Here is a 57,671-nt window from a genome sequence, read left to right as displayed (position 1 = left end):
CCGCGTCACGAGCAGAAGGGCGCCGCCGAGATAGGGAAGCCCACCCCAGACCGCCATCATGGCGCCGCCGAGGCGCTGATCCGACAGGCGCGTGAAGCCGAAGGCGCCCTGACAGACATCCGGCGCGTAGATGAGCCGCGGCGCGATCGAAAGCAGGACGCCGAGCATGCTCATATGCATGAAGGTCATTGCCAGCGACATGGCGCCAAGTCCTGCATCGCGCCGACTTCGGCCGGCAAGACCAAGACCCCAGACGAGTACGCCGGCGGCGAGAAAGCTCGCCTGCTGAAAGACGAAGACGCCGGTGTGCCGCGCCGCGGCCTCGTGCAGCACCGGTGCATGCCAGCCCCAGACGATGACGAGGTCGAAGAGGGAGGCGGCGAGGGCGGTCGCTACGCTAGGCCGCATGACGCGCTCCACGAGCGGGACGCGCAAGGCGCCGATGACAATCAGCGGCGAGGCGATCGTCACGATGCCGAGATGAAGCATCATATGGGCGGAGAAAGCGCGCCGGGCGAGCGGCACGAGCGGGCTGCTCCACAGGCCGACCAGGATTGCGACACCGATGAATGCCGGCCAATAGCGAAGGGCGATCGCCCTGGCCGACCGCCGCCGCGCTCCGTCCTCGCTCGCGCTGATCTCCACCATCTTGCGCAGCTTCCCCGCACGCTGTCCGATGTCGGCCCCGGACGTGGCACTATCTGAGGCCCGAGGTTGCCGGATCAAGCTTCGCGATCTGCGAGATCTGCCCTGCGGCAAGGCGGGTTCGGCTTCGGGCAGATTGTCTGGTGGCTTCGCTTGGCGCCCCAGCCGTCCTTCGGTACGAGGCCCGGTGCGTTAAAGACCGGCCGCCGTTGCCACGGCCTCGCATTGCCTTGCCATCCGACGGTGAGGCGGCCATCGATTCTTAATCTGGATTGAGGCGTGCGGCGAGGAAGTGCCGGTTGTTCAAGTGCGGCCGGACGCCAGTTCTTCCTCACGACCCCGGCCGCGGGGCTGCAAGCCTTTTCCAGGGCAGGCCGGTGAGGTGTAAGGGGAGGGTACCATGCGCTTTGACGCTATCGTCCTGTCGGTGCTTTCGACGCTCGTCGCGGCCCCGTCGCTGGCGGCAGGCGAAACGGCGGACTGGACTGCGGTGCAGAAGGCGACCGGGACCGTCTACCGCCTCGAAAGGGGCGACAGCTATTTCGCGGTCACCTGTACCGACTCGAAATACGGGGGCGGCGCGACGTTCGACGTCGTCCTGAAGGGCGTCGACTCCAAGCAGCACACCGAGACGCAGGTTTTCGCGGACGGCGCGGAGTACGACCTGCGGCATGGGGCGCTCGGGGTGGGCGTCACCGACTGCGCGGACTGCTCGAAGGCGTTCCTCCGGCTCTGGGACGCCTTGCGCCAGCGCGATCTGCAATGGATCGAGTTGAAGCGTGGCCAGACGACGGTCCGCCTGCCTGCCCGTGGTGGAGGGGGTGTCCTGGGCGACTGCACCAGCGATTTGCAGCGCTGACCGAGCCGGCGCCGCGCTGCGCCCCGAGAGAATTATCCATACGAAATGCAGCCGATGCATCGGCGACAGCTGCAACGGCCGCGCGTGGTCGCACGGAATGCAGCTCAATCCTTAGTGTTGTCTCAGTTGTGCATTGATCATGACGAAACGTCGTCAGATTAAATTGACACCGATCCTGGCACGACCGAAAGCGATGCACGGGCGATACAGGGGGATGTTTCGGCGGCCACGCTCTTTAGATCGATTCTTGCTGTTCAGCAGGAGGCCGATGATGAAAACTCGCCTAGGTGAGTCATGAGGCCGCGGTAAGGTGGCCGGGTGGAACCATCTGACGGGGGCAGTCATGAGATCGTCCGAACACTTCGCGATCCTTTCCGCGAGTGGGCTGGAACCGGGAGCGGGGACTCGCCGCCACAGCCGGTGTTACCGCGCCGGCTCCCGCCTCCGACGCTTCAGTCTCACGGCAGCGTTCTCGCTGACGCTTTTCGCGGGCGGCGCCCTGGCCCAGTCGGGCGACGTTGCCGGCGGAGGCGCAGAGGAGGGAAGCGGGCAGGACCTTCAGACCCTCAGCCAGGATCCGAACCAATGGGTGATGCCGGCGAAGAACTATGCCAGCACCCGCTACAGCGAGCTCGATCAGATCAACGCCGACAATGTCGGCCAGCTGCAACTGGCCTGGACCTTTTCGAACGGCGTCAATCGTGGCCAGGAGTCGATCCCGCTCGTCGTCGACAACACGATGTATATCGTCGGGCCGTGGCCGAACAATCTCTTCGCGCTGAACGCGACCACCGGCGACCTGAAATGGGCCTATTCGCCACCGACGGCGCGGGCCGCGCAGGGTGTTGCCTGCTGCGACGTGGTCAACCGCGGCGCGGCCTATGACAACGGCAAGATCTTCTACAACACGCTGGACAACCACACGGTCGCCGTGGACGCCAAGACCGGCAAGGAGATCTGGCACACCAAGCTCGGCGACATCAACACCGGCATGACCATGACGATGGCGCCGCTCGTCGCCAAGGGCAAGGTCTTCGTCGGCAGCAGCGGCGGCGAGATGGGCGTGCGCGGTTGGCTGACCGCGCTCGACGAGGCGACCGGAGAGATCGCCTGGCGCGCCTGGTCGACCGGGCCCGACAAGGACGTCCTGATCGGCGAGGACTTCAAGCCGCCCTACGATTGGATGAAGGGCAAGGATCTCGGCGTGAAGACCTGGCCCGCCGACCGCTGGAAGACCGGTGGCGGCAATGTCTGGGGCTGGATTTCCTACGATCCCGAGCTGAACCTCATCTATTACGGCACCGGCAATCCCGGCCCGTGGAACCCGAACCAGCGCGAAGGCGACAATCTCTGGACGACCACCATCTTTGCCCGCGACGCCGACACCGGCATGGCGAAATGGGCCTACCAGACCTCGCCGCACGATCTGTGGGACCATGACGGGGTGAACGAGCTGGTCCTCGTCGATCTCGAGATCGACGGAAAGACCCGCAAGGCGATGATCCGGCCGGGGCGCACCGGCTACATGTATGTGATCGACCGGACGAACGGGAAGCTGATCTCGGCGACGCCCTACGATACAGTCACCGCCTATAAGGGCGTCGACATGGAGACCGGGCGGATCATTCCGAACAAGGATCTCCACCCGGACCTCGGCAAGACGGTGAAGGACATCTGCCCGGCGCCTCCGGGAGCGAAGGACTGGCAGCCGACGGCGTGGTCGCCGAAGACCAAGCTCCTTTACGTGCCGCACCAGCACTTGTGCATGAACTTCAAGGCCTCCGAGGTCGGCTATATCGCAGGCACGCCCTATCTCGGCGCTACGGTCGACATGTACGCCGCGCCTGGCGACGGTTATCGCGGCGAGTTCATGGCCTGGGATCCCGTCAAGAAGAAGAAGGTCTGGGCGATCCACGAGAACTTCCCGGTCTGGTCCGGGACGGTGGTCACCGCCGGCAACATCGCCTTCTACGGCACAATGGACCGCTGGTTCAAAGCCGTGAACGCGACCACCGGCGAGGTGCTCTGGCAGTTCCGCGCGCCCTCCGGCTTCATTGGCCAGCCGTCCGTCTACAAGGGCGCGGACGGACGCGAATATGTCGCGATCCTGTCCGGCGTCGGCGGCTGGTCGGGGGCGGTCGCCGCGGCCGAACTCGACCCGCGGGTGCGCAACGGCGCGCTCGGCTTCGTCGGAGCCACGCAGGATCTGCCGGCCTACACCAAGGGAGGCTCGACGCTGCTCGTCTTCGCCCTGCCGAACAGCGGCAATGGCGGGCAGGGTGCGGCCGCTCGATCGTCCGGCGCTTCCGGAAATCTCGGCCGTCCGATCCAGAATCCGCCGCCGGCGCAGGATGCCGGTCCGAATGCAGCCGGCGGGAGCGTGCCGGGCGTGCTTGCCCCGAACGGTGACGGGGCGGCAATTGAAACGGAGAGAGGCGATGCTCCGGCCCAATAAGACCATCGCCTGCCTGGTTCTGCTTCTGTCTGCGGCCGGGTTTTCCGCGCCGGCAGCCGCAGCACCGGCCGGCACCGCACCGGCGGGCGAGGATACGCTCCGCGTCTGCGCCGATCCCAACAATTTGCCGTTTTCGAACCGGAAGGGCGAGGGCTTCGAGAACAAGCTCGCCGACCTCGTCGCCAAGGCGCTCGGCAAGACCGTCTCCTACACTTGGTGGGCGCAGCGGCGGGGCTTCATCCGCAACACGCTCACGGCCGGACGCTGCGATGTCGTGATGGGCGTGCCGACCCTCGACATGCTGGGGCTGACCCGCAGCTATTACGGCTCGACCTATGTGATCGTCAGCCGCAAGAGCGAGGGGCTCGATTTCAGCTCCATCCAGTCTCCGCAGTTGAAGAGCCTGACGATCGGCGTGCATCTGATCGGCGACGACGGCGCCAATACGCCGCCGGTCGAGGTGCTCGGCCGCGAAGGCATCGTCGACAATGTCGTCGGCTACATGATCTACGGCGACTACAGTCAGAGTTCTCCGCCGGAGCGCATCCTCGACGACGTCGCAAACGGCAGGCTGGACGTCGCGATCGTCTGGGGACCGCTCGCCGGCTACTACGCGAAGCACTCCGAGGTGCCGCTGACGGTGACGCCGGTGACCGGCACGGAGGCCTTCATGCCTCTGGTCTTCCAGTACCGGATCGGAATGGGCGTGCGCAAAGGCGACGAGGCTCTCCGACTGAAGCTGAACGACGTCATCGCCCGGCATCAGGACGAAATCGATGCGCTCCTGGATTCCTATGGCGTGCCACGCGTCTGAGCGCCGGCCCGCATCCACTCGCATGCGACAACCCGAAGGAGGAGGCTCATATGCTGGATCGTGAGCAGACGAAGCGAGCCCGCGGCCGCGCATCCGGCTGGGCGGCCGCCGGCGCGGCGGCCCTGGTCGCGGGATCGATCTTCGACGGCATCTGGATGGCCAATGCGCAGAAGCTGGATCAGCAGCAGGGGGAGGAACGCATCGCCCAGCCTGCGCCGGACCAGCCGGCCGACGATGCAAGCGATGCAGCGGCCGAGGCAGCCAAGGAGGACAAGCAGATCGGCGCCGTCGAGACCTTCGCCGGTGGCGGCGGCAGCGCGAGCGCGCTCCTGCATGTTCCGGTCACCACGCTCTATCCCGGCAATCAGAAGCCGAACCCGCCCGTCGAAAATCCGAGAAGCGACGAGGAAGCGGCGCAGCGCGGCATGATGTATTTCAACCAGATGAATTGCGTCGGCTGCCACGCGCCGAACGGTGCGGGCGGCATGGGGCCGGCGCTCAGCAACCACACCTTCATCTATGGCGGCGAGCCCGCCAACATCTATCTCAGCATCCTTCAGGGCCGGCCGGCCGGCATGCCGGCATGGGGCGGCATGCTGCCCGACCAGGTGATCTGGGACCTCGTCGCCTACATCAAGAGCATCAGCAACGCCCCGAAAGGGGAGACGTGGGGTAAGACCGTCTCCGCCGGCGGCTTCACCATCGAACAGGTGCCGGCCGAATTCCAGTCGACCACCAATCCCTGGAAGTACACCAACCCCTTCAGCTACGGACAGGCACCGTTCGAGAACCCGCAAGGTTCGCCCCCGCTCGAAACGCCGAACGAGGGAAGCCAGCCGCAATGATGCCGGATGCGAATCCGCGCGGGCGGGTCCGCCGCGCCCCCGATCGCTGCCGCTCGGTCGTGGCATCGGCAGCGCTCGCGACCGCGGAATTGCTGGCGCCGGACGCCGCCCGGGCGGCGCCTCCGATGTATTTTCTCGAAACCTTCGGCCAGAAGGGCGACGTCACCGTGCCGCTCCTGTGGGGGCTGCTCGGCCTGTCGGTCTTCGTCGTTTTCGTCGTCAGCGTCCTCGTCCTCATCGGCATCGCACGCGGGGGCCGTATCCGGACGGCTTCGCCCGGCACCATGCTTCCGGTCGGACGCGCCACCGGCGCCATGCCGTGGATCTATGGCGGGCTCATCGCCACCGCCATCGCGCTGATCGGCTTCGCTTCCTGGACGATCGCCGTGATGGCGGCCATCGACGAGCCGGCCGAGCCCGCCGCCTTCACCATCGAGGTCACCGGCCAGCAATGGTGGTGGGAGGCGCGCTATGTCGATCCGGCGGATCCCTCGCGCCAGTTCGTCACCGCCAACGAACTCCATATCCCGGTTGGCAAGCCGGTTCATATCAAGCTGATCTCGGCGGACGTCATCCATTCCTTCTGGGTGCCGGCCCTGTCCGGCAAGACCGACGTCATTCCCGGGCAGACGAACGAGACCTGGCTCCAGGCGGACCATAAGGGCGTCTATCGCGGCCAGTGCGCGGAGTACTGCGGCGTTCAGCATGCGCATATGGCGTTCCGCGTCTTCGCCGATGCACCGGAGGATTTCGCCGAATGGTGGGACCACCAGCTGCAACCGGCTAAAGCGCCGGCAGCCGATGCGCGGCTGGTCAATATCGGCCAGCAGCAGTTCGTCCTGCGCTGCGGCGCCTGCCACGCGGTCCGCGGCACGTCCGCCGGCGGCGAGCGCGGGCCGGACCTCACCCATCTGATGGACCGCACCTCGCTTGCGGCGGTGACCCTGCCCAACACGATCGGACACCTGTCCGGGTGGATCGCCGATCCGCAGCAGAACAAGCCGGGTTCGAAGATGCCTAATCTCGAAATCTCGGGGCCGGAGCTGACGGCCATCCGAACCTATCTCGCCACTCTCGACTGAGGAGCGCGCCGTGGCCGTCGCCGAATATGACAAGCTGCCAAGAGCCGGCGAGGCCTCGCCGGCTCTCGAGAAGAAGCTCCAGGCGCTGTGGGAGACGAAGCCCGGCATCTACGGCTGGATCGCGACGGTGGACCACAAGGAGATCGGCATCCGCTATCTCGTGACCGCCTTCCTGTTCCTGATCGCGGGCGGGATCGAGGCACTGGTGATGCGGCTCCAGCTGGCCGGCCCGAACGAGGGCCTCCTGACCCCGAGCCAGTACAACCAGCTCTTCTCGATGCACGGCATCACCATGATCTTCCTCTACGCCCTGCCGGTGCTGTCGGGGTTTTCCAACTATCTGTTCCCGCTGCTGCTCGGCACGCGCGACATGGCGTTTCCGCGGCTCAATGCCTTCTCCTACTGGACCTTCCTCGCCTCCGGCCTCTTCATGTATTCGAGCTTCCTGGTCGGCGCGGCTCCCAATGACGGCTGGTTCAACTATGCGCCCTATGCGCTGAAGCAGTTCAACCCCGGTCTGAACATGGACTTCTACGCGCTGGGGATGATCTTCTACGGCATTTCGACGACGGTCGGCTCGGCGAACTTCGTCGTCACGGTGATGCGCAACCGCGCGCCGGGCATGTCGATCAACCGCCTGCCGATCATGATCTGGGGGACGACGACCATTTCGGTCGGGCTGCTCCTTGCCAATCCGGCAGTGAGCCTCGCCTTCTTCCTGCTCTGGATGGACCGGCAGTTCGGAACGCATTTCTACGACGTGGCGGGAGGCGGCAAGCCGCTCCTGTGGCAGCACCTGTTCTGGCTGTTCGCCCATCCATGGGTCTACGTCATCGTGCTACCGGCGATGGGCATCGTCTCCGACGCGCTGCCGGTCTTCTGCCGCCGCCCGCTGGTCGCCTACAGCCTCGTCATCCTCGGAACGATCACGACCATGATCCTCGGCTTCGGCGTCTGGGTGCACCACATGTTCGCGACGGGCATTCCCTTCCTGTCGATGTCGTTCTTCTCGGGCGCGTCCTTCATCATCACCATTCCGAGCGCCGTCGCGGTCTTCGCCTGGATCGCCACGATCTGGACCGGGCAGGTGGTTCTCGCGACCCCCTTCTACTTCTTCGCGGCCTTCATCTCGATGTTCGTCATCGGCGGCGTCTCGGGCGTCGTGACGGCGTCGGTGCCGGCGGACCTGCAGCTCACCGACACCTATTTCGTCGTCGCGCACATCCACTACGTGCTGATCGGGATCAACCTCTTCGCCGTTCTCGGTGGGGTCCATTTCTGGTTTCCGAAGTTCACCGGAAAGATGATGAGCGAGGTGATCGGCAAGGCGAGCTTCTGGCTGATCTTCGTCGGCTTCAACGTCGCCTTCCTGCCGATGCACGTCACCGGGCTCCTCGGCATGCCGCGGCGCATCTACACCTACCCGGAGAATGTCGGCTGGGCGACGGTGAACATGATCACGACGGTTGGCGCCTTCATCCTTGCGTTCGGCATTCTTGTCTTCCTGGTGAACGTCTTCGTCAGCCTGCGCCGAGGCCCCGCTGCCGGACCCAATCCGTGGGACGCGCCGACGCTGGAATGGGCGACCTCCTCGCCGCCGCCGGTCTACAATTTCACCGTCATGCCGACAGTTGCAAGCCGGCATCCGCTCTGGGAGAGCCGCCTCGACGAAGGCACCGGCCATTCCTCCATCCGCCGAGGGCTCTTGCTCGACGACGGCAAGGAGATGCTCGCGACCTCGGTCCTCGACGCGACGCCGCTCGCCGTCCTGAAAATGCCGAAGGACGATCCCTGGCCGTTCCTCGTGACAGTCGCGCTGACGGTGGGCTTTACCGGACTTCTCCTGCAGTGGTGGTGGATGGGCGGCGGCGCGGCGATCGCGGTGGTCCTCGGCTGCATGGCGTGGCTGTGGCCGAGGTCCGACCTCGGACAGAAGGCAGGAGCGGCCTATGAGTGATGTGGCGATCGAAACCGAAAAGCCGCTGGTCATCGGACGGCTGAAGGTCGGAAGCATCGGCCACCATGCCAATGGCTGGTGGGGGATGATCATGTTGATCATCACCGAGGCCTTCCTCTTCTTCTACCTCCTGTTCAGCTACTACTACTTCGCCATCCAGAGCGACGGGACGTTCCTTCCCGACGAGATGCCATCCTTCAAGTTCTCTGGACCGGAGACGGGCGTCCTGCTTCTTGCAAGCCTCGCCGTCTGGTTCGGCGAGCGGGGCGGGCGCAAGGGCTCGCGGCTCCAACTCGTGCTTGGCCTGTTGCTCGCTCTCGCCCTTGGCTGCGGCTTCGTGGCGATCGAGTTGTTCGAGTGGATGGACAAGACCTTCACGCTCGCGTCAAACGCCTACGGCTCGTCCTTCTTCACCGTCACCGGCTTTCACCTCGCCCATGTCGTCGCCGGCCTGTTGATGCTCCTGCCGCTGACCTTCTGGTCGGCGCTCGGCTATTTCGACCGCGAGCGGATCGTGCCGGTGACCATCGTCATGATGTACTGGTTCTTCATCGACGTCATCTGGCTGATGGTCTTCTTCACCTTCTACGTCACCCCGTATTTCAGGTGAGCGCGATGGCACAGCAGCCTGCGATCTTCGACATCGGACATCCGGCACCCGACCGGGAGCGTACCAGCGGAGGCCTTCTGCTCGCCGGTTTCGCCGGCGGCCCGGTCGCCTGGAGCCTGCAGCTTCTTGCTGGCGCCGCGATCTCCGGCGCCGTCTGCATCGGCGGAGACGGGGCGCGGCTCGGAACCAGCGAAGCGGGCTGGGCGCCTTTCGTGATCGTCGCCGTCAACGTCGCGGCGATCGTTATCGGTCTCGCCTCGCTGATGATCTCCTATCGGGGCTTCTCGCGGACAGGCCGCGGCGAGCCGGGGAGCGCCGGCGGCGTGATGGAGGCGGGCGAGGGGCGCACCCGCTTTCTTTCGATCTGGGCGATCTGGACGAGCATCCTGTTCATCCTCGCCATCCTGTTCAACGCGATCGCATTCTTCTGGACCAGCCTATGCGGACTCTGACCCCCTTCCTGTCCGTGCCGCTGCTCGCCGCCGTCACCGTCTCGCTTGCCGCATGCGCGGAGTCCGGCCAGCCGGCGCGGTTCGACGACATCGGCGACGCCTCGGTCGGAGCCGCGCTGATCGAGGCGAATGGCTGCGGCTCCTGTCACATCATCCCCGGAATCGATGGCGCGGAGGGGCTGGTCGGACCGCCGCTCAACCATATGGGCCACCGCATCTTCATCGCCGGACTTCTGCGCAACACGCCGGACAACATGGTCGCCTGGCTGCGCGACCCGCAGGAGGTCGTGCCCGGAAATGCCATGCCCGACATGGGGCTGAGCGAGAGCCAGGCGAAGAACGTCACCGCCTATCTCTACACGCTCGAATAGGCTCCGGTGCTCGCCCAGCTTGTCAGCAGCCTAACGATCGACTTTGAAACGCCCGGAACTTTGAAGTTGAGGCCTCCGTTTCGTTGAAGAACGCGCCGTGTGGCCAGTTCCGACAGTTCGAATTCGGCCGATCCCGGCGTTTATTCAGCAAAAGGACGGTACATGCACTACGAAGACTACTCTCCCTCCGATCGTCAACTGGATACGCTTGCCAGGGGCCTTGGCTGGTTCAGCCTGGGACTCGGAGCGATCGAACTCCTTGCACCGCAAAAGCTCGATCGCATGCTCGGCGCCGGGGATTATCCTATGACGACCCGCGCCTTCGGCCTTCGCGAGATCGCGGCTGGTCTCGGCATCCTGTTGTCGCGGGACCCGAAATACTGGGTCTGGGCGCGTGTCGCGGGCGATGCGCTCGATCTCGGTGCCCTCGCTCCGACGACGACCGAAACCAACCCGAAGCGGGGCATGGCCGCGACCGCCTTCGCCAATGTCGCCCTGATCACGGCGCTGGACATCTTCTGCGCCGCAGCGCTCACCCGCCGCTCCGACGGTTCCTCGTCGAGTCATTCCTGATGCGCTGCATGGGCAGGCCCCCGAGGCAGAAACCGGGGCGCGCCATCTGAGAGCATTATGCAACGGTGTACGGACATCCGGGAATGCCGGATGTCCGCCCCCTCATCCGAGCATGTACAGCCGCTTGAAGCCGTGTGCCTGGCTGGCTCAAGCAGCCGCTCCGGCGATCGGCGCGCCTTCAGGCATCGCGCCTGGCAATCCAGTCGTGGTCGGGATGGTTCTTGAAGCGCCATTTGCGTAGAGGGCCGGCCATCACGTTGAGATAATACATCTCGTAGCCATAGGGCGCCGCGCAGGGGTGGTGCCCTTTCGGAACCAGCACGACGTCGTGGTTCGAGACGCTCATCGTCTCGTCGAGCGAGCCGTCCTCGGTGAAGACCCGCTGGTGGCCATAACCCTGGGCCGGGTTCAGCCGGTGGTAATAGGTCTCCTCCAGATAGGTCATCTCCGGAAAGGCGTCCTCGTCGTGCCGGTGCGGCGGATAGGACGACCAGTGGCCGGCGGGCGTGAAGACCTCTGTGACGAGGAGCGAGTCGGCGACGTCCCGCTCTTCCATCGCGATGGCGTTGATGTGACGCAGGTTGGTGCCCTTGCCGCGGTCGGCGAGGGTAATGCTCTCGGGCCCGATCCGCGCTGTCTCATGGCCGCCTTTGCCGGGGGCCGTACAGACGGCGAGGGTGCAGGGCGTTGTCGCCTCGGCTTCCCATTCGCTCCCGTTCGGCACGTAGAGGCAGTGCGGCGGCGTCTTTTCGAAGACGTTCATGCGCTCGCCCATCTCGCCGAAGTCCTTACCTGCCGCCGTGAACTTTGCCTTGCCCTCGACGAGGACGAGGATCACCTCGCGGTCTCCGGTCGTCTCGCCGGCCCGTTCGCCGGGGGCGAGGCGGTAGAGCGAGAACCCGACATAGGACCAGTCCGGCGACAGCGGGCTCCGGGCATTCTGGGGCGTGATGTCGTGCACCTTCCCGGTGGTGCCAGTCGGCTTGCGCAAGAGATCGCTCATCGGGCGCTCCTTTCGTCTTTCGATGGTCTGATCGAGTGGCCAGAGATTGCCGGCCTGCCGGCGATGGTCCTGCCGGGCCGCCCGGGCGTCAGGATACCTCGGCCAGTCCGGCCTTCTTCGCCAGCGCCTTCAGCGTCTTCAGGCCGAGCGACTGATATTCGACAGGGTTTCGCACTGCCGGGTCCTGTTCCGCCTCGATGACGATCCAGCCGGAATAGCCATTGTCGGCGAGGACCGTCATGCAGGGGCCGAAATCGATCCCGCCGTCCTCGTCGCCGGGCACGGTGAAGACGCCGCGGCGGACGCCCTCCAGGAACGACAGGCCTTCGCGACGGACCTCGGCCATCACCTCCGGCCGGACGTTCTTGGCATGAAAATGTGCGACCCGGCCGATATGCTTGGCAAGATAGGGGGTGGGGTCGACGCCGTTGCCGCCGAAATAGAAGTGCCCGGCGTCGAAGAGCAGCCGCGTGGCCGGGCCGGTGCTCGCCATGAAGAGGTCGAGCTCGGCGGGCGTCTCGACCACCGTTCCCATGTGATGATGATAGACCAGCGGCACGCCTTCGCCTTCGCAGTGTCTCGCCACCTGTTCGACCTTGGCGCCGAATTCGGACCAGCGTTCCTTCGGCAGGACGGGCGAGACGGCAAGGCTCGCCGCATCGTTGCCATGGATAGCGTTCGAGGTCTCACAGGCGATGCAGACGGCTGAGCCCATCGCCTTCAGCCGATCCAGGTGCGGCTGGATCAGCGCAATCTCTTCCTCCGCCGAACGAGTCAGGAGGTTCAGCGAATACCAGGCGGAGACGAAGGCGAGGCCATGGGGTTCCAACACGGCCTTCAGCTCGGACGGATCCCAGGGCATCTTGTGGCCGTTCTCGATGCCGTCAAAGCCGATCTCACCGGCCTCCTTGAGGCAGGTCTCGAGCGGAATGTCGGCCCCGAGGCTTTGGTCGTCGTCATTCGACCAGGCGATGGGGTTTGTGCCGAAGCGAATCATGGGTGGGGTCCCGTTGGGAAGAGGAAAAGCGTCGAGTTATTTGGTTGAGACGGATTGCTTCATCTGATCCGTCGCGCGAAGGGCGCGGCGTCGGCCTGTTCTTGACGGGCAACATCTGACCGATCATCACCCGCCCGCCCGCATCTTCACCTGCTCTTCATACGCCTTGCGAGCCTCGGCCACCTCTTCGCGCGAGGAGACTTCGGGAACCGCGACGTCCCACCAGTGCCCACCCGGCTCGCTCGACGGGTAGGGATCCGCATCGATCACCACCACGAACGGTCCGGCCGCCGTCTTCGCCCGTTCGAGCGCGTCTTCCAGTTCGGCGATCGAGGCGACATGCATCGCCTCGGCTCCCATCGACGCCGCATGGGCGGCGAAGTCGATCCGCGACGGATTGACGTGCTCGGCATGGTCGAGGAGATTATTGAACTCCGCCCCACCGCAAGCCATCTGCAGGCGGTTGATACAGCCGAAACCGCGATTGTCGGTGAGGACGATGGTGATCTTCAGGCCTAGCATCGCGGCGGTGGCGAGTTCGGAATTCGCCATCATGTAGCTGCCGTCGCCGAGCATGCAGACGACGTCGCGATCGGGCTCCGCCATCTTGATCCCGATCGCGCCGGCGATCTCGTAACCCATGCAGGAATAGCCATATTCCATGTGATAGGCGCCGGGGCGGGGCGCCTTCCAGAGCTTGTGGAGTTCGCCCGGCATCGTGCCCGCGGCGCACATGACGACGGTGTCCGGCCCGCTCGCACGCTGCACCGCGCCGATCACCTGTTGATCGGTCGGCAGCGCATTGGTGTCGGCCGGCGCCTCCGTCAGCGGATCGACCGCCGCAAACCATTCGGCCTTGAGCGTCTCGGACGGTGGTTGAAAGCGCCTGCCGGCGAGGGCTTGCGACAGGCGCTCGAGGCCGACCCTGGCATCACAGCAGAGCGGCTCGGCGCCGTGCTTCGCCGCGTCATAGGCGGCGACATTGAGCGAGACGAGCTTGCGCCTCGGGTTCTTGAAGAGGTTCCACGACCCCGTGGTGAAGTCCTGGAACCGCGTGCCGACGCCGAGGACGAGGTCGGCTTCGGCGCAGACGACATTGGCCGAGGACGATCCGGTCACGCCGACCGGGCCGAGATTCATGGCGTGGTCGAAGGCGAGCGCCGACTTGCCGGCCTGGCTCTCGACGACGGGAATCGCATGCGTCGAGGCGAAGTCCTGGAGCGCTTCGCTCGCGCCGGAATAGTGGACGCCGCCGCCAGCGACGATCACCGGCCTCTCCGCAGCCTTCAGCAGCGAAGCGATGGCGTCGAGCTCGGCCGGATCGGGGTGCGGTCGGCGAATGCGCCAGACACGCGGCTCGAAGAAGCTTGCGGGATAGTGGAAGGCCTCGGCCTGGACGTCCTGGCAGAAGGCGAGACACACCGGCCCGCAATCGGCCGGGTCGGTCATCACCCGGAAGGCGCGGGGCAGGGCGGTCAGAAGCTGGTCCGGCCGCACGATCCGGTCGAAATAGCGGGTCACCGGCCGGAAGCAGTCGTTCGCCGAGACGGTGCCGTCGGCAAAGTCCTCGACCTGTTGGAGGACGGGATCGGGACCCCGGCCTGAGAAGACGTCGCCGGGAAGGAGCAGCAGCGGCAGGCGGTTGACATGGGCGAGCGCCGCTGCGGTGACCATGTTGGTCGCGCCGGGGCCGATCGACGAGGTCACCGCCATGGCGCGTCGCCGCGCCGACTGCTTGGCGAAGGCGATCGCCGCGTGGGCCATCGTCTGCTCGTTATGGCCGCGCCAGGTGCGGATGGCGTCGCGCTCGGCATAAAGCGCTTCGCCGATGCCGGCGACATTGCCGTGGCCGAAGATCGCCCAGACGCCGGCAAGGAACGGCTCGCCCGTCTCGGTCATCTGGCGGCTCAGATATTTCACCATCGCCTGGGCGGCGGTCAGCCTGATCGTCGTCATCGCGTCGTCTCCTCGTCCGTCTCCAGCCCGGCGGCGCGGGCCGCATCCCAAAGGGCACAGAGCCGGCGGTATTTCTCCGCCATCATCGCCGTGGCGTCGTCCGGCGACAGCGCGCCGGCGAGATGGGCCCTCGCCGCCTCGCCGAAGATCGTCCGGCCGACGGCGAAGCCCTTCACCAGATCGAACCGGGCCGCAACGGCGAAGCTTTCCTTCAGAGCCTCCTCCGACGCGTCCAGGCCGAGCATCACGATGCCGCGGACATGGGGATCGTGTTCCGTGATCGCCGCGCAGGCCCCTTTCCACGCCGCTTCGCTCGCCATCGGCTCGAGCTTCCACCAGTCTGGATAGATGCCGATGTCGTAGAAGCGGCGGATGACTTCCGCTGTCGTCTGGTCGTCGACCGGCCCGGCCTTTGAGGGGATCACCTCGAGCAGGAATTCCAGTCGGTTCCGACGCGCCGCCTCGAACAGGCGACGCACGCTCGTCTCCTGCTCGGCCCAAAGCTCCGCCGGATCGTCCGGATGGCAGAAGCAGAGGCATTTGACCACATGCTCGGCCGGCCATTCGGAGAGGCCGCCGCAGTCCGCGCCGATCTCCGGCTCGAAGACGAGCGGCCGCGATCCCGGCCACTCCACCGGACGGCCGATCCAAAGGCCGCGGCCCGCCGCGCGGTAGAGCGCCCGGCGTCCGAGCCGCCCGTCGCAGAGAAGGCCGTAGCCCTTCCGCCCGGCCTGGACCTTCAGCACCGCGTCGAGGCAAAGCTCCTTGAAGGCGCCGATCTTCTCCGGGCTTGAGCCGGGAAGATCTTCCAGCTGCATGCGATGGTCGAAGGCGAAGACGCGCATGGTCGAGAAGTCGCCCTTGCGGGTGGTCGACCAGTGGATGCGTTCGAGCGCGGCGTCCTTCCGCAGCGCCTTCTCCTTCACGCCGCGCTTCAGGAAGAAGTCCAGCTCGGCAAGCGAGGGATAGGCCGGCGTGCAGCCATGCCGCGAGACCGCGAAGGCGCCGCAGGCATTGGCGTATTCGAGCGCCTTCGGCCAGCTCTCTCCGTCGAGCCAGCCCTTCAGAAGACCCGACATGAACCCGTCGCCGGCGCCGAGCACGTTGAAGACCTCGATCGGGAATCCCGGGCCGCTCTCGCCCTCGTCGAGACTGTCCGGGATGGCGCCGGTGAAGGCGACGGCACCCGCTGCTCCGCGCTTGCAGACCAGTGTCGCGTCCGAGACGGCCCGCACGGCCCGCACGGCCTCGATGGTGTCCGTCGTCCCGCCGGCGATGTGGAACTCTTCTTCCGTGCCAACGATCAGGTCGAAGAGGGAGAGCGTCGCCTGAAGCTTTGCGGTCACCGCATCCGAGGCAATGAAGCGCTCTCCGCCCGCGCCGTGACCGGCGAGCCCCCAGAGATTGGGGCGATAGTCGATGTCGAGCGCGGTCCGTGCGCCGTGCTTGCGCGCCAGCCGGACAGCCTTCAGGACGGCCGCTTCCGTGCGCGGGTGGCTGAGATGGGTGCCGGTCACGACGACGGCCCGCGCCCGCGCGATAAGGGCCTCGTCGATATCGTCCTCGCACAGCGCCATGTCGGCGCAGTTCTCGCGATAGAAGATCATCGGGAACTGGGTCTCGTCCCTTATGCCGAGAATGACGAGCGCGGTCAGGCGCTCTGGGTCGGTGACGACGCCGGTCGTTTCGACGCCCTCGCGCTTCAGTTCCTCGATCAGGAACCGCCCCATATGTTCGTCGCCGACACGGGTGATCAGCGCCGACTTCAGGCCGAGCCGGGCCGTGCCCGTGGCCATGTTGGTGGGCGAACCGCCGACATATTTGTCGAAGCTGCGCATGTCCTCGAGCCGGCCGCCCACCTGTCCGCCATAGAGGTCGACGGAGGAGCGGCCGATGGTGATGAGGTCGAGATCCCTGGCCATCAGACGGTCCCGCCGAGCGAGCCTTCGAGCGAGGCCATCTCCTGGCCGCCGGCCATCAGGTCCTGCAGTTCGTTGCCGGTGATGTCGCCGCGCTTCGCCGTTCCCAGGGTCTTGCCGCGGTTCAGCACGGTGAAGCGGTCGCCGACGGCAAGCGCGTGCCGCACATTATGAGTGATGAAGACGATGCCGACGCCCTGCTTGCGCACCCGGTCGATGGTCGCGAGCACGTTCGCGGTCTGGCGGACGCCGAGCGCCGAGGTCGGCTCGTCCAGGATCAGCACCTTGGCGCCGAAATAGACGGCGCGGGCGATCGCGACGGTCTGGCGCTCGCCGCCCGATAGGGTCCCGACCGCCTGGTCCGGCGAGCGCAACTTGATCCCCATCTCGCGCATCGCTTCCATGGTGGCCGAGTTCGCCTTGTCGATGTCCATGCGCTTGAACAGCCATCTGCCTTTGGTCGGTTCCCGCCCCATGAAGAAATTGCGGGTCACCGACATCAGCGGGATCATCGCGAGATCCTGGAAGACCGTGGCGATCCCGGCCTCCATGGCATCGCGCGGGCTGTCGAAGGACATTGGTTTGCCGTCGAAGAAGATCGCGCCCTTGGTCGGCTTGTGAACGCCGGACATGGTCTTGATGAAGGTCGACTTGCCGGCGCCGTTGTCGCCGAGCAGGCAATGGCATTCGCCGGCGACGACGTCGAAGCTGACGCCGGCGAGAGCGATGATGTTGCCGAAGTGCTTCTCGATGTTTTCCATGTGGACGATGGGCTTCGACATCTCAGCGCTCCCCCGTCACCCGCTTGCGGATGTAGTTGTTGAAGAGGACGGCGGCGAGCAGCATGGCGCCGAGGAACACCTGGAACCAGTCCTGGTCGAAATTGGTGTAGCTGAGGCCGATCGTCACCATGCCGAAGATGATGGCGCCGAAGAAGGCCCCGATCGCCGAGCCATAGCCGCCGGTGAGGAGGCAGCCGCCGATGACGGCGGCGATGATCGCCTCGAATTCCTTCATGAAGCCGCGCCTCGCATCGGTCGATCCGGCATCGATCACGGTGATGATGGCGACGAGGGTGGCGCAGCAGGCGGTCAGGACGAAGAGCGAGATCTTGACCTTGCGCACAGGCACGCCCGAATTCGATGCGGCATTCTCGTCGCCGCCGGAGGCGAAGATCCAGTTGCCCTGGGGCGTACGCAGGAGAACGTAGGTTGCCACGAGGGCGAAGGCGGCGAACCAGAGGATTTCGACGGGTACGCCCGGCACCTTCGGCAGGCCGCTGGAAAACCGGTCGATCAGGCCCTGCTTCGCAAGCCAGGCGAACAGGTCGGTGAAGGCGTCGCCCGAAAAGATCGGCGCCAGCCAGTCGCCTTCGACCGCATCGCGCACGCCGCGCAGCTGGGTGGAGCCACCGGTGGCGATCTTCAGCCCGACCAGCGAGGCGCCGCGCAGGATGAACAGGAAGGCGAGCGTTACGATGAAGGACGGTAGGCCGGTCTTGAGGACGATCGTCCCGTTCAACATGCCGAGCGCCGCGGCGATGGCGAAGGTCGCGGGGATCGCGACAACGAGCGGCAAGCCGAAGGTGACCACGAAGGCGCCGAAGACGAGGCCGGAAAAGGCGACCATCGAGCCGATGGACAGGTCGAATTCACCGCCGATCATCAGCATGGCGGCACCGATGGCGAGGATGCCCAGCTGCGCCGCGGGGGTCATGAAGTTCATCACGCCGGAGAGCGTGAACATCGTGTCGGAGGCGGTGAAGAAAAAGAAGAGGGTTACCGCGACCACCCCGGCGAGCGCGCCGAGTTCCGGCCGCTTCATCAGCTTGGTCGCGAAGCCCTCGCGCTTCAGCCGTTCGTCCTGAACGGTCTGCGAGACGTCGGCCATGGCGTGTCTCCTCTGCAGGCCTTCACAAAGGCGCCCCGCGGCTTTCGGGTCGAAGCCCGCGGTAATTCGAAGATGATGAGTAAAGCGAAGGGTCGAGCACCGTCACGAAGCGGCGAGGCGTCGCTCGATGCTCGAAGGCCGCACCGCGACTGTTGCGCCGCGGCCTCCGAGGGATTGCTACGGACAGAGCCGCGCCCTGGTCAGCGAATACCCTTGGCCGACAGATCGACGACCTGCTCGGCCTTGTCCTTGGTGATCAGGTTCGGGCCGGAGGGCACGTTGCCGCCGGGGACGAGGCCATACTTGGCATCGAGCGCCAGGAACACGACCGGCAGATAGCCCTGCAGGAACTGCTGCTGGTCGATGGCGAAGGCCGCCTTGCCGGCGGCGACGTCCTTGAGGAAGCCGGAGGACAGGTCGAAGCTGGCGACGTTCACCTTGCCGCCACGTCCGACGGCCTCGACCGCCTGAACGGCCGGCTCGCCGACGGTGGCGGCGCCGAGGCCGAGAATGGTGTCGACGTCCTGATTGGACTCAAGCGCCGCCTGCACCTTCGACTTCACCTCGGTCGGATCGTTTCCGGTCGGCAGCACCTCGACATTGCCGCCGAAGCCTTCCTTGAAGCCGGCGCAGCGCTGGTCGAGCGAGACATTGCCCACTTCCTGATTGACGCATAGCGCCGTCTTGCCGCCCATCTCCTTCAGCTTCTCGCCCGCCGCCTTGCCGGCGGTGAACTCGTCCTGGCCGACATGGAGGAGCGCGCCGAGCTTCTTCGACACGTCCGAGCCGGAATTCATCGAGATCACCGGGATTCCGGCCTTCACGGCGCGTTCTATCGAGGGGCCGAGAGCGTCCGCGTCGGGGATCGAGACCACCAGGCCGTCCGGCTCCTGATTGACGGCGGCGTCGATAAGCTGGCTCATCTGCACCATGTCGAAGGTCTCAGGCGCCCGGTAGTCGACATCGGCGCCAGTGTTCTTGGCCGCCTCTTCGACGCCGTTCTTGACCACCGACCAGAACGGATCGTTCGCCTGTCCGTGGGTGACGACGATGATCTGCTGGGCAAAGGCCGGCCCGGCAATGGCGAGCGCCATGGCGGCGCCGGCAAGCGTCTTCAGAATTCTCATTGCGATGTTCCTCCCGCTGTCGAAATGGATCGTCCGAACGGCCGGCAAACCCGCGACGGCCGAACCCTTGGCTCCTCCATGCCGCCCTCCCGGCGATCATTTGGAAGATTTATTCCATTTTTGACCTGTCGACGCGGAATGTCAATCGCCGTCCTTCCGTCTGCCGCCGACCGCGACCGTCAACGAGGTCGCGAGGGTCATCGCCGCGATCGGCGCGCGGAAGGCGCCGACATCGACTTCGCGGGCGATCAGAAGAACCCTGGCCGTATCGCGCAGCGGGCAGTCCGCCGTGTCGCTCAGCGCGACGACCGGGATGCCGCGGTCGGCGGTCCGTGCGGCGAGCTGCAGCGTTTCCTGGGAGAAGGGGGCGAAGCTGACGGCAAAGAGGCAGTCGCCCGGCCGAATCGCGTGATCGCTCTCGATCTGACCGGAGGTCCGGTGGATCACCGTCGGCACCTGCATCTTGTCGAGCATGTAGCCCATGTAGCTGACGATGGCGAAGGCCCGACGCAGGCCGACCAGATGGATCGTGCCGGCCGCCGCGAGCAATTCGCAGGCCTCGCCAAGCCGTTCCTCATCCAACGAGTTCATCAGGGAGATCAGAGACTTGTGCCCGGCCTCGACGAAGTCCGCGGCAAGACCGCCGGGCCCTTGTGCTCCGCGCTCGCGCAGCTGCGACAGGCGCTCGGCATAATCCGGGCGCAACTGGGCGTATTCGGCGCGAAACAGCGCCTGCATCTCGGAGAAGCCCGAAAAACCGAGCGCCTGGCAGAAGCGCATGAAGGCCGAGGGCTGGACGCCCGCGCCGGCCGAAAGATCGGCAACAGTCGAGACCGCGACGAGATGAATGTTGTGGCGCAGGAAGTCGGCGCACTGGCCGAGCCGTTTTGGCAGCGATGCGGCGATAGTGTCGAGCCGCTCCATGAGTTCGCTCACGCTCGCCGGCGCAGATGTCGTCTCGCTCACCGCCATTCCACTCTCCGATCTTGACACGAGCATCATACAGGCGCATCCCGAAGATGGAATATATATTCCATGTCGGGAGGTTAAGGAGAGGATATGTCGATCGGTCTCGGCCTCATCGGCACCGGCTTCATGGGCAAGGCGCACGCGCTGGCCTATCGCGCCGCCGGCGCCGTCTTCGGCGATCTTCCCGAGGTCCATCTCGCCTGTCTCTGCGATACGCCGCGCGACAGGGCGGAGGCGATGGCCCGCCAGTTCGGCTTCGCCGGCTGGACCGAAGACTGGCGCGAGCTCGTGGAAAGCGCCGATGTCGACATTGTCTCCATCACCACGCCGAACGCGCTTCACAGGGAGATGGCGATGGCGGCGATCGCCGCGGGCAAGCATGTCCATTGCGAAAAGCCGATGGCGCTCAGCCTCGCCGACGCCCGCGAGATGGAGGCGGCCGCACGCGAGGCAGGCGTGCGCACCATCGTCGGCTACAACTACATCCACAATCCCGCCTTCGCCCATGCAAGCCGCCTGATCGAGGCGGGTGCCATCGGCCGGCCGGTGCATTTCCGCGGGGTGGTCGACGAGGACTATCAGGCCGATCCCGATCTCGCCTGGACATGGCGGGCGAAGCGGAGCGAAGCCGGGCTCGGCACACTTGGCGATCTCGGCTGTCATCTCGTCTCGATGGCGATCGGCCTCATGGGACCGGTCGAGAGCCTCGTCGCCGACACACAGATCATCCATGCGGACCGGCCGCTTGCCGACGGCAGCGGACGGGCGAAGGTCGAAAACGAGGACGCCGCCTCGGCTATCTTGCGGTTCAGGACCGGTGCGCAGGGTGTCCTCGCCACGTCCCGCTCGGCCTGGGGGCGCAAGAACAAGCTCGACTTCGAGGTGCACGGCACCAAGGGGATGATCGCGTTCGCGCAGGAGCGGATGAACGAGCTGCAGCTCTTCGTCAACGAGGGCGATCAGGCAAGACAAGGCTTTCGCACCATCCTGACTGGCCCGCAGCATCCGCCCTATGGCGCGTTCTGCCCGGCACCCGGCCACCAGCTGGGTTTCGGTGATTTGAAGACGATCGAGGTCGCCGGCTTCCTGAATGCGATCGCTTGCGGCGGCGCGGCGTATCCCGATTTCACCGCAGGGCTCGCCTTCGAAGCCGTCATCCACGCCATCGACGCGTCGGCCCGGGATGAGCAACGCGTCCATCTCTGACATTCGACGATTGTCCGGGCCGCCGGACAGGGAGGAACATCCGCATGAAAGTCGCACTCTTCGGCGCCGGCCGCATCGGCAAGGTCCACGCCGCCTCGATCAAGGCAGACCCGCGCTCCGACCTCGTTGCGGTCACCGACGTGATGGCCGAGGCCGCGGAAAGGCTTGCCGAGGTGCACGGCATCGCCGTCCGCTCGCCGGAGGAGATCCTCGCCGACCCCTCGATCGACGCGATCCTGATCGCGTCCTCGACCAACACCCATGCCGACCTCATCGAGAAGGGCGTTGCGGCGAAGAAGGCGATCTTCTGCGAGAAGCCGATCGACCTGTCGCTGGAGCGCGCGCTCAAGGTGCGCGAGATCGCAGCCGCGTCATCGAGGCCGGTGATGATCGGCTTCAACCGCCGGTTCGATCCCAATTTCGCGGGGCTCAAGGCGGCGCTCGACGCAGGGGAGGTCGGCACGGGCGAGATGCTCGCTGTCACCTCCTACGATCCCGCCCCGCCGCCGGTCGCCTACATCAAGGTCTCCGGCGGGCTCTACCGCGACATGATGATCCACGACTTCGACATGTGCGCCTTCCTGTTCGGGATGCCCAAGACCGTCATGGCGCACGGATCCTGTCTCGTCGACCCGGCGATCGGCGAGGCCGGAGACGTCGACACCGCCGTCGTCGTCCTCACCTATGCCGACGGGCGGCTGGCTACGATCCGCAACTCCCGCCGCGCCGCCTTCGGCTACGATCAGCGCGTCGAACTGCTCGGCTCCGACGGGATGCTGGAGGCACGGAACGAGATCGAGAACACGCTGGTCAAGTCGACCGCAGCCGGCGTCTCCTCGGCCAAGCCCCTCTTCTTCTTCCTCGAGCGCTACATGCGGGCCTATCAGATCGAGTGGTCGGCCTTCGTCGATGCAGTCGTGGACGGCAAGCCCGTGCCGGCGAGCGCCGAGGACGGCGTCAACGCGCTGGCGCTGGCGGAGGCCGCCAACCTGTCGCTGCGGGAGGGACGGCCGGTGGAACTGGCACAGGTGATGGCGGAGGCCTGAGCCATGGCCTTCACCCTTGCCGCCTGTGCCGAGATGCTCTGGCGCGAGAAGTCGATGGAATGGCGCGTGAAGCGTCTGACCGAGCTCGGCTTCCAGGTGGGATTGTGGAACTGGCCGGACCACGATCTTGCAATGCTGGAAAGATCCGATGCGACCTTTTCGATCATGAACGGCTATTTGTCCGGCCGCCTTGCGGACGACGAAGGGGCGGAAGAGCTTCTGAGGACGGCGCGACAGACGGCGGAGGTCGGGCTTCGCATCGGCGTTGCACGCTTGAACCTCCACGGCACCGGGCTCGGGGAGGGCGGTCTGCCGGTGACGCCCTGCCACGTCGTCACCGGGCCGATGTGGCTGAAGGCGCGAGATACGCTGGAGCGGATCGCCGATCTCGCCGAGGAGAAGGGCGTGACCTTCACGCTGGAAAACCTCAACACGGGCGTCGACCATCCGGGCGTGCCTTTCGCCCGCGCCGAAGACACGCTGACGCTGGTCTCGGTGGTGAACCGGCCCGGTCTGAGGCTCAATCTCGATCTCTATCATGCCCAGATCGGCGAGGGGAATCTCATCGAACTCTGCCGGAAGGCCCTGCCATGGATCGGCGAGATCCAGATCGCGGACGTTCCCGGACGATGCGAACCGAGGACGGGCGAGATAGCCTATGCCGGTATCGCTCGTGCCCTCGAAGCGATGGGCTACGATGGACCGGTCGGTCTAGAGGCCTTCGCAAGTTCCGACGCGGACAGCGCCCTGGCCACGTTCCGCGAGACCTTTGCGCCCCATTGAGGGCGTAGGATCCGCGTGATCCGGCGGCGATTCTCGATACATCGCCACCCGAGCACAGAGTGCCTTAGCAACCTCTGCCGCATATGCCGGCGGCCCGTTCTGACGAGGTCCTCTCGAATCCCGAAGGGCGGCCCGCTCAGCGGCCCCCGCGCGCGACGCGCTCGATTTCCTCGCGCACAAGACGCTCGACCAGCTTGGGAAGGTTGTCGTCGAGCCATTCCTGCAGCATCGGCCGCAGCATCTCGCGCACGACGCCGTCCACATCGCGCAGATGCTCTTGCTGGATCGCCGACGCCAGGCTGGAGAAGGAGGCTGCGACGCGCTCTCCGGCTTCCTGGGAGATCAGCGCGTGGGCGACACGCATCGGCCCATCCGCCGGATCGCCGTCCAACGTCGCCGCCGCTGCGCCCGCGTCGGGGCGCGACTCACCGACCGAACCCGCACCGTGCTCCGGCGCAGATGCTGCGCTGGGAGATGCCGGCTCGATCAGGCCGACCTTGTCGAGAAGCTCGCGGGCAAAATCCTGCTCGTCGAACTCGCCGAGAAAGGCATCCGCCTCGGCCGCGTCGGGAGCGGCACGGTCGTTCGCGACGACTGCCTCGGGCCATTGCGGCATCTCGGCCTTACCGGGACGCGGTGCGCCTACCTGCGGCGAGTCTTCCACCGGCCGGGGCGCCGTCATGGCGTTCGCCGGCCGCAATTCGGTCACGAGGTCCCCACGACGGCGTTCGCTCGCATCCGCCAGCGAGGCGGCACGCGAGCGCGCCACCGACAGATCATCACTTAAGCCGCGATCCTCGTACGCAGTCGGGAGCGTCTCTGCCTTCGCCTCTTCCTGGACCGCGCCGGAACCCAGCCGGTCACCCGTCATTGCCGAACTCGTCTCGGGCGCAGTTCGAGGGACTGCCGACGGCTGGGCAGGCATCGATGGCAGCGGCTGCGAAGCTTCGACCGGGCGGGGTCCTGGAATTGGAAGAGGCGTCACCGACGCCTGCCGCGCAGCCGGCTTCTCCTCTGCCTTCGGCTGCAAAGGCACGAGGCTCGATTCGGAGCGGACCGGCGAGCCCGTCATCTCCGTCTTGTGCGCATGTGCAGAAGGATCGGAATTTTCCCGAGCGAGCGCGGCGGACGAACGCTTCGCCCTTTCATCGTCACTCTCGATGATCCGCCGGATCGAGGCCAGGATCTCGTCCATAGACTGTTCCCGGGCCGGCAGCGCATTGCTCATAAGGAGCCCCCCGCATGTTACGCGACAGGACAGCCCTATCGCGCGAATCATGCGTGAAGCCTAAGTCGAACCGGACGCGCGGTGAATCCCGCAAACGGTTAAAATCCGCCTTTCACCAACTTCCTTGAAGCCGGCCCCGTCCGCCATGCGCAAAGACGCGCGACCGCGACGGGCTCGATCACGGAAGCCACGCACATTCGAACGGGATTCGGCAGCCTGACAGGGAAGAGGCGGTCGATCAGCGGCCGTCGGGTGTGCGCAGGCCGTACCACTTGTCCTCGACCTGGATGTAGTGGTCGTCCGGGTCGTAGGTCTTGCCGGCCAGACGGAGCCGGCCCGCCGACAGGCGCCCGATCGCCGAGAGCAGCGAATAGCCCGCCACCACCTCGTCGCGCTGCGAACCCACGAGCAGGATCTGCGCCGAGATCACGTCGGCCTGCGCGTTGAGGACGTCGAGCGTCGTGCGCTGGCCGACATTGCGTTCCTCGATCACGCCGTTCAGCGCCAGCCGGGCAGCCTGGACCTGCGCCTGATAGCCGGTGATGTTGGCGCGCGCCGCCTGCAGCTGGGCCCACGCCGTCGCCACCGCAGCACGGACCTGGTCGCGGACCTGATCGACCTCGATGCGGCGCTGGCCGAGCGTCTCCTTGTACTGGCGCACCAGGGACGATGCCTGGCCGCCCTGGTAGATCGGGATCGTCAGCTGGGCCCCGACCGTCGCCGAGATCTCGTTCTGGGTCGAGACGTTCGGAATGAGCGGGTTGGTCGAAACGCCGGGCAGATTGCCGCCATCGCTGCTGCTGGTCGAATAATTGTCGTCCACGCGCCCGCTGACGGTCACCTTGGGCAGGAACCGACCTTCCGCGACCTTGACCTGAAAGGCCGCGGCGTCGACCGAAGCGAGGCCGGCGAGGATAGCCGGATGTTCGCGCTGCGAAATCGAAAAGGCGCTGGCGATGGAGTTCGGAACGACGCGGCCCGGGACCTTGCCGGGCGCGAGATCGGTCGGCGCGTCGCCGATGACCTCGAAATAGCTGGCCTCGCTGGAGGCGACCTGCGACAGGGCGCTGTTGAGCAGCGCCGTTGCCAGAGCCTGCTGCGACTCGGCCTGTGCGACATCGGTGCGCGTTCCCTCGCCGACCTCGAAGCGGGCGCGCGCGGCCCGAACCTGCTCACTGAGGAAGCCGAGGTTCTGGCGGCGCAGCGCCGCGATCTGACGGTCGCGCAGGACGTTCATATAGGCGGTGGCGGCGTCGAGGAGCGTGTTCTCCTCGGTGTTGGCGAGATTGTGCTGGGCGGCGCGCACTTGCGCCTTCGCGGACTCGACGCTGTTCGGCGTCTGGAAGCCGTCGAACAGCGTCTGGCTGATGACGATGCCGATGCCGGCCGAATTGCTGCGTGCCGTCCCGTCCGAAATCCGATCGCCATAGGTGGTGCTGCTGCGGACCGATTGCAGGCTGCCGACGCCGTTCACGGTCGGCCGCAGCCCGGCTCGTGCCTGCGTCACGGTCTCGTCCGTCGCCCGGAGCTGTGCACGGGCGGCGTTCAGGCTCTGGCTGTTCTGATAGGCCTTGGCGAGCGCTCCCGCCAAACTCTCTGCCTGGGAAAGCGTCGCGCTCGACAGCAGCGTGGTCGCCGTCAGCAGCGCGGCGATCGAGAGGTTCTTCAGCAACACGGATACTCCAGCCGACGTGACTCTCGATCCACGCCCCGCTGGGCGGACGCGCGGACCGGTGTTTAACATGCACCCTTGATCAGGTCGGATTAAGGAAGATCAAGCGTCGGACGAGATTCGCGGCATTTTCCTCGCCGGCGGGGCAATTCTGCAACGCCGAACCGATCAGAAAACGAACGTCTGTTTCCGCGCAAATCCGGGCAGCGGCTTGATGCTGCAGTTGAAGCCGAAGCGCTGCGAGACGACGCCCTCGTCGTCCTTGACGTAGAGCCGCGCTTCGGCGGCGTTGCCGACTCCCTCGACGACGACCATCCGGCCGCCTTCGCGCAGCTGGTCGAAGAAGGTGGTGGGCAGGTCCTCAACCGCGCCTTCGAAAACGATGACGTCATAGGGCGCTTCCGACGGATAGCCTTCCTTGAGCGGGCCCTCGACCACAGCGCAGGTGACATATTCGAGCCGCGCAAGGGTCTCGCTGGCAGCGGAGGCGAGATCGGCATCCTCCTCCAGGGCGACGACCGAACTTGCCAGATGCGACAGGATCGCCGCCGAATAGCCGGTTCCGCAGCCAACATCGAGAACGACGTCGTCGGGGCGAACGCCGACCAGTTGCAGAAGCTTGGCGAAGGGTGACGGCTCCATCACGTAGCGGCCATCGCCCAGCGGCACGTCCTCGTCGATATAGGCGAGCGGCTTGCGCGAGGCGGGAACGAACTCCTCGCGAGGAACCTGAAGAAAGGCCCGAAGGATCGCATGGCTCGTCACGTCCGTCGTGCGGATCTGATTGTCGACCATCTTGATCCGGGCGGCTTCGAAATCCATCGCGGAAATCCTGTCATTCGTCGCGTCAAAGGGCCTTTCTCGGCAGAGCTTCCATAGTCGCGCCACCCGCGACGCGCAAGCGCGACAAGCCGCGCCGAAGCGGCCGACGCCCTCTCGCCGAAGACGGCGCGAAGTGTCTGCGGCGTCCACACCCGCCACGGCGTACGGAACTGAGGGAAGCCTCGCCGCGGCCCTTGCAGAACCCACGCGGAATCAGTAGGTACAGCGCCCACGGGGCCTCGTGGCGGAGTGGTTACGCAGAGGACTGCAAATCCTTGCACGCCGGTTCGATTCCGGCCGAGGCCTCCATTCCCGCTTTCTCTCATGTGCATGGGCTACGATTGACAGCCGCCGCGGAACTCTTGTTCTTTTCGATGAGAGAGCCGGAGATGCACGATGACGAGCACCGACTGGAAATTTCAGAATGTAAATTGGGCGGTGCAGTTCTGCCTCGAAGGCATCCGTACAGCGGTTCTGATCAATGCAGGTGCCGGGGTATCGATCGTCGCCTTTCTCGGTGATCGTCTTGATAGCGAGGTGGCTACGGCCACCGACTCAAGCACGCTTTTCTATGCGGCTCTCGTCTATGCGACTGGTACCTTCATCGCCGGTCTTGTCTTTCCAGTTGCTTGGTTTGCCCAGCATAGATATGCGAATGAAGCGCATTTCGAGGAGCAGCCGAGCGGAAAAAAGTGGGCTATAATTGGTCTCTCACTTTTTACGCTATCAGTTCTACTGTTTGCGGTGGGAACTATATTGGCTGGAGCAGCTGTGCTCTGAAACAACTCCGCGTCAGATTGAACTCTCCTTTCATAGAATTCTGAGCTTGTCCGGGCTTAACCGCGAAGCGTGCGCATAGCGATTCGGGTGTCAGATGGGAAAAACATCTGTGTTTTAAGTACGTTATCTTCATCCTGCGGTGGCCGAATCCGCAACCGTCTCTGCGCTGTTGCGTTGTCGCCGAACTAAAGTCACCCGAAGAGCTCGGACAAAAGAGAAGAAGATGTCGATCGTTTCAGGATTTCCCGTTTCGCTTCCCCAGGTCGAGTTGCTCGGCCGCGCTGCGATCGCCTCGTTCGCGGGCGGTGCCATTCCGGAGGGCTGGAGCGTCGTCATGCCGGAAACGCTCGGGGTCGATCAGGCATACCGGGACGGCCCGTATTTCACCAACGACGGCGCCAGCGCGATCGTCCTGCAGCAGGGCGATTCCTTCATCATCTCCTTCCGGGGCACGGACGACTCGGTCGATCCCTACTTTTTCCCGCAGCTTGCGACCGGCGACTACATCGACAATTTCGATCCGCTGCTCGGGGCGCTGGCGGCGGTGGTCCCGGCCGGCGCGAGTTTCTCCTTTACCGGCGCCAGCCTCGGCGGTGGCGCGACCAATCAGATGGCCGACATTGCCGCCGGCAGTTATGGCGGCCGGTTCGCGGACGCGACCTTCGTCGCCTTCGCCTCGCCCAACATTTCCGAGGCCAGCGGCATCCTCAATTTCGGCTTCGAGAACGATCCGGTCTACCGGCTGATCGAAGGCTATGGCGACAGCCCGTCGAGCCTCGACAATCTCGTTCTTGCGACCCCCGAATATATGGCCGGGAATTACGATGGCCTGCACCCCTACGACGCCTACGCCCACAGCCAGAGCACCCTGGCCTTCGAGGCGATCGCTCGTCTCGATGAATCGAGCTTCTCGGGGCAGATGACGCCGGATTCCGTCATGATCTTCGATGCCAGCGACGGCCTCGTCCAGGACGTGACGCCTGGACGCGAAAATGTCGGCGCGTTCTATCTCGGCCAATTGCAAAACGACCAGATCTCGGGGCGCAACGGCAACGATCACATCGAGGGGTTTGCCGGAAACGACGTGCTGACCGGCGGGGCCGGCGCCGACGCGCTGGCGGGCGGAGAGGGAAGCGACACCATCTTCTCCGGCGATGGCGACGATTCCGCCTATGGAGGCGGCGGCGACGATCTCGTTTTCGGCGGCAATGGCGACGATGTCGGCGCTGGTGGCGCCGGAAACGATGCACTTTATGGCGGCGCGGGGAACGATGCCTATGCCGGCGGGGACGAGGCCGACGCGATCGGCGGCGGAGTGGGCTCGGACACGATCTACGGATCGGCCGGCAACGACCGGGCCTTCGGCGGTGCCGACAACGACCTCGTCTATGGCGGGACCGACACCGACAAGATCTATGGCGGGAGCGGAAACGACACGATTGCTGCCGGATCGGGAAATGACGAGGTCGGCGGCGGCAGCGGCGACGATGCCATCGCCGCGGGCAGCGGCGCCGACACTCTGTACGGTGCGGCGGGCAGTGACACGATCGCGGCCTCCGACGGCGCCGACGACGTCTATGCCGGCTCCGGCAACGACCTGATCTATCTCGGAGCGGGGGACGGTGCCGCCGACACCTATCACACGACCGCCGACAACGGCAGCGACACCGTCTACGGCTTCGAGCACGGCATCGACCGTCTCGACCTCAGCGCCAGCGGTTTCACGAGCTTCCGCTCCCTTGTCATCAGTCAGGATGCTGCCGGCGATGCGGTGATCGATCTCGGAAACGGCGATTCCCTCGTCCTCGGCGGCATCGCGCCATCGACCCTCGACGCCGGGGACTTCGTCTTCTGAGGACCGGATGATCCGAGCAGTGGCAAGCGCCCGCAGGGTGCGGCGCACTTTCGCGCTCTGCGGCGCTCTGCCATTGTCGCCGGCACAACGGATGATTGGCGCGCGATGAATACGAGCGAAACGGAGAAGCCGGCTCCCGTGGCCGTCTTCGATCTCGACGGGACACTGGTGGACACCGCGCCGGATCTGTCGGCGAGTCTCGACCATTGCCTCCTTGCCGCCGGGCTCTCTCCCGTCAGTCTCGGTCTCGTGCGGCCGCATGCCGGCCATGGAGCGCGCGTCATGCTGACGGAGGCCTATCGCCGAAACGGGCGCGACATTTCCGGGTCCGAGATGGAAGAGCAGGTCGCGCGGTTCCTGGATTACTATGCGGCGAATATCGCGGTCGCCTCGCGCCCGTTTGCCGGGGTCGAGCGTGCGATGGATCGCCTCGCAGACGCGGGATTCATCCTGGCCGTCTGCACCAACAAGCTTGAGACCCTTGCCAACCAATTGCTCGGCGAACTCCGGCTCCGTGCACGCTTTTCCGCGGTCTGCGGCCCCGATACCGTTCCCTTCCGCAAGCCACATCCATCGCACGTCACCGAGACGCTGGCGCGGGCAGGGGGCACAGTGGGCGCTGCGGTCATGATCGGCGATACGGCCGCCGACATCGATGCGGCGAGCGCAGCGGGCATCGCCTCGATCCTCGTCGACTTCGGCTATGCGCCGGACGCCGAAGCCCGCAGGAGAGCCGATCGCATCATCGCGGACTACGATCTCCTGGATGCGGATCTTGCTTCCTCGCTGATCGCGGCCCGCCGCGGCTCGAACCGGGTTTACCGGCCCGCCCTGCCGAGCAGCGATTCGCGCGCATCCGACTGAGAATCTCGCGGGGAGGAGACGGCAGCGGGCGAGGACCTTCCCGGCATCTCCGCCTGGATCGAGCCCCGCAACGTGCGCAGGCGTGCCGCAGGATACGAACGTCAATCGACGTGTTGACGGATGGCGCGTGGCAGGCCTATATCGCTCCGTCTCGCCAGGGCCTTCGGTCCGGGTCGGTCGGGCGCGTAGCTCAGCGGGAGAGCACTTCGTTCACACCGAAGGGGTCACAGGTTCGATCCCTGTCGCGCCCACCATCTTCTCCAGGTCTTGGTCGAAGCCAGCGGAAACGCCTGCTGCCTCCGACATCGTCACCGTCAGATCGCGAATTTCCCGGGAAGGGGAATGAGCATGCGGTGGGTGACCGCAAGAGCACCGTCAGGCCTTAGCCTGCGTCATCAACCGGACCTGAGCAGCCGCACGGCCTCGTCCTTGCCGAACAGGTACAAAAGCGCCCGCAGCGCTTCGCCTCGCTCGCTCTTCAGTTCCGGGTCCTTCGCCAGCACAAGGCGCGCGTCGTCGCGGGCGATCTCCATCAGGTCCATATGGTGCTCCATCTTCGCGATGCGGAAGAAGGGCATGCCGGATTGCTGCGTGCCGAGGAGATCGCCTTCGCCCCTGAGCTTCAGATCCTCCTCGGCGATACGGAAACCGTCCTCGGTCTCGCGCATGACGGCGAGTCGGGCGGCCGCGGTCTCGCCGAGCGGCGCGCGGTAGAGGAGGACGCAGGAAGAGGCTTTCTCGCCGCGCCCGACCCGGCCGCGCAACTGGTGAAGCTGCGACAGGCCGAAGCGCTCGGCGTGCTCGATCACGATGATCGAGGCGTCCGGCACGTCGACGCCGACCTCGATGACCGTCGTGGCGACGACGAGCCTCGTGCGGCCGGCCTTGAAGTCGGCCATGGCGGCGTCCTTCTCCTCGCCGCTCATCCGGCCGTGGACGAGGCCGACGGCATCGCCGAAGACCTCGCGCAGCTGCCGGCAGCGCTCCTCGGCGGCCATCAGGTCGCTCTTTTCCGACTCCTCCACCAGCGGGCAGACCCAGTAGATGCGGTCGCCGGCCGCGATCGCCTGGCCAGCCCGCTCGACGATCGCGCCCAGCCGCTCCATCGGCACGGCGACGGTGGTGATCGGCTTGCGGCCGGCTGGCTTGCCCGAAAGTCGCGAGACGTCCATGTCGCCGAAGGCGGAGAGGACGAGCGTCCGCGGGATCGGCGTCGCCGTCATCACCAGGAGGTCGCTTGCCCGGCCCTTCCTCGTCAGGCTCAGGCGCTGGTGGACACCGAAGCGATGCTGCTCGTCGACGATGACGAGGCCGAGGTCGCGATATTCGACGCCCTCCTGGAAGAGCGCATGGGTGCCGATGATGATGTCGGTCCGTCCCTCGGCAAGCGCGGCGAGCTTTTCGGTACGGACCCGGCCGGTGTCGCGGCCGGTGAGGAGCGTGATCGAGAGACCTGCGGCATCGCAGAGCTTCGACAGGCCGTCATAGTGCTGGCGGGCGAGGATCTCGGTCGGGGCGAGGAGAGCGGACTGTGCGCCGGATTCGGCGGCGATCGCCATCGCCATCAGCGCGACCACCGTCTTGCCGGCACCGACGTCGCCCTGGAGGAGGCGCAGCATGCGGTCCTCGGCCGCCATGTCCGCGGCGATCTCGGCAATCGCGGTCTCCTGCGCCTCCGTCAACCTGAAGGGCAGGGCGGCGCGCAGCTTGTTCGAAAAGCCACCGGTGCCGCGCATCACCCGGCCGCGCACGGCGCGCATGTTCTGACGCGAGAGGGCGAGGGCCAGCTGGCTCGCCAGGAACTCGTCATAGGCCAGCCGCCGCATCGCCGCGCCCTCCGGGTCGAGGTCGACGGCGTCGGCAGGATCGTGCAGGCGCTTCAAGGACTCCGTCAAAGACGAGAAGCTCTGGCGGGCGGCGACGCCGGGTTCGATCCATTCGCCGAGGGTCGGAAGCCGTTTGAGCGCCTGGGCGATCGCCTTGCGCAGGACCTTGCCCGAGAGCCCCGCCGTCATGGGGTAGATCGGCTCGACGAGGCTCAGCGTCTCAGCCTCGGCGAGCGGCGCGACGAAGTCCGGGTGCACCATGGACGGGCGGCCATTGAACCATTCGACCTTGCCGGAGACGATCATCGTCTCGCCCACCGGCAGGAGCTTTTCCATCCAGCCGGATTGCGCCCGGAAATAGGTCAGTGCGATCTCGCCGGTCTCGTCCTGCGCGAAGACGCGATAGGGCGCCGAGCGCTGAGCCCTCCCGGGCGCCTGATGCCGGTCGATCCGCACCGTCAGCGTGACGATCGACCCCTCCGGAGCCGTGGCGATCTCGGCGCGCTTCCTCCGGTCGATCAGCCCGGTCGGCAGGTGGAACAACAGGTCGCGCACCCGCACCGTCTCGCCGGGCCGCACCAGGAGCGTCTGGAACAGTCCCGCGACCTTCGGTCCCACGCCTTCCAGCGTGGTGACGGCGGCAAAGAGAGGATCGAGGATCGACGGGCGCATGGTGCGCGAGGTTTGGCGATCCGGCGGCGCAATGGCAAGGCTGACAGGCGAAAACCATCCCTATATAGAGGCGGAATTCACACCACAGGTATGACATGACCGGCATGCAGCGCTCTTCGAGCGATCTCGACGTCCGCCGCCGCAAGGCGCTCTACCATTCCTGGCACCGGGGCATCCGCGAGATGGACCTGGTGCTCGGACGCTTCGCCGATTCCGAGATCGCGACGCTTACCGACGCCGAGCTCACCGATTACGAGCTGTTGATGGAAGTGCCCGACCGCGATCTCTTCCGCTGGATGACCGGCGAGGAAACGGTGCCGGAGAACTACGACACGGGCGTCTTCCGCCGCATCCGCGATTTCCACACCGGCGACTGGGGAGCCTGAACGGTGAGCGTTCCCGACAGACTGAAGAAGGCGCTGGAGCGCGGCGGCGGGCTCGAGATCGGCGGCGTGCTCGAAGGCTACGACGCCTTCCTCCTCGCCGACATCGCGCGGCTGCGCGGCAAGAAGAAGCCGGTCGTCTTCGTCATGCGCGACGGCAACCGAATGGGCGAGCTGGAGGACGCGCTGCGCTTCGTCGCTCCGGATCTCCCGGTCCTGACGCTGCCCGGCTGGGACTGCCTGCCCTATGACCGCGTCGGCCCGTCCGGCGAGATCGCCGCGCGGCGGCTGTCGGCGCTCGCCTCGCTGTCGGCGCTGCGGAAGGATCCGCATCGCGCGCTGATCCTGACGACTGCCAATGCCATGCTGCAGAAGATGCCGCCGGCCACCGTCCTCGCCGAGGAGTCGATCGTGGCCTCCGCCGGCGGGCGGATCGCGATGGAGCAGATCGTCACGGCGCTGCAGCGCGGCGGGTTCGAGCGGGTCGCGACGGTGCGCGAGCGCGGCGAGTTCGCGGTCCGCGGCGGCATTCTCGACCTCTTCGCGCCGGGCGAGGAGGAGCCGGTGCGGCTCGACTTCTTCGGCGACACGCTGGAGACGATCCGCGCCTTCGATCCGGCGAGCCAGCGCACGACGAAGCAGCTGAAGCGCTTCGAGCTGGCGCCGGTCTCGGAAGTCAGCCTCTCGGAGGAGACGATCAGCCGGTTCCGGACCAACTACATCAAGCGCTTCGGCGCGGCGCAGCGCTCCGACGCGCTCTATGCGTCGATTTCGGAGGGCAAGCGCTTCTCCGGGATGGAACACTGGCTGCCGCTGTTTTACGAGCGGCTCGACACGCTGTTCGACTATTGCGACGGGTTCCCGGTCGTTCTCGACCATCTGACGATGGAATCGGTCGAGGAACGCCGCAAGACGATCGCCGACCACTACGACGCGCGCCGGCGGGGCGCCGCGGCGGGCGAGGGCGGGGCCGATGCCGTTCCCTACCACCCGGTCGAGCCGGACGCGCTCTATCTCTCGCAGGACGACCTCGCGGCAGCGCTGGCGATTGCAGACCCGGTCCGCCTCTCCGCCTATGGCGTGACCGACGCCTCCGGCCGCGAGGTCGTCAATCTCGACATCCAGCGCGGGCGCAACTTTTCGACCGAGCGCGCGGCAAGCGATGCCAACGTCTTTGAGGCGGCGGTCTCGCATATCGCCCGGCTGCGCGAAGGCGGCAAGCGTGTCGTCCTCGCCGCCTGGACCGAAGGCTCGCGCGAGCGGCTCTCCCAGGTGATGGAGGAGCACGGGCTCGGCGGGATTAAGATCGCCGAGAGCCTGAAGCAGGTCAACGAGGCGCCGAAGAACCGCGTCATCACCGCGGTCCTCGGCATCGAGGCGGGCTTCGAGACGCCGGATCTCGCCGTCGTCGGCGAGCAGGACATTCTCGGCGACCGGCTCGTGCGCCGCGGGCGGCGCAAGAAGCGCGGCTCGGACTTCATCTCCGAGGTCTCCGGCCTCAACGAGGGCGACATCGTCGTCCATGTCGACCACGGCATCGGACGCTTTGTCGGGCTGAAGACGATCGAGGCCCTCGGCGCGCCGCACGACTGCCTGGAGCTGCGCTACCAGGGCGACGACCGGCTGTTCCTGCCGGTCGAGAACATCGAGCTTCTGTCGCGCTATGGCGGCGAGGGCTCCGAGGCGATGCTCGACAAGCTCGGCGGCGGCGCCTGGCAGGCGCGCAAGGCCAAGCTGAAGAAGCGCCTCCTAGACATGGCGGATGGGCTCATCAAGATCGCCGCCGCCCGCCAGATGCGCGGCGCGCCGAAGCTCGTCCCGCCGGAAGGGCTGTGGGACGAGTTCGCCGCCCGCTTCCCCTATGAGGAGACCGAGGACCAGCTGAACGCCATCGACGCGGTCACCGACGATCTCTCGCTCGGCCGGCCGATGGACCGTCTCGTCTGCGGCGATGTCGGCTTCGGCAAGACCGAGGTCGCGCTCCGCGCCGCCTTCGTCGCGGCGATGAACGGGCTGCAGGTCGCGGTGGTCGTCCCGACCACCCTCCTTGCGCGCCAGCATTTCAAGACCTTCGCCGAGCGCTTCCGCGGCCTGCCGCTGAACGTCGCCCAGGCCTCACGCCTCGTCACCGCCAAGGAGCTTGCCGCCACCAAGAAGGGGCTGACGGACGGCACAGTGGACATCGTGGTCGGCACCCACGCGCTTCTCGGAAAGGCGGTGAACTTCAAGAATCTCGGCCTCCTGATCATCGACGAAGAGCAGCATTTCGGCGTCAAGCACAAGGAGCGGCTGAAGGAGCTGAAGTCGGACGTCCACGTCCTGACGCTGTCGGCGACGCCGATCCCCCGCACGCTGCAGCTCGCCCTGACCGGGGTGCGTGAACTCTCGCTCATCACCACGCCGCCGGTCGACCGCATGGCGGTCCGGACCTTCGTTTCGCCCTTCGACCCGATGATCGTGCGGGAAACCCTGCTGCGCGAGCGCTATCGCGGCGGGCAGAGCTTCTATGTCTGCCCGCGCGTCTCGGATCTCGCTTCGGTGAAGGACTTCCTCGATAGCCAGGTGCCGGAGCTGAAGGTGGCCGTCGCGCACGGCCAGATGCCGGCGGGCGAGCTCGATGACATCATGAATGCCTTCTACGAGGGCCAGTACGACGTGCTCCTGTCGACGACGATCGTCGAATCCGGCCTCGACATTCCCTCGGCCAATACGTTGATCGTCCACCGCGCCGACATGTTCGGGCTTGCCCAGCTCTACCAGATCCGCGGCCGCGTCGGCCGATCCAAGCTGCGGGCCTACGCGCTACTGACGTTGCCGGCTAACAAGACGCCCACCAAGGGCGCGGACCGCCGGCTGAAGGTGCTGCAGTCGCTGGACACGCTCGGCGCCGGCTTCCAGCTTGCCTCGCACGACCTCGACCAGCGCGGCGCCGGCAATCTTCTCGGCGACGAACAGTCCGGCCACGTCAAGGAGGTCGGCTTCGAACTCTACCAGCAGATGCTGGAAGAGGCCGTGGCGACGATGAAGGGCGAGGAGGCGGAGACCGACGGCCAGTGGTCGCCGCAGATCGCGCTCGGCACGGCGGTGATGATCCCGGAGCACTATGTTCCCGACCTGCAGCTCAGGATGACGCTCTACCGCCGCCTGGCGGACCTCAACGACGCGCGCGAGATCGACGCCTTCGGTGCGGAGCTGATCGACCGCTTCGGGCCGCTACCGCCCGAGGTGGAGCATCTCCTCAAGGTCGTCTTCATCAAGTCGCTGTGCCGCAAGGCCAATATCGAGAAGCTCGATGCCGGACCGAAGGGTCTCGTCGTCCAGTTCCGCGACAAGACCTTCCCCAATCCGGCGGCCCTCGTGCGCTATATCGGCGAGCAGGGGGCTTCGGCGAAGATCAGGCCGGACCAGTCGATCGTGCTCATCCGCGACTGGCCGACGCCGGAGAAGCGGCTCAACGGCGCCGCGACGATCGCGACGAACCTTGCGCGCTTCGCCGACGAGGGCCAGAAACAGGCGGCCTGAGCCGCCTGTTTGCGCCTTTACCCGATGCCGAACTCGCCAGACGGCATCCTGCTCACGCCGCATCAGTGGCCGAGCGCGTCCACGAGCGCCTTCCCGATGTCCGCAATGGCGCGGTTGCGCTCGTCCATCGATGCCTTCGTGCCGGTGATGTAGATCGCGGCGATCACCGGTTCGGCCCTCGCCGGCCAGATCACGGCAATGATGCCGCGGGTGCCGTGCCCGCCAGCGCCGCTGCGATCGGCGATCCGCCAGCCGTCGGGCAGGGCGGACCGCAGCAGGGGACCCGCGACCTTGTCTTCCACGAGCCATGTCGTCAGCCGCTTGCGCGAATCGGCAGACAGGGGGTCGCCCAGCACCAGATCGCGGAGGCTTGTCGCCGCTGCCGTCGGCGTCGTCGTGTCGCGCGGGTCGCCCGGCCGGCCCTCGTTCAGCTCCGGCTCGTCGCGGTCGAGCCGCGTGACAGTGTCGCCGATGCCGCGCAGGAAGCGCGTGACCTCGTCCGGGCCGCCGATCGCTTGGAGGACGAGGTTGATCGCCGTGTTGTCGCTGGTGCCGGTGGCGGCCTCGCACAGCGCGCCGAGCGTCATCTTCTGGCCGACTTGCTCCTTGGTGACGGGCGCATAGTCGAGGATGTCGCCCTGTTCGACGACGACGGCCTCGTCCAGGCTGAGCTTACCGGCATCGACCTTGGAAAGGAGGGTGGCGCAAGCGAACGCCTTGGAGGTGCTCGCCATCGGGAAGCGCTCATCCGAGCGGTGGGACCATGAGGCGGGCCCCTCGGCCGGAAGGATCTCCACGCCGACGCGTGCGCCGAGCTTCTTCTCGATCTTCGCGACGACGGGGGCGAGCTTGTCCTTCATCTCCGCAGCCGTCGCGGATTGCGGATCAAAACCCGTTGCCAAGGCGAGAAGGGCGGCAAGCAGCAGCTTCGGCCCGATATTGGCGTTCATGATGGAACATCTCCTGATGATTGCCGCCCTGGGCGGCACGGACAAGGAAGGCTGGCCGGAGCGGTCCCGGACAGCGCGCCCTGCCTATCCCGTTTCGGGGAGCCTTCTTGCGGCGCAATTTTGGGAGACCACAGCGGCGCTGCATCTGTTCACAGGCCCTGCGCGACATGGTTTACGAACTGCGAACGGCGCTCACGCGCCCGCCGGATCGTGTCCGGCATGTATGCGCGTAGCGGGCCCACGGACCGCGGCCGAGGATGCGTCAGGTCTGGCAGGACTGCGGGGCCGGTCATTATGCGGATCCGCCGTCTCTTATCCGGCTGCCTGGCCTCCCTCCTGCAGAAGACCCCGCAGGAGATGCGTCACGCCCGTGCTTTCAAGGCCGACCCATATCACCATCACGGCGTAGACGCCGAGAAGGATCCAGCTTTCGATCCGCGTCAGCGCCATGCTGGTCCGCATCATGACGAAGAGGGCGGCGGTGGCGACGGTCAGAAGGCCCATCATCGGCGCGGCGATCGAGAAGCTGATCGCAGTCGCGCCGGCGACGAGGACGCCCATCGGGATTGCGATCAGGAGGTCGAAGATATTGGAGCCGAGGACGTTGGCGATGGCGGTGACGCCTTCGTCTCGTCTGGCGGCGCGGACCGACACGAAGGCATCGGGAACGGAGGTCCCGGCGGCCACCATGGTGAAGCCCCACAGGAAGCTCGGAGTGTCCAGGATCTCACCAAGATTGATCGCCGAGCGCACCAGGCCTTCGACGCCGATGACGATGATGGCGAGCGAGGCGAGAAACAGAAGCCATTCGCGGCCGGGCCGGATGTCATCTTCGGCCTCGGGGGCGGGATGATCCCGCGTCTCCATGAACTGGACGACGACGTAGAGGACGTAGAACCCCACGGGAATCAGCGCCAGCGCCCGGGTGAGATCGCCCTCGATCGTATCGCCCGTCCCCGAGACCGGATTGTAGATCACCGCGAAGGAGAAGGTGACGAGGAGCACCGCCACGGAGACCATGTAGAACTGAGCCTCCTTGAAGATCAGCTCGCGGTTGGTTTCGAGACGACCCTTCGAGGCGAGCCCGCAGAGCGCGGGAATCACGAGAATATTGAAGATCGCCGAACCGACGATGGCGGCGACACCGAGCTGGAACTCGCCGTGGATCAGCGATGAGATGACGGTCGTCGAGAGTTCGGGAAAGCTGGAGCCGATCGCCACGACGATCGCTCCGTGAACGACCGGCGGCAGCCGATAATAAGCGGAGAGCTTTGTGCTGGAGTCGTCCAGCAGGCCGCTGCCCTTCCATACGATCGCCGTGGCGCCGAGCGCGACCGCGACCCATAACAGGATTTCCCCTGACACAGTGCTTCCCCTGACGGTGCGGTGAAGCCAAACCCTAGGGTGCCGCCGTCAAAAACGAAGCGGGGAGCTCCGCCCAGAGCCGTGCGCCGGGGAGACTTCGTCAAGGCCGACGATCTCGCGGCACTGGCGGGCGCCGAAAGGCGGGAGCTCCGTCGCGATTTCTTTCATCGGTCGCTCCATGCCCGATGGCCCGGGCGCGAACAGGATCGGCGGAGCGGCTCAAGTCTTCTCGTCCGGCCAGTGGCTCAGCGCTGCCAGGCGGCCTCGACGGTGCGAGTGGCGATGGCCTCCATCACGGCGATTTCCGACAGAGGCGTTCCGGCGGTCAGCGCGTGAGCCAGGATCGCAAACCGCTCCCAGATCGGGTCCGGTTTGGCGGATTCGCGCAGACGCAGTGCAATCCACACGAAGTGCTCCGCCCATTTGTCGCGCGCCGGCTCGACGACGTTCGTCAGCACGGCGCGACTGGCATCGCCAAGTCGCTTCGGGTCCGGTCGCTTGAAGTCGGCGAGCGCCTGCGACACCGCCGGACCATCCTCGAACCAGGAGTCCACCATCGGGTCATGAACGGTCCAGAATTCACTTTGCTGCAGCACCTGCCGCTGATGCCGTTCGTCCTTTTCGGACAGATCGGCGACGAGCGTGGCGAGTTCGGCCCGCCAATCGAAGCACCGGGGGGTCCAGTCGTTCGCACCGATCCGCTCGGCGATCTCGATGAGACCTGCCGGAGGCGGCAGATCGTGTGTGTCGAGCCCGACATGGAGATGATGGCGGACTGACCGATCGAGATAGGACCGCGAGACGGCGAGGAGACCGCTCTCCCGGCGGGCTGTCGCCAGAATCGCCGTGATCTCGGCCTTGCTCTGCGCAGTCGTCCAGGCGTCGCTGACACCATGTTTCGTCAGGATCGAGGACAGGGATCGCTTGCGCCCCTCCTTGGTGACGATCAGAAACCCCTGCGATCCGCTCCCGTCGAGCGAGGAGGAGTTGATCCCTTCGAGGCGATCCTCAGGCCAAGCGGCGCAATCCACACCGGCGGAACGGGCCTTGCGGACGAGCGCATCGATCGCGCTGCGTTCTGCGGCCGGCACCCAGTTCCGCAGGGCGATCAGACGTCGTACCGACACCCCGTCGAGACGGTTGGCGCCGAGGGCCAGAGCTTCGGCTGCCGCGCGTCGGACCTCCGGAACCGGATCGAGCAGCAGGAGGACCGCCGCGGCCGCAGTGTTCTCGTTTCCTGCCAATGCACCGGCCATCGCCGCCTTGGCGTCGACCGGCATGGCATGTCCTGCCTGCATCAGCATCGCAATGAAGGCGAAGGGATCGTCCGCCGCCAGTTCCGCAATGCCGCTCAAGGCGGACGAGAGTCCTTGGTCCCAGTCCGCGTCGCCCATGCTCTCTTCGTCGGCGAAGTCCTCGGCGACCTCGGCCATGGCCAGTTGGACTTCCGGGGAGGCGGGAATGCCTGCCTCGCTCAGCGCCATCGTCACGGCGAGAAACGTCTCGCCGTCAATGGTGGTGTCCGAAAGCTCGGCGAGATGGCGCTGGAACGCGGCGATCACGTTACGCGCGCCCGGGTTTCCCGCTTCCGCCTCGTGGCGCAGGACCGACAGCCACGTCGTCATCAGCATCAGATAGCCGGGGCAGTTCTCGTCTTCGACACCGTCCGGAAGGCTGGCGAACTGCCCCAGAGCATCGACGCAGAGGTTGGGGTCGGACAGAATGTCCGCCTCCATCTGGCCGAGTCGCGGCGACACCGGGCCGCCGTCGGCCACCTCCGTCAACAGCCGCGCATAGAGCGCGATCTGGTTCGGCTGCGGTTTGCGTCGCGCCATGTTCCGGCTCCCTCGTCATCCTCGCAGGTGCTGGGCGATGCCCTGGCGGCGAAGGCGTCCTTCCTGCCTTCCCGCCTGTTGTCTCCGTCAGTTCGTCGTCAGGCTCGCCGGGTCGCGCCAAAACGTCGACAACTGGTAGCCGTAGAGCGGCGTCGTCTCCGGATGCTTGATGAAGCGCCAGCGCGCCAGCCATTGCTCGGGCAGATGATAGAGCGGCACGACATAATACCCCGAGATGAGCGCCCGGTCGTAGGCCCGCACCGCCATAACGAAGTCCTCGCGCGATCGCGTGGTGACGATGTCATTGATCAGCGCATCGAGCGCAGGATCAGCGGCGCCGGCATAGTTGAACGTGCCGTTGACGTCCTTGGCCGCCGAGCCCCAGCGATAGACCTGTTCGGCGCCTGGCGAAAGCGATGCCGAATAGGTCGTGATGATCATGTCGAAGTCGAACCCGTTCTTGCGCGCCTGGTACTGGGCGTCGTCGACCTGGCGGACCGACGCGTCGATCCCGACCCGCTCGAGCGTCCTCTGATAGGCGAGGGCGATCTTCTCTTGGTCGGCGCTCTGCACCATGATCTCGAAGGAGAGCGGATTTCCGTCCGGCCCGACGAGCTTGCGTCCCTTGAAGTCGTAGCCGGCCGACTGCAGCTGGCGCACGGCCGCGGCGAGGACCTTGCGGTCGCTTCCCGACCCGTCGGTCACGGTCGGGGCGTAGGTGCCGGCCATCACGTCGGGCTCGACGTCGGCATGGCTCTGCGAAAGCAACGCCTTCTCAGCCGCGCTGGCGGGCTTGCCGACGCTCGACAATTCGGAGTTCTGGAAGAAGCTCGCGGTCCGGGCATAGGCGCCGTCGAACAGGTTCTTGTTTGCCCATTCGAAGTCGAACAGCATGGCCAGCGCCTTGCGCACCGCCTTGTCCTCAAACACCGGGCGGCGGGTGTTGAACACGAAGGCGAGCATGTTGGACGGCGCGCCGCTGGAAAAGCTCTCCTTCACGACCTCGCCGTTCTTCGCAGCCGGAAAGTCGTAGGCGGTTTTCCAGTGGGTCGGGCTCCCCTCCGCATAGACATAGGTGATGCCCTTCTTGAAGGCCTCGAACTGCGCGTTCGGGTCGCGGAAGTAGTCGATGACGATGGTGTCGTAATTATCGATGCCCTGCTTGATGGGCAGGTCCTTCGCCCAATAGTCGGGATTCCTCTTGTAGGTGATCTGCTGGCCCGGCTTGACGTCGGCGATGACATAGGGGCCGGAGCCAATCACCGGCTGCAGCGTCGTATTGTTGAAGTCCTTCTCGTCGAAGGCGTGCTTGGGAAGCACCGGGAGGCCGGAGATCAGGAGCGGCGTCTCGCGGTCCGCGGTATCGTCGAAGCTGAAGCGGACGCCGTCATCGCCGACCTTCTCGATCTTCACCGCCGGGCGCAGCCAGTTTGCGTACATCGGCCGCCCGTATTCGCGCAGCATCTTCACCGTCCAGATGACGTCTTCGGGCGTCACCGGAACGCCGTCGGAGAATTTCGCCCGGGGATCGAGCTGGAATTCCACGAAGGTCCGGTCGGGATCCGTCTCCACTGTCTTGGCGATCAGGCCGTACATCGTGAAGGGCTCATCGGGCGAGCGCTGCATCAGCGGCTCGAAGACGAGATTGCCGATATCGCGGTCGAGCCAGATGCCGCGGGCGGTGGTCAGGGCACCCTTGACGATGATCGGGTTCAGATTGTCGAAGGTTCCGAAGAAGCCGTAATGCATCGTGCCGCCCTGCGGGGCGTCGGGATTGACATAGGGAAGGTGATCGAACCCGGCCGGAAGAGCGGGCTCGCCCTGCATCGCGATGGCATGCATCGGCTCGGCGCCGGCCGCCGAGACGAAGGAGAAGGCGGTGGCGCAAACCAAGAGGACGGACGCCGCGAATCGCATCCGCGGCAGGGCGAGGGGAGTAGTCCGCATTGCGGCTGACACAGCTCCGTTTGATTCAATCTGCGCGATTCTAGCGGTGTCCAAGCGCTTTGCATACCGCCACGAGCCCGTTGCGCCGCCCGCATCGGAGCCTTCAAACGGCCTCATTTGCGAAAGAGGTGCGGGGCCGTTAAGGAACAGTCGAATTCACCCAGATACGCCCCGAAAGGATGTGAGGCCGTGACACACCGCTTGTTGACCGCTTCCACCTCGACCATCGCCGCCGGCATGCTCGCCATGGTGTCCCTCGTCGCCGGTCTCTCGGCCGCCGAGGCTCAGAACGCGGCCCCGGACAATCAGGCTCCCCAGGCGGCGCCGACCGAATGGTTCAAGGTCTGCTCGACCCAGGGCGAGAACGAGATCTGCAACACGCAGTACACGCTGTTCGCGGATACCCGGCAGTTGATCACCGCGGTCAATCTGATCAGCGTCAAGGGCAAGGTCAACCAGAAGGTGATCCAGGCGGTCGTGCCGTCCGGGCGGGTCATTCCGGCCGGTGTCCAGATCAAGATCGACAACGGCCAGCCGGTGACGTTGAACTATTCCGTCTGCTTCCCCAATCGCTGCATCGCAGAAGCCGAGCTCTCCGATACGCTCGTCAGCTCGATGAAGAAGGGGAGCCAGATGGTCGTGACCTCGATCAACTTCCAGCGTCAGGCGAACCCGATTCCGGTCACGCTGTCGGGCTTCACCGACGCCTATGACGGTCCGCCCAAGGCCCAGCCAGAACTCGCGCAGCGCCAGAAGGAACTGAACGAGGCGCTGAAGAAGCAGGCCGAGGAGCGGCGCAAGAAGTTCGAGGACGCTCAGAACGCCGCCAAGCAGAGCGCCGGCGATACCAAGGCGCAGTAGGCCGCCTGCGGGTCATAATCAGGATATCGGGGAGGGCGCTGCGGCGCCCTTTTTTTGCCGCGCACTTCGGCTTCCGTTCGAAGACCGTGGCCGCGGGTCGCGGCAGATGGTCTGACGGCCGCAGTCGGACAACCGCAGACGTCGACCGACAAACCAGGGCGCCCGAACGGGTCAGTTCCGCCGGGAACCCTTCAGCCGATAGGTGCCTTCCACCGGCCCGTCGAAGACATCCTTCACCTGCGGATGGCGGATCGGCGCATCGTTCTCGTCGGGCACCAGATTCTGCTCCGAGACATAGGCGATGTACTCGCTCTCGGAGTTCTCGGCGAAGAGATGGTAGAAGGGCTGGTCCTTGCGCGGACGCATCCCCTCGGGGATGGCCTGATACCACTCTTCGGTATTGCCGAATTCCGGGTCGACATCGAAGATCACGCCACGAAACGGATAGATCCGGTGGCGGACGATCTGGCCGATTGAAAACCGGGCTGTTTGCATTGCCCACGTCACTCCGTTAACCCCCAGCCCTTAGCCAGACTCGTGGCTGAGAGGCAAGCACTCGTTTGCCAAGCCGGGCCGTGGTCGAAATTGCGTTCAACGTCTCGGATCCTGCAGCCTTGATTCAGATCGTCGGCCTGATTTCGCCCTTCTTCGCCCTCATCGGGCTCGGTTTTCTCGCAGGCCGACTGGTTCGCCATCCCCTCGACGGCCTCGCCTGGCTCAACGTCTTCATCATCTATATCGCGCTGCCGGCGCTGTTCTTCCAGCTGTTGTCGAAGACGCCGGTGGAGAAACTCGCCAGCATCGGGTTCGTCGCAGCGACCACTCTCGGAACGTTCTCGATCTTCGTGATCGGCCTCGGCATCGCGCTCTTGCGCAGTCGTGGAGACGTGCCGGCCTCCACGATCCAGGGCCTTGCCAGCGCCTATGGCAATATCGGCTATATGGGGCCGGGGCTCGCGCTGGTCGCGCTGGGGCCGGATGCGGCGGTGCCGGTCGCTTTGATCTTCTGCTTCGACAACACGCTGCACTTCGTCATGGCGCCGCTCTTGATGGCGATCGGCGGCGAGCGTCGTGGATCGGCGGGCGCGATCGCGCTGCAGGTCCTCGCCAAGATCTTCACCCATCCGTTCATTATCGCGACGATCGTCGGCGTCGGCGCCGCGATCCTTGGCGCGGCTCCGCCGGCACCGGTCGACCGGTTCCTGGGTCTCCTCTCGGGAGCGGCAGCCCCTTGCGCGCTGTTCGCCATGGGCGTTACCTTGGCGCTGCGTCCGCTCAGGCGGGTGCCGCTGGAACTCGGCTTCATCGTGCCGCTGAAGCTGGTCCTCCACCCCGTGGCGGTCTGGTTGCTGCTCGGGCTCTTCGGCTCCTTCGACCCGGTCTGGGTGAAAAGCGCCATGCTTCTCGCCAGCTTGCCGACCGCCACCAACGTCTTCGTCATCGCCCAGCAATACGACGTGTGGGTCGAGCGCGCCTCCGCCGCCGTTCTGGTCACGACGGTGATCTCGGCCGCGACGGTGACGCTTCTGCTCTACCTGATCGCTTCAGGCATGATCCCCGCCGATCCATTTGCGTACTGAACGCGGGACGCCCATCAGGCCGGCGCCGGGCGAAAGCCCTTCGCGCATGGCGAACTGGCGCAGGAACGGCACCCTGCTCATGGCGGCCAGGCCTGCCGAGCGTGCCAGCTGCATCGGCAGCATGCCGGCCAGCAAGGACCGGTTGAGGAGGTCGACGCCCAGCGTGCGGGAGCGAATATCTGCCTTGCGCGCGGCCTCGTAGCGCAGGAGCGTCACGCGCCGACCGGGATCGTCCCGGCTTTCGAGGGCAAATCGGACGATCGCTTCCCCGTCCCGCAGGCCGAGATTGAGCCCCTGCGCGCCGATCGGCGGGAAGGCGTGGCCGGCCTCGCCGACGAGCGCCAGGCGATCGCCGGTGAGCCGGTCGACGACGGCGCCGCCCAGCGGAAATCGCTGGATCGGCTCTTCGACCGTGACACGTCCGAGGATCCAGTGGAGCTTGTCCGCCACCGTCTCCGAGAGTTTTTCCAGCCGAAGGTCCGCATAGAGTTCGGCGAGCTTGGGGTCCTCCACCCAGACGAGAGAGGAGCGGCGCCCGGGCAACGGAACCTGCGTCACAGGTCCGGACCGCGTGTGGAACTCGGTCGAGACCGACCGGTGATCGACCGCATGCTCGAAATTGAACACGATGGCGGTCTGCGGATAGTGCCATTGCCTGACCGAAATCCCCGCCGCCTCGCGGATCGGCGAACGGCGGCCGTCTGCGGCGACGACCAAATCGACCGCATAGCGCGAGCCGTCGTCGAGCGTGACGATCGCATTGGCTTCTCCCGGCTCGAATCCGACGGCCTTGGCGTTGCACCGCTCGAGATTGGTTTCCGAGGCCATCCTCTCTTGCAGGGCGTCGCCGAGATCGCGGTTGAGGACATTGTAGCCGAACGCCGACAGGCCGATTTCGCTCGCGTGGAACTCCACGGTCGGCGCGCGCAGGAGCCCGCCGGTATCGTCGACGAGCCGCATGACCGACAGGGGCGCGGCCTTTCCGGCCAGCGCTTCCATGATGCCGAATTCGGAGAGGAAGGCGACCGACCGGCCCAGCAGAGCGGAACTGCGCGCATCCGCCGCGGTCTCCGGGGCAATGAGAACGGTGTCGAACCCCTTGGCCGCAAAGCCAAGCGCGGTTGCCGTTCCTGCCAGTCCGCCACCGACGACCGCGATTTCCCTTCGCTCGATCGACATTTCCGGTGATCTCCTCTCTTCGGCCATGCATTCCGCCGGTCGTTCCGACGGGTTGCGCTTTCATTCGGCACATACGAACGCTACAGCGGATGACAATGGCCGATGGTGGGCCTTCGGCCAAAGAGGACGATCAGCAGAATTTCATGGCAGACGATGTCACCCAATTCGCACGTTGGCGCGCCTTCGCCATCCACCTTCTGACCGCGAGCGGTGCGTTCTTCGCCTTCATGGCCTTGATCGCCGCGGCTGAACGTCGCTGGGTGGGTGTCTTCGCCTGGCTCGGCCTCGCGCTGTTCATCGACGGGATCGACGGTCCGCTCGCCCGCAAGATCGACGTCAAGCGGCTGTTGCCGAACTGGTCGGGAGATCTTCTCGATTCGATCATCGACTACGCCACCTTCGTGATGATCCCCGCGGTGGCGCTCTACCTCTCCGGGCTGATCGGAGAACCCTTGTCCGGGGTCGCGGCGGGCCTCATCGTCGTCTCGGCCGCGGTCTATTATGCTGACACGCGCATGAAGACGAAGGACAACTTCTTTCGCGGTTTCCCCGTCGCCTGGAACATGCTGGTCTTCGCCCTGTTCGCGATCCGGCCTCCGGAATGGGTCGCTTTCGGCTTCGTCGTCCTGTGCGCGGCCCTGACCTTCCTGCCGATCAAGTTTCTGCATCCGGTGCGCGTCGCGCGGCTGCGGGGCCTCAATCTCGCAATCGTCGCCGCCTGGTCGGTGTTGGGCCTCGTGGCGCTCCTCGCCGATTTCGACACCCCGGAATGGGCACGGTGGGGACTTGCGGCGACAAGCCTCTATCTGTTCGCAATCGGCGGCATTCTGCAGCTGGCCGACCGGCTGTCGGGCGGCGCGCATCGCCGAGACATCGACTAGGGAGAGAGAGCATGAGCAAGGCCATCGTCGTCCACGAACTCGGCGGACCCGAAGTCCTGTCCTTCGAAGACCACGATCCGGGCCGGCCGGGAAGGGGGGAGATCCTGGTCGAACAGGAGGCAGCCGGGCTCAACTTCATCGACGTGTATTTCCGCACCGGCCTCTACAAGTCCGACAAGCTGCCCTTCGTGCTCGGCAAGGAGGGTGCCGGGATCGTCGCGGAGGTCGGCGAGGGCGTGACGCGCTTCAAGATTGGCGACCGCGTGGCCTATAACGGCGTGAACGGCGCCTATGCCGAACGGATCGTGGTCGACGCGGAGCGGGCCGTATCGGTGCCCGACGCCATAGAGCTTAAGACGGCCGCGGCCGTGATGCTGAAGGGCATGACAGCGGAATACCTCCTGCGGCGGACCTACAAGGTGGGGCCGGAGACCGTGCTCCTGTTTCATGCCGCAGCCGGTGGCGTGGGGCTCATCGCTGGCCAGTGGGCTAAGCATCTCGGCGCCACCGTGATCGGCACGGCAGGCTCGCCTGAAAAATGCGAGCTGGCGCTGAAGCACGGCTACGACCACGTCATCAATTACAACGAGGAAGACTTCGTCGCCCGGGTGAAGGAGATCACCGACGGTCGCAAATGCGATGTCGTCTACGATTCAGTCGGCAAGGACACCTTCCCGGCCAGCCTCGACTGTCTCAAGCCGCGCGGGCTCTGGGTGACGTTCGGCCAGTCCTCGGGCAAGCTGCCGGAGATCGATCTGGCGATCCTCAACCAGAAGGGCTCGCTCTACGCCACGCGTCCGACGCTATTCAACTATGTCGCGACCCGTGAGGATCTGGAGGCCTCAGCCAAGGCGCTGTTCGACGTCATCGCCTCCGGCGCGGTGAAGATCGAGATCGGCCAGAGCTACCCGCTGGCCGAGGCGCAGCAGGCGCATCGCGATCTCGAGGCGCGCAAGACCACCGGCGCGACGATCCTGACGATCTAACGCTCGGCGTCATCGTCTCGGTGACCGGCGAAGCGGGCAGCGGATGAACCGTCGTCCGATAAATGCGGCTCCCGGCGTTGGCAGATGACGGGACGCCGCCTCGGCCGTGATCATCAGCGACGGCGGAAGTTTTGCGGTTGCGGGAACGCGTCCGGCCGATTCGCGCTTGTAACTGGACTGAACTCTCTACGTGAGCGAAAATCCTGTGACGATCCACATCACTCCCAATACCACCAGCAGCTATGTGCCGAAGCCAGGCGTCCGGCGCAGCCGGATCGGGGAGGGCCGTCCCTTCCCGCTTGGCGCCACCTGGGACGGGATTGGGGTCAATTTCGCGATCTTCTCCGCCAATGCCACCAAGGTCGAGCTGTGCATCTTCGACCCGGAGGGCAAGCAGGAAGTCGAACGCATCGAGTTGCCGGAATACACCAACGAGATCTATCACGGCTATCTGAGGGAGGCCCGGCCGGGTATGATCTACGGCTATCGGGTCTACGGACCTTATGAGCCGGACGCCGGGCATCGCTTCAACCCGAATAAGCTGCTGCTCGACCCCTATGCCAAGCAGCATATCGGCAGCCTCACCTGGGATCATGCGCTGTTCGGCTACACGATCGGCCATCAGGACGAGGATCTGTCCTTCGACGAGCGCGATTCCGCCCCCTTCGTGCCGAAGTGCCGGGTGATCGACCCGGCCTTCACCTGGGGCGACGAGCGGGCGCCGCGCGTTCCCTGGGATCGGACGATCTTCTACGAGACCCACGTCAAGGGCTTCACCCAGCGCCATCCGAGCGTCGCCGAAAACGATCGCGGAAAGTTCGCTGGGCTGATGACCCGCGAGGTCGTCGACTATGTCCGCAGCCTCGGCGTCACCTCGGTCGAACTGCTGCCGATCCACGCATTCGTCGATGACAGCTATCTCGTTGACAAGGGGCTGCGGAACTATTGGGGCTACAACACGATCGGCTTCTTCGCGCCCGACCCGCGCTATCTCGCGAGCAACTCGGTCGCCGAGTTCAAGGAGCTGGTCTCGGCGTTCCATCATGCCGGACTCGAGGTGATCCTCGACGTCGTCTACAACCATACCGCCGAAGGCAACGAGAAGGGGCCGACGCTCTCCTTCAAGGGCATCGACAATGCCGCCTATTATCGGCTGCTTCCCGATCAGAATCGCTACTACATCAACGATACCGGCACCGGGAACACGGTCAATACGTCGCATCCACGGGTGATGCAACTCGTCACGGACTCGCTTCGCTATTGGGCCGGCGACATGCGGGTCGACGGCTTCCGCTTCGATCTCGCGACGATTCTCGCGCGCGAGCCGACGGGCTTCTCCGAGGAGTCGAGCTTCCTTCACGCCTGCATGCAGGACCCGCTGCTGACCGAGGTCAAGATGATCGCCGAGCCATGGGATTGCGGACCGGGCGGCTATCAGGTCGGCCGCTTTCCGCCCGGCTGGGCGGAGTGGAACGACGGATTCCGCGACACGGTCCGGGCCTATTGGCGCGGCGACGACGCGATGGTCCCCGAGGTCGCCAGCAAGATCTCGGCCTCGGCCGATCTCTTCGACAAGCGCGGCCGCAAGCCGTGGGCCTCGGTCAATTTCATCACCGCCCATGACGGCTTCACGCTGCACGATCTCGTCAGCTACAACGAGAAGCACAACGAGGCGAACGGCGAGGACAACAACGACGGCCACGACCACAACATCTCGTACAATTACGGTGCCGAGGGTCTCACCGACGATGAAGAGATCAACGAGATCCGCTTCCGTCAGCTGCGCAATCTGTTCGCGACGCTGCTGTTCTCCCGCGGCACGCCGATGATCCTCGCCGGCGACGAATTCGCCCGCACGCAAGGCGGCAACAACAATGCCTATGCCCAGGACAACGAGATCGGCTGGGTGGATTGGAAGATCACGCCGAAGAGCCGGGAACTCGCCGAATTCGTCCAGAAGCTGATCATGCTGCGCCAGTCGCTCGCCATGCTCCGCCGCGGGACGTTTCTGCACGGTACCTTCGATGAGGAACTCGGCGTCAAGGACGTGGCCTGGATCACGCCGTCGGGCGACGAGTTCGAGGACGCCAACTGGCAGGATCCCGAGGCACGGTGCTTCGGCGTGCTCCTCGACGGACGCGCGCAGTCGACCGGCATCAGGCGTCCAGGGACGGACGCCACCATGCTCATCATCATGAACGCGCATGACGACGTCGTGAATTTCACGCTGCCGGAAGCCAACGGCGGGCTCCGCTGGCGAAACGTCATCGACACGAACCTCCCGGAGCGCGAAGAGCTGGCACCGTTCGAATTCGGCGACGCCTACATGGCGACGGGCCGATCTTTCCTCGTGTTCATGCTCGAGCCGGTCGACGGCGACGGTGCGAAGGACGAGGCTCGGCGTTCGTTCGCCCATGTCTCCGAAGCGTTTGCCCGATCGGCAGGCGACCGCCTGCGGCTCTGACGAACGCCCCACGGCTGTGAAATCGGCATAAGGCCGGCTGCGAGAGCGGCCGGCCTTTTTCGTTCGTGAGGTCGGCGACGAAGCGCGTGCGATTGCGTGGACGGTCACGTACCGCCGCACGCTGCGAACGCAGCTGCGTCTGGCTGTTCGGTGCAAAGACATTGATCCGCAGCCCCGGGATGCCGCGCGGTGGCGGCACGGCACGCTGCAGCATCCACTGACCAGCGGCGCACAGCCCGCGCCGCTGACGGCGGGCCGACACGGGCCAGCCCTATAGCTGAAGCGGCCGCATGAGGCGAGCGGGGTTTCGAACCCGCGCTCCGATCCTCCACGCCCTAGGATGAGAGAGAGGGAGAGGGGTGTCGGGAGCTTGTGCCGTGCGCCGACGAACCGCAGGGAGCGCGTCCAGAACAGCACAAACCCAGAGAGGCGGGCCGACACGCCCATACATCTAAGTGGCATAAGATAGATTATGGAACGCAATGATGGGCGGGAACTGGCGTGGCGGCTTGCCTGGTCGTCCGAGCCATGCACTCTTCTCTCAGGTGTCGAGATCCGCGCAGTCGACGGCGAACGCGGCAAAGCCTTCGATGGACAGTCGGATGCGTTCGACGACGTCGGCGCGGTCAAGGATTGCGTTCGCGGCTTCGGGCGATGTCCCGATCAGGTGCAATTCGAACGGTGCCGTGTCGAAGAGCCGGACGGACATCGTGCGCAGCACTTCCGAAAGATGCTCGCGGACGAACAGCCCGCGCGTGCTCGCATGAACGAGCAAGACCGGCTTGCCTGGGATCTCCGGACGCGAGACCAGCCAGTCGAGCGCATTCTTCAGGACGCCGGGAATGCCGTGCGCGTATTCCGGCGCGGCGATGATCAGCCCGTCGGCTCGCGTCACCAGTTCCGCGAAGTGTTCCAACTCCGCCGGCGCCGCGTCGCCCTCGTGGTCCGGATTGAACGGCGGCAGCATGTCGAGGCCTGGCGCCATCTCGACCAAGACACCAGCCGGAGAATACCGGCAGAAGGCCTCGAGAAGAAGCCGGTTGCGCGAGTGGCGTCGGAGGCTTCCGCAGATCGCGAGGATGCGTTGCGATGGCGCTGCCGGGGTCATTCCAGCGGTAATTCGATGACGAGCCCGTCATAGGCCGGCCGCACATGGGCCGGCAGTTCGGCCGCCAGCGTCTCGTAGTCGAGTGGCGTATGCATGTGGGTCAGCGTCGCAGCCTCCACGCCGAGCCTGTCGATCCAGCCAAGCGCCTGCTCGACGCTGAGATGGCTTGGATGGCGGCGGTATTGGAGCGCGTCGATGACGATGTGCCGGGCACCGTCGATCGCGGCGGTGGCGGGCGGCGGAAAGTCGCTGACATCGCTGCAATACGCGAACGGCCCGATCCTCAGGCCGAGCGAGGTGATCGATCCATGCACCTGGTCGAACGGCAGAATTTCGACCGGTCCGCCAGGTCCGTCGATCGCAAAGACTTCGCCGGCTTTGATCGGCACATGCTTGACCACCGGCGGATAATTGCTGCCCGGCGGCGTCTCGAAGCAGTAGCGGAACGCTTCGAACACCCGCTCATAGGTTTGCGCGTCGGCGTGGACGCCGACGCGATGCTTCTGCACCAGCATGTAGCCGCGCAGGTCGTCGAGCCCGTGGATGTGGTCGGCGTGCGGATGGGTCAAAACCACGCCATCGAGACGGTCTACCGCCGCCGACAGCATCTGCTCGCGAAAATCCGGGCCGCAGTCGAGCGCGACCACCGTCTTGCCCCCGGCGCCGATCCGCTCGATCAGCGCGGCGGCCCTGAGCCGACGGTTCTTCGGGTTCGTGGGGTCGCAGGCGCCCCAGTCGCCGTTGATGCGCGGCACGCCGGGCGAGGACGAACAGCCGAGAATGGTCAGGCGCAGGATGTCGCTCACCGTCGGCGCCTCGTCTTCAAGCGTGCCGGGGATCGGGAATCTTGGCGAACAGGCGGAAGAAATTGTCCGAGGTCGTCTTCGCGATCGTCTCGAGATCGACGCCCTTCACCTCGGCCAGAACCTCGGCGGTGTGGCGCACGAAGGCCGGTTCGTTGCGCTTGCCGCGATGCGGTGGCGGCGCGAGATAGGGCGCGTCGGTCTCGACCAGCAGCCGCTCCATCGGAACGTCACTGGCGATCGAGCGGATCTCGTCGGAACTCCGGAACGTCAGGATGCCGGAGAAGGAGACGTAACCACCGAGCGCGACGCCCACCTCGGCAAGTCCGCGCCCGGAGGAGAAGCAGTGCAGGATAAACGGGAAGGCCCCCTTCCCGCTTTCCTCTTCGAGGATCGCGATCATGTCGTCGTCGGCATCGCGCGCGTGGATCACCAGCGGCAGCTGGGTTTCCCGGGCTGCCGCAATGTGCCGGCGGAACACTGCGGCTTGAACGTCGTGTGGAGCCTTGTCGTAATGGTAGTCGAGGCCGGCTTCGCCGATCGCCACGATCTTCTCGTCGCCTTCGGCCAGCCGGACCAGCTCTTCCGTCGGCACGTCCGGCTCGTCGCCGGCGCTCAAGGGATGGGTGCCGACAGAGGCATAGACCTCCGGATGAGCGCGGATGATGGTCTTAAGCCGCTCGATCCGCGACACATAGGTCGAGATCGTCACGAAGAGCTGGACGCCGGCATCCTTCGCCCGCGCGATCAGCGCTTCATGCTCGCCCTCGAAATCCGGGAAGTCGAGATGGCAGTGGCTGTCGACGATGAATGGCTGCATCAGGTGTCGTCGTCCGGGACCGTATCGTTGAATCGCGGAAAGACCGGCTGCGGCGGCGGCAACGGCGCGCCGGGCTTGAGCGCGACGTCCGGCGTCAGCTCGGTGAAGCTGCGCGCGGTCTCGGCGATCCCGAGCGTCCTCAGCATCTTGCCCGCGCTTTCCGGCACGAAGGGCTGGAGCAGGATCGCGGCGCGGCGCACGATCTCCGCCGTCACGTAGAGGACGGTCGCCATGCGCGCGGGATCGGTCTTTCGCAGCGCCCAGGGCTCCTGGCCGGCGAAGTAGCGATTGGCCTCGCTGACAAGCGAGATGACCGCCGCCAGCACGGCATGGAGTTCCTGCCGGTCGATCGCCTCGCGCGCCCTGGGCAGAAGCTGGTGCGCCGCTTCCATGATGGCGCGATCGGCCGCGGACAATTCTCCCGGCTGCGGGACCTTGGCCTCGCAATGCTTGGCGATCATCGAGAGTGAACGCTGAGCGAGATTGCCGAGGTCGTTGGCAAGTTCGGAATTCGTCCGGTTGACGATGGCGTCGTGCGAATAATTGCCGTCTTGGCCGAACGGCACTTCGCGCAAGAGGAAATAGCGCAGCCGGTCGAGGCCGTAGACGTCGATCAGCGCGAAGGGATCGATGACGTTGCCGACCGATTTCGACATCTTCTCCCCGCGATTGAAAAGGAAGCCGTGGGCGAAGACGCGTTTCGGCAGCGGCAGGCCGGCCGACATCAGGAAAGCGGGCCAGTAGACCGTGTGGAAGCGGACGATGTCCTTGCCGATAACGTGAATGTCCGCCGGCCAGAATGCGGTCCGATCCCCCTCGCCCGGAAATCCCGTCGCGGTCAGATAATTGGTCAGCGCATCGACCCATACATACATCACGTGCTTGGGGTCGTCCGGAACCGGAATGCCCCAGTCGAAGGTCGTGCGTGAGATGGAAAGGTCGCGCAGGCCCGATTTGACGAAGGATATCACCTCGTTGCGGCGTTCGGACGGACCGATGAACTCCGGATGCTCCTCATAGAGCGCGAGGAGCCGGTCCTGAAAGGTCGAGAGCTTGAAAAAATAGCTCTCCTCCTCGTTCCATTCGACTGGCGAGCCGAGCGGTTCGCGCCGCACGCCATCCGGGCCGAGGGTGGTCTCGGCCTCGTCGAAATAGGCTTCCTGGCGCACCGAGTACCAGCCGCTGTAGCGATCGCGATAGATGTCGCCATTCGCTTCCATGCGCCGCCAGATCTCGCTGCAGGCCGCCTGATGGCGTGCCTCGGTCGTGCGGATGAAGTCGTCGTTGGAGCAGCCGAGCGCGGTGAGCATCTCCTTGAAGACCGTCGAATTGCGATCGGCGAGCGCCAGCGGCGTCAGCCCCTCCGCCTCGGCGGTCTGCTGCATCTTCTGGCCGTGCTCGTCGGTCCCCGACAGGAAGAAGACGTCATAGCCGTCGAGCCGCTTGAACCGCGCTAGAACGTCGGTCGCGATCGCCGTGTAGGCGTGGCCGATATGCGGCTTGCCGTTCGGATAGAAGATCGGCGTCGTGATGTAGAAGCGTTCGGCCATTGGCGCTTTCGACGGATGGGCTCGAGACAGGATGAGTCTCCCGCGACATAGAGCATTCGCCCGAAGGTCTCAATCGACGCCGCAGATCGGGCGGCGACAAGCCGGACCCATCTTCCGAGATCGGATCACTCGGCAGCGATCGTCCGGCGCCGGGTAAAGTAGCGGTCGAACATCGTCAGCACCGTCTGCTTGCGGTCGAGATTGTAAGCTGCCGCCTCAGATATCCGACGCGTCTCCTCCTGCCAGAGCCGCGCGAGCTCCGCCGCGCCGTCGCCGTCACCTGCCTTAAGGCGTTTTTCGCTTGCGGCCGCCAGTGCGCCGAGAAACGCCGTCACCAGAAGATCGTAGGCCGCCTCACGCCCCTTTTGCGTCAGCGCGTCGGCCATTGTCTGGATTGCGGTCCAGTCCGGTTCCGACGCCTCGATCAGCCCCGCGAGCGTCCGGTTGATCTCGGTGCCGCCATTGGCGATCAGCATCAGCGCCTGCCGGACGCTGCCTTCGCAGAGTCTGAGCGCGGCGTCGATCTCGGCGGCCTGGACCGAGGGTGCGGCGGAGGAGACGGCGCGCTTCAGATCGGTTTCGCCGAGCGGCTCGAAGCGCAGCAGCCGGCAGCGCGAGCGAATCGTCGGCAGGATGCGGCCGGGCGTGTGGTTGGCGATCAGGAAGACCGATCGCCCCGGCGGCTCCTCCAGCATTTTCAGGAGCGCGTTCGCCGCGCTGCGATTGAGGTCGTCGGCCGGATCGATGATCGCGATCCGCCAGCCGGAGCTGGAGCCGGTCGCGTGGAAGAATCGGTTCAGCTTGCGCACTTCCTCCACCGTGATCTGAGTGCGGAAGCCGGATCCGCGCTCTACCGGTGGACGCATGACGTGGATGAGCCCGGGCAGCGTGCCGATCGCGATCTGCCGCACCACCGGATCGTCGTCCCGAAAGCGCGCCGTCGCCTCGCCCGCAGGTTCGAGCTTCTCTGCACCGGCAAGCACCCGGGCGAAGGCGAATGCGGCTGTCGCCTTGCCGATGCCGCGCGGGCCCTGCAGCAGCCAGGCGTGATGCAGCCGGCCGGAAGTCCGGGCATCCTCCAACGCATGCCAGGCCCGCTCATGTCCGAAAAGCGATAGGGTTCCCGGCGGCGGCGCGACCTGGTCGAGATCGTCGTGGCCAGCCGGAACGTCCTGCCAAAGAGAACTCACGGCCTGCGATCGCCGTTGAGAGACCGGTCAATCGCTTCGAAGCGCATGGCTTCCAGACGGTCGTCGACGACGGTCGCGATCTCGCTTGCCACCGCGGCGACGGAGCGATCGCCGTCGATCACCACGCAGCGGTCGGGCTCGTCCGACGCGATCTTCAGAAACGCCCGCCGCCGCTCTTCCTGGACCTTCGGGTCGTCCTTCTCGAAGCGGTCAGCTGCCCGGTCGCCGCGCCGCTTGCGGGCCCGGTCTCCGCCGATTTCGGCCGGAACGTCGAGGATGATCGTGAGGTGGGGATAGAGCCCGCAGAGGGCCGCCCGTTCCAGCCGCTGGAGCAGCTTCTTGTCGAGGGCGGGATCGAGGAACTGGTAGACCCTGGTCGAATCGTGAAAGCGGTCACACAGAACGACGTCGCCGCGCTCCAGCGCCGGCTTGATCAGCTGCAGGACGTGATCGGTCCGGGCGGCGGCGAACAGAACCGCTTCCCATTCGGGACCCAACTCTTCGGCCGCGCCAGACAGGATGATGTGCCGGATCGCTTCGGCACCGGGCGAGCCGCCGGGCTCCCGTGTGATCACGACGGACCGGCCTTCGGCGCGCAGGTGTGCGGCCAGCTGTGCGATCTGGGTCGACTTGCCGCTTCCCTCGCCGCCCTCGAACGTGATGAAGCAGCCGCTCACGGTTTCTCCCGACTTGTTCGCATCAAAAGGCCCGAACCCAGCCGAATGCGAGTTCCTTGGCGGCGCCGAGCGCGCGATCGGTGAAGCTTCCGGTGCTGACGGCCGTGCCGGCGACGAGCGGCGTCGACTGCACCCTTTCGTCGTCCACCATCACGTCCAGCGACGCAACCTCCGCACCCTTCTCCACCGGCGCGATCAGCGGGCCGTGATACCGAATCTGCGCAGACACGCGGTCGCTGTTCTCGTGCGGGACGAGAACCTCGATCGGTGCCGGGGCGACCACGGGCACGCT

48 protein-coding genes, 2 tRNA genes and 1 pseudogene (2 of these 51 cut by a window edge) are annotated in these 57,671 nt (G+C 65.7%); 25 read left to right on the top strand and 26 right to left on the bottom strand.

Translation table 11 applies throughout. The annotated features are described in order from the left end of the window. Nucleotides 1-648 carry the 5' portion of a cytochrome c oxidase assembly protein gene (locus LH400_RS06885; protein ID WP_229151928.1) on the bottom strand. 69 nt of this gene lie to the left of the window's left edge, so 648 of the gene's 717 nt are visible here — the first part of the coding sequence; the start codon lies at nt 646-648; the stop codon falls past the left edge of the window. A 397-nt stretch (nt 649-1,045) separates the two neighbouring features. Here LH400_RS06885 and LH400_RS06880 point away from each other — a divergent pair, with 397 nt between their 5' ends. The 10 genes from LH400_RS06880 (at nt 1,046) to LH400_RS06835 (ending at nt 10,663) form a co-directional block, all read left to right on the top strand. Beyond that, nucleotides 1,046-1,504, top strand: a complete 459-nt coding sequence (locus LH400_RS06880) for a YfjT/YkfB family phage-associated protein (RefSeq protein WP_229151927.1) — start codon at nt 1,046-1,048, stop codon at nt 1,502-1,504. 343 nt (nt 1,505-1,847) lie between these two features. Further along, nucleotides 1,848-3,959 (top strand): methanol/ethanol family PQQ-dependent dehydrogenase, encoded by a 2,112-nt coding sequence (locus LH400_RS06875; protein ID WP_255616862.1) that lies wholly within the window; start codon nt 1,848-1,850, stop codon nt 3,957-3,959. Next, nucleotides 3,943-4,773, top strand: coding sequence for a substrate-binding domain-containing protein (locus tag LH400_RS06870; RefSeq protein ID WP_229151926.1), 831 nt, complete (start codon nt 3,943-3,945; stop codon nt 4,771-4,773). Before LH400_RS06875 ends, LH400_RS06870 begins: the two co-directional genes overlap by 17 nt. Before the next feature lie 50 nt (nt 4,774-4,823). Next, on the top strand, nt 4,824-5,618 hold the full coding sequence (locus LH400_RS06865; protein WP_229151925.1) for a c-type cytochrome: 795 nt from the start codon (nt 4,824-4,826) through the stop codon (nt 5,616-5,618). Continuing rightward, nucleotides 5,615-6,700: a cytochrome c oxidase subunit II gene (gene coxB / locus LH400_RS06860; protein WP_229151924.1), complete on the top strand. Its 1,086-nt coding sequence runs from the start codon at nt 5,615-5,617 to the stop codon at nt 6,698-6,700. The genes LH400_RS06865 and coxB overlap by 4 nt, the downstream gene beginning before the upstream one ends. 10 nt (nt 6,701-6,710) lie before the next feature. After that, on the top strand, nt 6,711-8,657 hold the full coding sequence (ctaD, locus tag LH400_RS06855) for a cytochrome c oxidase subunit I (protein WP_229151923.1): 1,947 nt from the start codon (nt 6,711-6,713) through the stop codon (nt 8,655-8,657). Next, nucleotides 8,650-9,267 (top strand): cytochrome c oxidase subunit 3, encoded by a 618-nt coding sequence (locus LH400_RS06850; RefSeq protein ID WP_229151922.1) that lies wholly within the window; start codon nt 8,650-8,652, stop codon nt 9,265-9,267. Before ctaD ends, LH400_RS06850 begins: the two co-directional genes overlap by 8 nt. Before the next feature lie 5 nt (nt 9,268-9,272). Beyond that, nucleotides 9,273-9,719 (top strand): hypothetical protein, encoded by a 447-nt coding sequence (locus LH400_RS06845; protein ID WP_229151921.1) that lies wholly within the window; start codon nt 9,273-9,275, stop codon nt 9,717-9,719. Next, nucleotides 9,707-10,090, top strand: a complete 384-nt coding sequence (locus LH400_RS06840) for a c-type cytochrome (protein WP_229151920.1) — start codon at nt 9,707-9,709, stop codon at nt 10,088-10,090. Before LH400_RS06845 ends, LH400_RS06840 begins: the two co-directional genes overlap by 13 nt. Nucleotides 10,091-10,252: 162 nt before the next feature. Then, nucleotides 10,253-10,663, top strand: a complete 411-nt coding sequence (locus LH400_RS06835; RefSeq protein ID WP_229151919.1) for a hypothetical protein — start codon at nt 10,253-10,255, stop codon at nt 10,661-10,663. A 178-nt stretch (nt 10,664-10,841) separates the two neighbouring features. On the opposite strand, the gene iolB is transcribed toward LH400_RS06835, so the two are convergent. The 8 genes from iolB to LH400_RS06795 all read right to left on the bottom strand — a co-directional run bounded on the left by iolB (nt 10,842) and on the right by LH400_RS06795 (nt 20,479). Then, nucleotides 10,842-11,666 carry a 5-deoxy-glucuronate isomerase gene (gene iolB / locus LH400_RS06830; protein ID WP_229151918.1) on the bottom strand — a complete coding sequence of 275 codons (825 nt, stop codon included), beginning with the start codon at nt 11,664-11,666 and terminating at the stop codon, nt 10,842-10,844. Between the two features lie 88 nt (nt 11,667-11,754). Then, nucleotides 11,755-12,663, bottom strand: coding sequence for a myo-inosose-2 dehydratase (gene iolE, locus LH400_RS06825; RefSeq protein ID WP_229151917.1), 909 nt, complete (start codon nt 12,661-12,663; stop codon nt 11,755-11,757). A gap of 126 nt (nt 12,664-12,789) precedes the next feature. After that, nucleotides 12,790-14,619: a 3D-(3,5/4)-trihydroxycyclohexane-1,2-dione acylhydrolase (decyclizing) gene (iolD, locus tag LH400_RS06820; RefSeq protein ID WP_229151916.1), complete on the bottom strand. Its 1,830-nt coding sequence runs from the start codon at nt 14,617-14,619 to the stop codon at nt 12,790-12,792. Beyond that, nucleotides 14,616-16,541 carry a bifunctional 5-dehydro-2-deoxygluconokinase/5-dehydro-2-deoxyphosphogluconate aldolase gene (locus tag LH400_RS06815; RefSeq protein WP_229151915.1) on the bottom strand — a complete coding sequence of 642 codons (1,926 nt, stop codon included), beginning with the start codon at nt 16,539-16,541 and terminating at the stop codon, nt 14,616-14,618. Before LH400_RS06815 ends, iolD begins: the two co-directional genes overlap by 4 nt. Beyond that, nucleotides 16,541-17,320 carry an ATP-binding cassette domain-containing protein gene (locus tag LH400_RS06810; RefSeq protein WP_229151914.1) on the bottom strand — a complete coding sequence of 260 codons (780 nt, stop codon included), beginning with the start codon at nt 17,318-17,320 and terminating at the stop codon, nt 16,541-16,543. Before LH400_RS06810 ends, LH400_RS06815 begins: the two co-directional genes overlap by 1 nt. Before the next feature lies 1 nt (nt 17,321). Further along, nucleotides 17,322-18,428, bottom strand: coding sequence for an ABC transporter permease (locus LH400_RS06805; RefSeq protein ID WP_229151913.1), 1,107 nt, complete (start codon nt 18,426-18,428; stop codon nt 17,322-17,324). A gap of 200 nt (nt 18,429-18,628) precedes the next feature. Continuing rightward, entirely contained in the window at nt 18,629-19,555 is a 927-nt protein-coding gene (locus LH400_RS06800) for a sugar ABC transporter substrate-binding protein (RefSeq protein ID WP_229151912.1), read from the bottom strand. Between the two features lie 141 nt (nt 19,556-19,696). After that, nucleotides 19,697-20,479, bottom strand: a complete 783-nt coding sequence (locus LH400_RS06795) for a MurR/RpiR family transcriptional regulator (RefSeq protein ID WP_229151952.1) — start codon at nt 20,477-20,479, stop codon at nt 19,697-19,699. Between the two features lie 135 nt (nt 20,480-20,614). Between LH400_RS06795 and LH400_RS06790 the strand changes: the two genes are divergently transcribed. The 3 genes from LH400_RS06790 to LH400_RS06780 are packed head-to-tail and all read left to right on the top strand — an operon-like array spanning nt 20,615 to nt 23,559. Further along, on the top strand, nt 20,615-21,730 hold the full coding sequence (locus LH400_RS06790; protein WP_229151911.1) for a Gfo/Idh/MocA family protein: 1,116 nt from the start codon (nt 20,615-20,617) through the stop codon (nt 21,728-21,730). Nucleotides 21,731-21,774: 44 nt separating this feature from the next. Next, entirely contained in the window at nt 21,775-22,776 is a 1,002-nt protein-coding gene (iolG, locus tag LH400_RS06785) for an inositol 2-dehydrogenase (protein ID WP_229151910.1), read from the top strand. Nucleotides 22,777-22,779: 3 nt separating this feature from the next. Beyond that, nucleotides 22,780-23,559: a TIM barrel protein gene (locus LH400_RS06780; protein ID WP_229151909.1), complete on the top strand. Its 780-nt coding sequence runs from the start codon at nt 22,780-22,782 to the stop codon at nt 23,557-23,559. A 136-nt stretch (nt 23,560-23,695) separates the two neighbouring features. On the opposite strand, the gene LH400_RS06775 is transcribed toward LH400_RS06780, so the two are convergent. The 3 genes from LH400_RS06775 to LH400_RS06765 all read right to left on the bottom strand — a co-directional run bounded on the left by LH400_RS06775 (nt 23,696) and on the right by LH400_RS06765 (nt 27,281). After that, nucleotides 23,696-24,430 (bottom strand): PopZ family protein, encoded by a 735-nt coding sequence (locus tag LH400_RS06775; protein WP_229151908.1) that lies wholly within the window; start codon nt 24,428-24,430, stop codon nt 23,696-23,698. A 595-nt stretch (nt 24,431-25,025) separates the two neighbouring features. Continuing rightward, the gene (locus tag LH400_RS06770; RefSeq protein WP_229151907.1) at nt 25,026-26,459 is read right to left on the bottom strand and encodes a TolC family outer membrane protein; all 1,434 of its coding nucleotides are present in this window, start codon (nt 26,457-26,459) and stop codon (nt 25,026-25,028) included. Between the two features lie 168 nt (nt 26,460-26,627). Beyond that, the gene (locus LH400_RS06765; RefSeq protein WP_229151906.1) at nt 26,628-27,281 is read right to left on the bottom strand and encodes a protein-L-isoaspartate O-methyltransferase family protein; all 654 of its coding nucleotides are present in this window, start codon (nt 27,279-27,281) and stop codon (nt 26,628-26,630) included. 235 nt (nt 27,282-27,516) lie between these two features. On the opposite strand from LH400_RS06765, the gene LH400_RS06760 reads away from it, so the two are divergent. The 5 genes from LH400_RS06760 (at nt 27,517) to LH400_RS06740 (ending at nt 31,034) form a co-directional block, all read left to right on the top strand. Further along, nucleotides 27,517-27,590, top strand: a tRNA-Cys gene (locus LH400_RS06760). An 87-nt stretch (nt 27,591-27,677) separates the two neighbouring features. Next, nucleotides 27,678-28,061: a hypothetical protein gene (locus tag LH400_RS06755; protein ID WP_229151905.1), complete on the top strand. Its 384-nt coding sequence runs from the start codon at nt 27,678-27,680 to the stop codon at nt 28,059-28,061. 223 nt (nt 28,062-28,284) lie between these two features. Then, entirely contained in the window at nt 28,285-29,916 is a 1,632-nt protein-coding gene (locus tag LH400_RS06750; RefSeq protein WP_229151904.1) for a calcium-binding protein, read from the top strand. Nucleotides 29,917-30,021: 105 nt separating this feature from the next. Next, nucleotides 30,022-30,780, top strand: a complete 759-nt coding sequence (locus LH400_RS06745; protein ID WP_229151903.1) for an HAD-IA family hydrolase — start codon at nt 30,022-30,024, stop codon at nt 30,778-30,780. A gap of 179 nt (nt 30,781-30,959) precedes the next feature. Continuing rightward, nucleotides 30,960-31,034: transfer RNA gene (locus LH400_RS06740), tRNA-Val, on the top strand. Between the two features lie 141 nt (nt 31,035-31,175). On the opposite strand, the gene recG is transcribed toward LH400_RS06740, so the two are convergent. Further along, entirely contained in the window at nt 31,176-33,278 is a 2,103-nt protein-coding gene (gene recG / locus LH400_RS06735) for an ATP-dependent DNA helicase RecG (RefSeq protein WP_229151902.1), read from the bottom strand. Nucleotides 33,279-33,373: 95 nt separating this feature from the next. Here recG and LH400_RS06730 point away from each other — a divergent pair, with 95 nt between their 5' ends. Together LH400_RS06730 and mfd are read left to right on the top strand one after the other, a co-directional pair. Then, complete coding sequence (locus LH400_RS06730; RefSeq protein WP_229151901.1) at nt 33,374-33,664, top strand: FAD assembly factor SdhE; 291 nt, start codon at nt 33,374-33,376, stop codon at nt 33,662-33,664. A gap of 3 nt (nt 33,665-33,667) precedes the next feature. Then, the gene (gene mfd, locus LH400_RS06725; RefSeq protein ID WP_229151900.1) at nt 33,668-37,183 is read left to right on the top strand and encodes a transcription-repair coupling factor; all 3,516 of its coding nucleotides are present in this window, start codon (nt 33,668-33,670) and stop codon (nt 37,181-37,183) included. Between the two features lie 62 nt (nt 37,184-37,245). Here mfd and bla read toward each other — a convergent pair whose 3' ends face one another. From bla to LH400_RS06705, 4 genes are all read right to left on the bottom strand, one after another. Further along, on the bottom strand, nt 37,246-38,133 hold the full coding sequence (gene bla / locus LH400_RS06720; protein ID WP_229151899.1) for a class A beta-lactamase: 888 nt from the start codon (nt 38,131-38,133) through the stop codon (nt 37,246-37,248). Nucleotides 38,134-38,445: 312 nt separating this feature from the next. After that, nucleotides 38,446-39,498 carry a sodium:calcium antiporter gene (locus LH400_RS06715; RefSeq protein WP_229151898.1) on the bottom strand — a complete coding sequence of 351 codons (1,053 nt, stop codon included), beginning with the start codon at nt 39,496-39,498 and terminating at the stop codon, nt 38,446-38,448. A gap of 245 nt (nt 39,499-39,743) precedes the next feature. Beyond that, nucleotides 39,744-41,333 carry a hypothetical protein gene (locus LH400_RS06710; RefSeq protein WP_229151897.1) on the bottom strand — a complete coding sequence of 530 codons (1,590 nt, stop codon included), beginning with the start codon at nt 41,331-41,333 and terminating at the stop codon, nt 39,744-39,746. Nucleotides 41,334-41,420: 87 nt separating this feature from the next. Further along, entirely contained in the window at nt 41,421-43,280 is a 1,860-nt protein-coding gene (locus LH400_RS06705) for an extracellular solute-binding protein (RefSeq protein WP_370638343.1), read from the bottom strand. 237 nt (nt 43,281-43,517) lie between these two features. Here LH400_RS06705 and LH400_RS06700 point away from each other — a divergent pair, with 237 nt between their 5' ends. Further along, nucleotides 43,518-44,141, top strand: coding sequence for an invasion associated locus B family protein (locus tag LH400_RS06700; RefSeq protein WP_255616867.1), 624 nt, complete (start codon nt 43,518-43,520; stop codon nt 44,139-44,141). A 171-nt stretch (nt 44,142-44,312) separates the two neighbouring features. On the opposite strand, the gene hspQ is transcribed toward LH400_RS06700, so the two are convergent. Next, nucleotides 44,313-44,636, bottom strand: a complete 324-nt coding sequence (gene hspQ / locus LH400_RS06695; protein ID WP_229151895.1) for a heat shock protein HspQ — start codon at nt 44,634-44,636, stop codon at nt 44,313-44,315. 119 nt (nt 44,637-44,755) lie between these two features. On the opposite strand from hspQ, the gene LH400_RS06690 reads away from it, so the two are divergent. Further along, entirely contained in the window at nt 44,756-45,721 is a 966-nt protein-coding gene (locus LH400_RS06690; protein WP_229151894.1) for an AEC family transporter, read from the top strand. Here LH400_RS06690 and LH400_RS06685 read toward each other — a convergent pair. Continuing rightward, a complete protein-coding gene (locus LH400_RS06685) occupies nt 45,686-46,900 on the bottom strand; it encodes a UbiH/UbiF family hydroxylase (RefSeq protein WP_229151893.1) in 1,215 nt (404 codons plus the stop codon). The genes LH400_RS06690 and LH400_RS06685 overlap by 36 nt on opposite strands. 143 nt (nt 46,901-47,043) lie before the next feature. Here LH400_RS06685 and pcsA point away from each other — a divergent pair, with 143 nt between their 5' ends. The 3 genes from pcsA to glgX all read left to right on the top strand — a co-directional run bounded on the left by pcsA (nt 47,044) and on the right by glgX (nt 51,231). Next, entirely contained in the window at nt 47,044-47,781 is a 738-nt protein-coding gene (gene pcsA / locus LH400_RS06680) for a phosphatidylcholine synthase (protein ID WP_229151892.1), read from the top strand. Nucleotides 47,782-47,792: 11 nt separating this feature from the next. Then, complete coding sequence (locus LH400_RS06675; protein ID WP_229151891.1) at nt 47,793-48,767, top strand: quinone oxidoreductase family protein; 975 nt, start codon at nt 47,793-47,795, stop codon at nt 48,765-48,767. A 205-nt stretch (nt 48,768-48,972) separates the two neighbouring features. Then, complete coding sequence (gene glgX / locus LH400_RS06670) at nt 48,973-51,231, top strand: glycogen debranching protein GlgX (protein WP_229151950.1); 2,259 nt, start codon at nt 48,973-48,975, stop codon at nt 51,229-51,231. Between the two features lie 541 nt (nt 51,232-51,772). Here the strand turns inward: glgX and LH400_RS06665 are convergent. From LH400_RS06665 to LH400_RS26295, 7 genes and pseudogenes are all read right to left on the bottom strand, one after another. Further along, entirely contained in the window at nt 51,773-52,339 is a 567-nt protein-coding gene (locus LH400_RS06665) for an NADPH-dependent FMN reductase (protein ID WP_229151890.1), read from the bottom strand. After that, the gene (locus tag LH400_RS06660; RefSeq protein WP_229151889.1) at nt 52,336-53,145 is read right to left on the bottom strand and encodes an MBL fold metallo-hydrolase; all 810 of its coding nucleotides are present in this window, start codon (nt 53,143-53,145) and stop codon (nt 52,336-52,338) included. Before LH400_RS06660 ends, LH400_RS06665 begins: the two co-directional genes overlap by 4 nt. 16 nt (nt 53,146-53,161) lie before the next feature. Next, complete coding sequence (locus LH400_RS06655; protein WP_229151888.1) at nt 53,162-53,962, bottom strand: TatD family hydrolase; 801 nt, start codon at nt 53,960-53,962, stop codon at nt 53,162-53,164. Then, entirely contained in the window at nt 53,962-55,512 is a 1,551-nt protein-coding gene (gene metG / locus LH400_RS06650) for a methionine--tRNA ligase (RefSeq protein ID WP_229151887.1), read from the bottom strand. The genes LH400_RS06655 and metG overlap by 1 nt, the downstream gene beginning before the upstream one ends. A gap of 125 nt (nt 55,513-55,637) precedes the next feature. Beyond that, on the bottom strand, nt 55,638-56,702 hold the full coding sequence (locus tag LH400_RS06645) for a DNA polymerase III subunit delta' (protein ID WP_229151886.1): 1,065 nt from the start codon (nt 56,700-56,702) through the stop codon (nt 55,638-55,640). Next, entirely contained in the window at nt 56,699-57,379 is a 681-nt protein-coding gene (gene tmk / locus LH400_RS06640) for a dTMP kinase (RefSeq protein WP_229151885.1), read from the bottom strand. Before tmk ends, LH400_RS06645 begins: the two co-directional genes overlap by 4 nt. Before the next feature lie 22 nt (nt 57,380-57,401). Beyond that, nucleotides 57,402-57,671 (bottom strand): annotated as a pseudogene (locus tag LH400_RS26295) (D-alanyl-D-alanine carboxypeptidase family protein) (it continues 898 nt past the right edge of the window).

The sequence above is a fragment of the Jiella soli genome (assembly GCF_020615385.1).
GTDB lineage: Bacteria > Pseudomonadota > Alphaproteobacteria > Rhizobiales > Rhizobiaceae > VKMB-3413.
The sequence above is the reverse complement of the archived record's forward strand: the minus strand, read 5'-3'. Positions and strand labels throughout refer to the sequence as shown.

Bases quoted from the DNA above. Each gene is read 5' to 3' on its own strand.
- iolB (WP_229151918.1), bottom strand. From the start codon at position 11,666: ATGAGCGATCTCTTGCGCAAGCCGACTGGCACCACCGGGAAGGTGCAC.
- recG (WP_229151902.1), bottom strand. From the start codon at position 33,278: ATGCGCCCGTCGATCCTCGATCCTCTCTTTGCCGCCGTCACCACGCTG.
- iolE (WP_229151917.1), bottom strand. From the start codon at position 12,663: ATGATTCGCTTCGGCACAAACCCCATCGCCTGGTCGAATGACGACGAC.
- LH400_RS06665 (WP_229151890.1), bottom strand. From the start codon at position 52,339: ATGACCCCGGCAGCGCCATCGCAACGCATCCTCGCGATCTGCGGAAGC.
- LH400_RS06870 (WP_229151926.1), top strand. From the start codon at position 3,943: ATGCTCCGGCCCAATAAGACCATCGCCTGCCTGGTTCTGCTTCTGTCT.
- LH400_RS06850 (WP_229151922.1), top strand. From the start codon at position 8,650: ATGAGTGATGTGGCGATCGAAACCGAAAAGCCGCTGGTCATCGGACGG.
- LH400_RS06805 (WP_229151913.1), bottom strand. From the start codon at position 18,428: ATGGCCGACGTCTCGCAGACCGTTCAGGACGAACGGCTGAAGCGCGAG.
- hspQ (WP_229151895.1), bottom strand. From the start codon at position 44,636: ATGCAAACAGCCCGGTTTTCAATCGGCCAGATCGTCCGCCACCGGATC.
- LH400_RS06880 (WP_229151927.1), top strand. From the start codon at position 1,046: ATGCGCTTTGACGCTATCGTCCTGTCGGTGCTTTCGACGCTCGTCGCG.
- LH400_RS06845 (WP_229151921.1), top strand. From the start codon at position 9,273: ATGGCACAGCAGCCTGCGATCTTCGACATCGGACATCCGGCACCCGAC.
- LH400_RS06800 (WP_229151912.1), bottom strand. From the start codon at position 19,555: ATGAGAATTCTGAAGACGCTTGCCGGCGCCGCCATGGCGCTCGCCATT.
- iolD (WP_229151916.1), bottom strand. From the start codon at position 14,619: ATGACGACGATCAGGCTGACCGCCGCCCAGGCGATGGTGAAATATCTG.
- LH400_RS06790 (WP_229151911.1), top strand. From the start codon at position 20,615: ATGTCGATCGGTCTCGGCCTCATCGGCACCGGCTTCATGGGCAAGGCG.
- LH400_RS06700 (WP_255616867.1), top strand. From the start codon at position 43,518: ATGCTCGCCATGGTGTCCCTCGTCGCCGGTCTCTCGGCCGCCGAGGCT.
- LH400_RS06675 (WP_229151891.1), top strand. From the start codon at position 47,793: ATGAGCAAGGCCATCGTCGTCCACGAACTCGGCGGACCCGAAGTCCTG.
- LH400_RS06745 (WP_229151903.1), top strand. From the start codon at position 30,022: ATGAATACGAGCGAAACGGAGAAGCCGGCTCCCGTGGCCGTCTTCGAT.
- LH400_RS06815 (WP_229151915.1), bottom strand. From the start codon at position 16,541: ATGGCCAGGGATCTCGACCTCATCACCATCGGCCGCTCCTCCGTCGAC.
- LH400_RS06780 (WP_229151909.1), top strand. From the start codon at position 22,780: ATGGCCTTCACCCTTGCCGCCTGTGCCGAGATGCTCTGGCGCGAGAAG.
- pcsA (WP_229151892.1), top strand. From the start codon at position 47,044: ATGGCAGACGATGTCACCCAATTCGCACGTTGGCGCGCCTTCGCCATC.
- coxB (WP_229151924.1), top strand. From the start codon at position 5,615: ATGATGCCGGATGCGAATCCGCGCGGGCGGGTCCGCCGCGCCCCCGAT.
- LH400_RS06730 (WP_229151901.1), top strand. From the start codon at position 33,374: ATGACCGGCATGCAGCGCTCTTCGAGCGATCTCGACGTCCGCCGCCGC.
- LH400_RS06775 (WP_229151908.1), bottom strand. From the start codon at position 24,430: ATGACGGGTGACCGGCTGGGTTCCGGCGCGGTCCAGGAAGAGGCGAAG.
- LH400_RS06755 (WP_229151905.1), top strand. From the start codon at position 27,678: ATGACGAGCACCGACTGGAAATTTCAGAATGTAAATTGGGCGGTGCAG.
- iolG (WP_229151910.1), top strand. From the start codon at position 21,775: ATGAAAGTCGCACTCTTCGGCGCCGGCCGCATCGGCAAGGTCCACGCC.
- LH400_RS06685 (WP_229151893.1), bottom strand. From the start codon at position 46,900: ATGTCGATCGAGCGAAGGGAAATCGCGGTCGTCGGTGGCGGACTGGCA.
- metG (WP_229151887.1), bottom strand. From the start codon at position 55,512: ATGGCCGAACGCTTCTACATCACGACGCCGATCTTCTATCCGAACGGC.
- LH400_RS06840 (WP_229151920.1), top strand. From the start codon at position 9,707: ATGCGGACTCTGACCCCCTTCCTGTCCGTGCCGCTGCTCGCCGCCGTC.
- LH400_RS06710 (WP_229151897.1), bottom strand. From the start codon at position 41,333: ATGGCGCGACGCAAACCGCAGCCGAACCAGATCGCGCTCTATGCGCGG.
- LH400_RS06705 (WP_370638343.1), bottom strand. From the start codon at position 43,280: ATGCGGACTACTCCCCTCGCCCTGCCGCGGATGCGATTCGCGGCGTCC.
- LH400_RS06865 (WP_229151925.1), top strand. From the start codon at position 4,824: ATGCTGGATCGTGAGCAGACGAAGCGAGCCCGCGGCCGCGCATCCGGC.
- LH400_RS06810 (WP_229151914.1), bottom strand. From the start codon at position 17,320: ATGTCGAAGCCCATCGTCCACATGGAAAACATCGAGAAGCACTTCGGC.
- LH400_RS06795 (WP_229151952.1), bottom strand. From the start codon at position 20,479: ATGGAGCGGCTCGACACTATCGCCGCATCGCTGCCAAAACGGCTCGGC.
- LH400_RS06835 (WP_229151919.1), top strand. From the start codon at position 10,253: ATGCACTACGAAGACTACTCTCCCTCCGATCGTCAACTGGATACGCTT.
- LH400_RS06875 (WP_255616862.1), top strand. From the start codon at position 1,848: ATGAGATCGTCCGAACACTTCGCGATCCTTTCCGCGAGTGGGCTGGAA.
- LH400_RS06750 (WP_229151904.1), top strand. From the start codon at position 28,285: ATGTCGATCGTTTCAGGATTTCCCGTTTCGCTTCCCCAGGTCGAGTTG.
- LH400_RS06655 (WP_229151888.1), bottom strand. From the start codon at position 53,962: ATGCAGCCATTCATCGTCGACAGCCACTGCCATCTCGACTTCCCGGAT.
- LH400_RS06765 (WP_229151906.1), bottom strand. From the start codon at position 27,281: ATGGATTTCGAAGCCGCCCGGATCAAGATGGTCGACAATCAGATCCGC.
- bla (WP_229151899.1), bottom strand. From the start codon at position 38,133: ATGAACGCCAATATCGGGCCGAAGCTGCTGCTTGCCGCCCTTCTCGCC.